We start from the raw sequence: 53,268 nt of genomic DNA on the forward strand, positions 1-53,268 counted from the left end.
GTTCCCTGTTTCGTTATCAATAACTGTAATACCAGCATGGTCGCGAGCCCAAGTATCGTTGCTATTACACTCCACAAGTGTAACATTATCCATATTTACAACATTAGATATAATTTTTTTTACTTCTTCTATATGGGGTGTTACTATTATCAGTTTCTCGCGTTTTGCAATTTCGCGAGCCACATTAATATAACACTCTGTAACCTCATTAAGCATATAGTTCCAATCGGTATCGGCGTGAGGCCATGTAAGTTGAACACCGCTTTGCTCTGCCCATTCTGGGGGTAGTATATAATTTGACATTACTATAAATTTTATTTGAACCAAAACAAAAGTAGTAAAAAATAGGGATAAAATAATTGTAAATAAAAAAATATCTCTATTTTTGTATTTAAATGAGAGTTATATTTATAAATATATAAAACATATATCATGAAAAAGATAATATTGGGTTCTGCTATTTTGTTGGCAATACTTCTGTTTGCAGTCTATAATTTAGTAAATAGAATGCCTTCAAAAGACCTATCATTAAACGAACAAGTTTACGAAATCCTAACTGATGCTCAATGTTTGATGTGTCATAGTTACACTCCCGATCTGCCTTTCTATGCAAAGATTCCTTTGGTGCGTCGTCCTATCTATCAAGATATGAATGCGGCATTAAAAGAGGAGAACCTACAACCTGTTATGGACTCAATGGCAAAAGGAGAGCCTATCTCAATTACTGCTGTTAATAAAATTGAGCAGATTGCGATTAAAGGTAATATGCCTCCAGCACGATTCTATCTATTGCATTGGGGAACTCAACTTACCCAAGAAAAAAGAGATGTTATAATCTCTTGGGCAAAGCAACAACGTCTTGAAGGTTATCTTTCACAACTTCAGGATGCCGAGTTAGCAGATAAATTATCAGCAGAGCCGGTATTTCCAATATTGTACGACATTCCAGTAGATTCAGCAAAAGTTGAGTTAGGATTTAAACTTTATCACGATACTCGTTTATCATTAGACAATACCATTTCATGTGCATCATGCCATGGATTGGAGACAGGAGGTGTTGATAATAAACAATTCTCTGAGGGTGTAGATGGTAAATTAGGAGGAGTAAATGCACCAACAGTATATAATGCAGTATATAACTTTGTTCAATTTTGGGACGGAAGAGCGGCAACTCTTGCAGCACAAGCAGCAGGTCCTCCACTAAACCCGGTTGAGATGGCGTCTAACTCGTTTGATGAGATAATAGCAAAACTTAAAAAAGATAAAGCATTAACATCAGAGTTTAAAAAAGTATATCCCGAAGGATATTCTGAGGCAACAATAACAGATGCAATTCAAGAGTTTGAGAAAACATTGCTTACAAAGAACTCTCCCTTTGACAGATATATGATGGGTGATGTTACTGCAATGACTCAACAACAAATTGACGGATACAACGACTTCAAAAAATATAGTTGTGCAACATGCCATAGCGGTGTTAATCTTGGAGGTAACACATACGAGTTGATGGGAACACGTTCTAACTATTTCTCTGCACGTGGAACAGAGTTAACTAACGAAGATTTTGGAAGATATAAAGAGACAAAATCAGAATATGACCGTCATAAATTCAAAGTACCTGGATTACGTAACGTAGCACTTACTGCACCATACTTCCACGATGGAACAATAACATCATTGAAGAATGCTATTATGTATATGGGCGAATATCAATTAGATATAAACCTTACACAACAAGAGGTTGATAACATAGAAGCATTCCTAAATGCACTAACAGGCGAAGTTCCTGAGACAGCAAAGGTTGCAAAATAATATTGACTACATACCAAAATAGGGAGCAAATCATCACTTGCTCCCTATTTTTATGTTATAGTATTACCAATAAATCCTAAATCGGATAAACTAAATTCTCCTCTTTTATATTCTCCAAAACCTCACTTACATAAATTGCAGCCTCACGTTTAGCATCTTCTAAATCGTGGCAAGTCCAGTCTCCACAATCTTTAGGAGCAACACCGGGAATCTCTCCCTCAAAGTCTCTAACAAAAGAGAAAGTCTCTTTCATAAGTTTAACAATGTCTGCACTCTTGTATTCTCCGGCAATAATTAGATAGTTTCCTGTTCTACATCCCATAGGTCCCCAATATACAATCTTATCTTTCCACTCATTATTGTTCCTCAAATAAGTAGCAGCCAAGTGTTCAATTGTGTGTAATCCTCCTTGTCCCATAACCTCTTGCCGGTTTGGCTCTTTCATTCTTATATCAAATGTAGTTATAGCAACCCCATTAAAAACATCAACACGCGAAACATATATACCGCGTAGCAATTTATTGTGATCAATAGTAAAACTTGGTATCTTATCCATAATAAAATTACAATTTATAAATTAAATCTTTAATAACGTCAAACGATTTCTCTGGAGCAACTTCCCAGAAGTTATTATATTGCTCGATATTGTCATCACTTCCCGGAGTATCGCTAATAACCCTTATGCTAACAAAAGGAACACCTTTCATATAGCAGCAATGAGCAAATGCCGCCGACTCCATATCAACTGCAATAGCATCTTTAAAATTATTTTTAATCTCTTTTAATCTATTGTCATCAGTGATAAATTGATCGCCGGTACAAATTAACCCTTTATAAATTCTATCTTCATCGGTGCGATTACTCAATATCTTTTCAACTATCATCTTGTCGCCTTCAAACTTCAGAGGAAAACCTTGAACCTGGCCAATTTCGCTACCATCACCACACCAAACATCGTGGTAAGCAACTTCGCTACCAACAACAACATCGCACACTTTCGATTTAATATCAATACCACCTGCTAAACCAGTATTAATAATACAATCAGGCTCAAAGTTGGCAATAATATCGTGGCATCTTGTAGCGGCACACACCTTTCCAATACCCGATTGCGATACTATAATCTGATGCCCGTTACACTCTCCAAAATAGTATGTAACATTATCGCAGCAAATCTCTTCAATATTTGAGAAAAGGCGTTTAGTACACTCAAGTTCGCTTTGAAGAGCAACAACTATTGCAATTTTCATAAATTATTTAATATTACGTTTATTAAGTTCTCTACGGTATTTAGCCGCATTTCTGTTATGCTCTCTTAGTGATGTGGCAAAATTATGGTATCCCGAAAAATCCTCTTTTGCACACATAAAAATATAGTTCGATTTTTTATAATTAAGAGATTTCTCAATAGCAATTTTAGAAGGAATACGAATAGGACCAGGAGGCAACCCCTTATACATATAAGTATTATAAGGAGAGTCAATTTTCAGGTGTTTATTAAGAATACGTCTAAGAGAAAAATCACCTGTTGCAAATTTAACAGTAGGGTCCGATTGCAATAACATACCCTTATTTATACGATTGATATACAACCCTGCAACAATATCCATTTCATCAGGCTTTTTAGTCTCCTCCTCAACAATTGAAGCCAGAATAGTAATCTCGTATGGAGTCATATTATTCTCCTTTGCTTTATTCAATCTCTCTTCGTTCCAGTAGTTATTATACTCTTTATACATTCTGTCTAAAAAGTTCTTAGCAGTAGTAGTTTTAAAAATATTATAACTATCAGGCAAGAACATAGTAACAATGCTTACAGTGTCAAAACCATAACTTTTACAAACATCATTATCGCATATAGCCTTATATAAAGAGTCGGCAGGCATATTTATATTTTTGCAAATAGCCTTAGCTAAACCCTCTTTTGTTCTAATATTGTTGAATGTAACATTTGCGGTGCTATTATCTCCCAAAGCAAGAATATTATAAATATCCCAAGCGCTCATTTCAGGAGTAATCTTGTAAAATCCAGTATACCTGTTTACTCTTCTCTTTTTTACCTCAAAAATCTTATCTACCCAATATGCTGCATCCTCATTGCATCTGTCATTAATAACCGACACAACATCCTCACGAGTTGTATTCTCATCAATATATAAACTAAAACTGTCAGTACAATTATTAGGAGTATTAATTTTATTATATATATACCAGCAGACACCACATATAATCAATATGATTGAAGCTAACGCAATTAAGCTGATCTTTAAAATTCTTGTTTTCATTCTTTCATTTTTACGCTTTGCGAAGATACAACAATTAATTGATATATGCTCTTTATCCATTATCTAACTTTTTATAAGAATTATTAAATATATGCTAAGTTTTGGCATAAGTACTGATTACTTTTGTAGTAGATAATTTTAAATAGTACAAACTTAAACTCGTTGAATTATGGAAAAAAGGAAATTGTTTTATTTAGAGTGTAATCTTGCAGGTCGTAAATATCACGAAGTGAATGATGTATGGCAAGAACTATTTATTGGTATTAAATTGCAATTAGAGAGGGAGCGAGATAATAAGTATGATCCAGACGCAATCAAAGTAGTATATTACGATATTGATGGAGTTGACTATTTGTTAGGATATATCCCAACTGAATGTAATGGAGATTTAGCCAAATTCTTTGATATGGGCTGGGGTGATATTTTTGAGTGTAGTATCAGTAAAATAACACCCGATACTCATTACGAGAATCAAATACGTTTAACTATAACTATATTAAACAAGCATAGTCAATAAAATAGGTTTAATATAAATAACGCTTAAATAACGCTGAGGAGGTATATTTATCTTCTCAGTGTTTAATTTTATCTAAAAGAGTGAAAGCATCCTATTCAAAAATCTCCTCCTTTAATATTTTGCTAAATTTCTCAGCACCCTGATGGCAAAGATGATCAACATCAAAAAAATCGGAGTTCACAAATCTATCATCTTTTAGGTAGTTGTAATACGATGCGTTATATTTTAAACAGATCTTGTTTATAACCGAAGTTGTATAACTCCATCTGTTATTATCAATATTATTATAATAAGCAGGTAGAGTAGGGGTTGTAATAAAGAAAAGTCTAACATTGTTTTTATAGCAAAGAGTTACAATCTTGTTAAGATACTCAATATTTACATCAACGTATTCCTCGCTTGGAGTATGCCTTGCAATAGTTTTTATAGCATCTTTTTCATCATTACTATCAATCTTGCTCTCTTTATAGCCAGTAGCCCAGCCTGACGAATTATATCCCAAATCATAACTATTGTTACAGCTATAATTTACAAAGTTTTTAATCTTCTCTTGTAATATAGAAATATCAAAAAGTTCTAATTTTTCAACAGAATACAAAATAGAGTCATTGTACCCCATATAATGCTCATAGAACTTAACCCTGAATTTCTCTTCGCCCCTATCCAATGGAGTTTCGTATAGAGTAAAATATGATATGGGAATAATTACAGTTTTAAGGTTCTTACACTTATCAATATATTTCTCCAATAGAAACAAATCAAATTTCAAGTCTTGCGATACATTTGCAAGGTTAAACGAACCATTCTTTAAAAACTCTGGGTTAACACCATAGAACGTATGAGAACTACCCAATATAAGAGTATTTATACTATCGTGGTAGTTGCAAATATATTCATCCTTATATCTATATGAATTAGGAGTCAATCGAGCAATATATTCCAGAGTTGCCAATACAGCAATCAATGGAACAATAAATATAAATATTTTAAAAATAAACTTGCTCATTACGCTAAAACTGAAAATAGATAAATGACTTATTTGCACTCATAAATAAAATGGTAGCAATAATAATCCCATAGTAAATGCACCATCTTATAGCAGAATATTTAAAAACACCACTACCACTTATTTGCAAACCATAACTCTTATCTCGGTTAAACCACTCAACAATAAGCATAAATGCAATAGCAACTAATGCACCTTTACCATATGGTAAACCAATATCCAATACAGAACTTGACAAGATAATAGATATAAACTCAATCGCCTCTTCAATTGAAGCACTACGGAATATAATCCATCCAAAAACAGCCAATATAAATGTTAGAGTAATTTGAGATAACTCTTTAAAAGTTGGTAATACTCTATCTTTGGCAACCACGTCTAAATACTTTCTATTTTGCTTTGTAAGTAGTAGGGGAATAAATAATAGAGCGTTATATACACCCCAAACAATAAAAGTCCAGTTAGCCCCATGCCAAATACCACTTACTGTAAAAATAATAAAGGTGTTTAAAATAACTCTTGGCATAGAGCATTTACTACCGCCTAATGGTATATATAAGTAGTCCTTAAACCAGGTGGTTAAAGAGATATGCCATCTTCTCCAGAACTCGGCAATATTACGAGAGAAGTATGGAAAGTTAAAGTTCTGTTTAAGATTAATACCAAACAATTTAGCACTACCAATTGCAATATCAGAATATCCCGAGAAGTCGCCATAAATTTGAAAAGCAAAGAACACTCCACCCATCATAAGTGTAAAGCCACTCTCATTTTGATAGTTCCCCCAAATAGTATCAACAGCAATAGCACAATTATCTGCCACAACCATCTTTTTAAAGAAACCCCAAATAATCTGCCTACAACCATCCACCGCCAAAGAGTAGTCAAAAGAGCGTTTCTTTAGCATCTGAGGTAACAAGTTTGTTGCTCTCTCAATAGGACCAGCAACAAGTTGAGGAAAGAAACTTATATAAGCAAAAAAAGCAACAATATCGCGAGTAGCTTTAATTTTGCCCCTATAAACATCAATAGAGTAACTCAAAGCCTGAAAAGTATAAAAACTAATACCCACAGGCAGAATAATATCAAGAGTAACCCAATCAACATTAATGCCCAACGAGTTCAGCATCTGGGCAAAACTCTCACCAAAAAAGTTGCAATATTTAAAATAACCCAGTATTCCAATATTCAGGATAATATTTGAAGCACTTATAACCTTTTGCCACAAGCGTTTACCCTCAAACTTCTCAATAACAATACCGCTTAAATAACTCAAAAGAGAGGTAATGGCAATTAAAATCAAAAACTCCTTATCCCACCAACCATAAAAAATATAACTGGCGATAACAATAAATAAGTTTTGAATTTTTAATTGTCTAAAAACAAACCAATATAGTATAAAAACTATTGGTAAAAATATAAGAAACTCTAAAGAGTTAAAAAGCATACATCAACTAACAACTTCTCAAGCAATTAATAATATCCTCTACAATTATCTCATCAGTAAGATGGTTAGCTCTTAAGAGCTCTTTAATATTATATCTGTCAACAAACTCTTTTTTAGCACCAAAGTTAAGAACTTTCATATCAGAAGGAGCAAAGAATCTCGAAATTTTCTCTCCAAAGCCACCATCTAAAACTCCATCTTCAAGCGTTGCAACAACTTTATGATTCTCTTTAAGCGAGTTTAAAACACACTTGTCAATACCAGTTAAATATCTTGGGTTAATAAGAGTAGGAGTAATACCATATTTAGAACTTAATAAAGAAGCAACCCTTTCGCCCAAACTAAAATAACTACCAGCCGCAATAATTGCAACGTCACTACCTTCATCAATAACCTTATATCTATTAATTGGCGAGTAACACTTTTCAATATTAACAACCTTAGTAGCCTCTTTACCAGCAGGAACTCTAATAGCAACAGGATGCTCAGTTTGATTAATACTCCAATTTAACATAGCCCAATATTCATCAATACAGGTTGGAGCCAGATAAACCAAATTAGGAATATTACTTAATAGAGGAATATCAAAGAAACATAAGTGAGTAACATCGTTCATACTACCTAAAGAACCCCAGAAAACCAATAACGTTGCAGGATTATTGTTTATACACAAATCTTGAGAGATTTGGTCGTATGCCCTCTGAATAAAAGTACTATACACACCAAAAACAGGTTTAGCACCACTCTTTGCCAAACCACTTGCAAGAGCAACAGCGTGTTCTTCAGCAATACCAACATCAACAAATTGCTCACCTGCTTTCTCTCTGCGTTTAGCATCAAATCCCATAACAGTTGGAGTACCAGCAGTAATAGCAACAATGCTCTTATCGGTTTTCATTCTATCTAAAAGATAGTCTGCTGTTAAAGTTTGGTAGTCAATACTCTTCCCTCCCGATTGTTGAGGTTTCCCACTCTCAATATCAAAAGGAGAACAAAAGTGCCAACTCTCTTTATTGTCTTCGGCAGGTTGATAGCCCTTGCCTTTTAAAGTGTTAATATGAACAACAATAGGGTGATTACAATCCTTAATCTCATTAAAAGCACTAATCAACTCCTCAATGTTATTACCATTGGCAATATACTTGTAATCAAATCCCATTGCCTTAAAAAGGTTACACTCGGCACAGCCGTTTGTCTCCCTTAACAAAGCAAGATTTTTGTAAATACCACCATGGTTCTCGGCAATCGACATCTGATTATCATTCACAATAACAATCATATTGGAGTTCAATTCAGCAGCATAATCTAAGCCCTCAAAAGCCTCACCGCCACTTAGCGAGCCATCACCAACAATGGCAATAACATTATACTTTTCGCCTTTCAAGTCCCTTGCTTTAGCCATACCACTGGCAAGGCTCACACTTGTTGAAGTATGCCCAACAATAAAGTGGTCGTGTTCGCTTTCGCTTGGCTCGGTATAACCCGAAACACACTTATATTTTAGAGGATTAATAAAAGCCTCTTTTCTCCCGGTCAATATTTTGTGAGTGTAACATTGATGCGACACATCAAAAACAATCTTGTCAGTAGGCGAGTTAAAAACATAGTGCAGAGCAATAGTCATCTCAACCATACCAAGGTTAGGACCGCAGTGACCGCCATTAACACTAAGTTTCTTAATTAAACACTCTCTAATATCACTACTTAAAATATTAAGTTCATCAGTCGAAAACTTTTTAACATCGGCAGGAGAATTTACGCTATTCAATAACATATCAATCATTAATTTTAAACGCCAATGGCAATTAAATTACTATTATTGCAAATTTAAGAAAAATATCAATCTAACAATTAAATAACCTTATATAAAAATAAATATTCCGAAATCATTTTATAAGATGCTCAAATATACGTGTAAGCGAGCAAGAAATATCAAGTTTACTTGAATATTTATTACAGCGAGCGCAAGTATATTCGAGATTTATCTCAAATAAAAGGAGTAAGCGAGCAAGAAATATCAAGTTTACTTGAATATTTTTTACAGCGAGCGAAAGTATATTCGAGATTATCACAAATTCAAGAAAAATATCAATCTAACAATTAAATAACCTTATATAAAAATAAATATTCCGAAATCATTTTATAGGATGCTCAAATATTCGTAACTTTGCATAGTAATATAACAAACAAATATGTCAGAAAAAATATTAAAAATAGGATTGGTACAACAATCAATAGTTGCCGATAAAGAGATAAATCGCAAGAGACTATCTGAGAATATAAAAAAATGTGCAGCCGAAGGAGCAGAATTAGTAGTTTTGCAAGAGTTGCACGATACACTATATTTTTGTCAAGTAGAGAATACCGAAAACTTCTCTTTAGCAGAGCCATTTCCAGGCGAAGCAATCCCCTTTTATAGTTCAATAGCAAAGGAGTGTGGTATAGTATTAGTAACATCGCTATTTGAGAAGCGAGCAGCAGGATTGTATCATAACACCGCAGTAGTATTTGAGAAAGATGGCTCAATAGCAGGTAAATACCGAAAAATGCACATACCCGATGATCCAGCATATTACGAAAAATTTTATTTCACACCGGGCGATATGGGCTTTAATCCAATCCAGACATCAGTTGGTAAACTTGGATTATTGGTATGTTGGGATCAATGGTACCCCGAAGCAGCTCGATTAATGGCACTTGCAGGAGCAGATATGTTGATATATCCCACAGCCATAGGTTGGGAGAGTACCGACACCCCAGAGGAGAAATCACGTCAACGCGAGGCGTGGATAACCGTACAACGAGGTCATGCTGTAGCAAACGGACTTCCAGTAATCTCAGTTAATAGAGTAGGATATGAGCCTGATCCATCAGGAGTAACAAACGGAATAACATTCTGGGGAAGTAGTTTTGTGGCAGGACCACAAGGCGAGTTTCTATATCAAGCACCAACAGATGCCGAGGAGAATAAAGTCATTGAAATAGATATGCAACGCACCGAAAATGTACGCCGTTGGTGGCCATTCCTTCGCGATCGCAGAATAGATGCATACGGAGATATACTAAAACGATTTAGAGATTAATATTAAGCAAGAATAATGAAAAGAGAGATAACAAATAATGTATATTATGTAGGAGTAAACGATAATACCACAACCCTATTTGAACGATTGTGGCCATTACCCTACGGAGTAAGTTATAATGCATATTTAATAAAAGATAAGTCAAATGTACTTATAGATACAGTAGAATACTCATATAACGATATATTTTTCTCACAAATTGAGGAGGTAATATCGGGAGAGAAGATAGACTATGTAGTAGTAAATCACATGGAACCCGATCACTCTTCATCGTTACTTAAGTTAATAGAAAAATACCCCGATATTCAAGTCATAGGTAATAAAAAAACATTAGGAATGTTAGAGGGATTTTACGGAATAACCAAGAACGTAAAAGAGATAACCGATGGAGAGAAGTTAAATATAGGAGATAAAACCCTATCATTCTATTTAACACCAATGGTACATTGGCCCGAAACAATGATGACCTACATCGATGAAGAAGGAGTTCTATTCTCAGGAGATGCCTTTGGAGCCTTTGGATCCTTGAATCAAGATGTAATGGATGAGTCTGCCGATATGTCAATCTTTACAGATGAGATGTATCGTTACTATTCAAACATAGTTGGAAAATATGGCGGTCCAGTAGAGAAGGCAATCGAAAAACTATCAACATTACCCATTAACTATATCTGTTCAACTCATGGACCGGTATGGAATAAATACCTACCTCAAGTTGTAGAACAATATCATCGTATGGCTCGTTACGAAGGCGAGGAGGGAGTAGTTATAGCATACGGAAGTATGTATGGTCACACCGCAGACGTTGCAAAAGCAATATACAAATCACTTGTAGAGGCAGGAGTAAAGAACGTTGTAATTCACGACCTATCAGAAGTTGATGCTTCGTATGTGTTACGTGATATATTCAAGTACAACACACTTATATTAGGCTCTCCCACATATAATTCAGAATTATTTCCCAAAGTAGCCGATTTATGTGTTAAGATAGAGGGCAGAATGATAAAGAATAAGACCTTTGCATGCTTTGGTTCATACTCATGGGCAGGAGCAGCAGTTAAACGCTTAACAGCATTTGCCGAAACAATGAAGTGGCAAATCATAGAGCCTAAAATTGAGATAAAACAAGCAGGCTTAGATGTAGATGTAAACGCACTTAGCAAACAACTTGCTGAGAATATTAAAGCAGTTGTTAGTTGTTAGTTGTTGGTTGTTAGTTGAGAAGCATTCGCTTCTCAAGCCTGCTCTCGCTCGTCAGAGTTCAAGTAAATTTGAATCTGCTCTCTCTTACTCGCAGTTTTATCAGTTGTCGGCTAAAGCACTCCCTCGTCGCACAGGGCACTGATTTCCTCCGTCGCATAGGAGTTAATACCTCCGTCGTGCAGAGCACTGCACTCCCCATTTTTAGGCACAAATTGACATTTAGTCAATTTTAATTACTTTGTAATTACCTTAAAATGCCCTTTGGGTTGTTGTTAGGATTATTAATCAAATTAGCCTTATAAGAGAACGGAGTTTCACCTCAAGATGCAACTCCGTTTAAACTAAAAACTAATGTGCAAAGCACCGTACAACTAAAAACTAACAACTATTTAACCCTATCATACAACTTTTGCAATATGGCTTTACCCTGTTGCAAAAGTTTTTCACTATCTGCACCTTCCATAGTAGTAGCACTATTAGCATCACAATCAAAAACAACAAAGGTACTATCGTTAGTCATAGCAAAACCATTCGTAAAAGTCCAGTAAGCAAAATTAGAGAGAGAAGTATCAGCAATATTTCTACTATATCTAAAATCGCTATAATCAACCCCTAATTGAGATAGAAGAGTCGAAGCCATATCCGATTGAGAAGCATACTCATCAATATTTATATGACCTTTTATAGCACCACCGCACCACACCATAGGAATTGAGTGGCTATCTTTACCTCTCTCATTATAATCTAACAGATAACTGACACCATGATCAGGCACAAGAACAAATAGAGTATTATCCCAAACGAGGCTCTTTTTAATTTCATCAATAAAAACACCTAAACAACTGTCGGTGTATGCAACAGAGTTCAGATATCTGTTCTCAAACTTATTAAAAGGCACCTCAAAAGGCTCGTGACTACTCAATGTTAAAAACACTTTTAAGAAAGGCTTATCGCTCTTATAACTTAAAATATCATTTTTAAGATAATCAAAAGTAATATGGTCGTTGGCACCCCATTTCGATTCCAATTTGCTAACGTTCAACTCCACATCGGTAACAAACTCATCAGTACCTCCGGTTGCAAAGAACTGACGCATATTAGTAAAATTAGCATCGCCACCATACAAAAACGAAGTGTTATATCCTTGCACCTTAATAGCATTAATTAACGATGGGAAATTAACCATTTTCTCAGGATACTTCATTAACGAAACAGTAGGCAAAGCAGGAAAACCATCAACTAACGAATAAAGACCTCTGTCAGTTCTAAAACTGTTAGCATATAAATTATTAAAAGCAATACCCTCATTCATTAGTTTAAGTAAGTTTGGAGCAATCACATTCCCATTATTAATTAAAGCACCCTTTGAGAAACTCTCCAAAAACAGTAATACAATATTAGGCTTTCTATTCTTTAACCAACACTCATCATCACTTGGAATAAAAACCCTTTCAGGATACAGTTCGTTAAAAATATCATCCGCCATTTGTCCATCCATAAACCTTGCGTAATCAGCAAAATCATTCTCTTTAGTCAGCGAGTATAAAAAACTGAAAACAGGATTAATCGCAGCGTGGTTATACTTAACCTCAGTAGAGTAATATGCTCTTCCCACATTCATAGTTGAAGGGCCAATACCACCTCTAATACCAATAAAAGCAAATCCGCCTGTTAAAATAAAAACAGCAGCACATAATATCTTATTATTGCAACAACGCAAATTGTTACACTTCTTAGTAAAATATCGTAAGGGTAAATATAAAATAAAGAAGGTAGCGATAATAACTAAAAAGAAAATTACCACCTCCCAGACATTAACACTTGCAAAAGCCTCCGAAGGATTACTCAAGTAGAACAGTGGAGTAGAATCAATCTTAAACCCCCAGTAAGAGTATAAGCCCAAATCGCTAATACAAATAATAGATACTAAAGCAGAAATAATACCCAAATAAATATAATTAGCAATTTTAAACCATTTACCAGAGAAGAAAACACTAAAAATTAAAAAAATAATAATGGGAGAGATAATATACGAAGCAACCGAAACATCCATCTCCAAGCCATGCTTAATAATATTAAACCATTCACTGATAGGAGTTTCGCCATAAAGATTAAAATGTTTAAACATAAAAATAGGTTTAAGCAATACAAAAAAAGCAATAAACCAAATGTAAACCTTTATTAAAAAACACAATCTCTCTTTCATTCTTAAATCAAATTTTATAACTTTGCACAACACTATGCAAAAGTATAAAATAAAACCTTAAAATCAATAACTATTGTTACACTCTAAAAGAGAGGGAAATATGAAACAATTAATTACAATCTTAGCATTAATCACAACAATCACAATGAGCAGTTGCAGACAAAATCCGTTATTATCAGAGTTTGATGGTCCATTCGGAACAGCACCATTCGACAAAATTGAGTTGGCAGATTACAAACCAGCCATGATAGAGGGAATAAAACAACATCAGCAAGAAGTTGATGCAATAATAAACAATCCCGAAGCACCAACTTTCGAAAACACAATCGAAGCATACGAAGCATCAGGATTACTATTAAACCGAGTAACAAACATATTCTTTAACCTCTTGTCAGCCGATGGCGATGAAGCAATGATGAATCTCTCACAAGAGTTGATGCCAATGCTAACAGAGCATACAAACAACCTAACTCTTAACGAAAAACTATTTGAGAGAATAAAAGCAGTATATGAGACAAGAGAAACATTAGACTTAACACGCGAGCAATTAACACTCCTCGAAGATACATACAAATCAATGGTTCGCAATGGAGCAAACCTACAAGGCGAGGAGAAAGAGCAATACCGCCGTTTAACATCAAAACTCGATAGTCTATCACTAACCTTCGGACAAAATCAAATAAAATCGACCAACGCATTTGAGATGATTTTGACAACCGAAGAAGAACTTGCAGGCCTACCCGAAGGAGCAAGAGAAGCAGCAAAAATGCGTGCCGAAGCAAAAGGCAAAGAAGGTTATCTATTTAATGTATCATACCCCTCATTCTTCCCATTTATGAAGTATGCACAAAACCGTGAGTTACGCGAGAAATTATACCGAGCATATAACTCAGTAGCATTAGGCGGAGAGTATGACAACACACAAAACATATTAGAGCAAGTAACAGCACGAAAAGAGTTAGCAAATCTATTAGGATATAAAGATTGGGCAACATACGTACTTGACAACCGTATGGCAAAAACCCCCGAAGCAGTATATAACCTATTAGATAACCTGTTGGAGGCATACACCCCTGCAGCAAAAGAAGACGTAAAAAGAATTAAGAACTTTGCAAAAGAGGTAGAAGGAAAAGAAGTAGAACTAATGCCATGGGATTGGTCATACTATTCAAACCTATACAAAACCAAGAACTACGATTTGAATGATGAGATGCTAAAACCCTACTTCGATTTAGAGAAAGTAAAAAAAGGAGTATTTGGATTAGCAACAACACTATATGGATTACAGTTTGAGAAGAGAACCGATATAGCAGTATATAACGAGGAGGTAGAGGTATTCAAAGTAACCGATGCAGAAGGAAACTATATGGGAATACTCTATACCGATTTCTTCCCACGCGAAACAAAACAACAAGGAGCATGGAAAACCGATTTCAAAAAACAATGGGTTGAAAAAGATGGAACAGACAGCCGTCCACACATACTACTTGTAATGAACTTTACCAAACCAACAAAAGACAAACCAGCACTATTAACATTCGAGGAGGTAGGAACATTCCTACATGAGTTCGGACACTCACTACATGGAATGTTAACAAAATGTCACTATGCAGCAGTATCAGGAACATCAGTATATCGCGACTTTGTAGAGTTACCCTCACAAATAATGGAGAACTGGTTAAGCGAAAAAGAGTTCTTAGACACATTTGCAGAACACTACCAAACAGGCGAGAAGATACCAGCCGAGTTAATAGAAAAAGTAGAAGCAACAAAACAATTCAACGCAGCATACGCATGCCTACGTCAATTATCATTAGGCTATTTAGATATGGGATGGCATACACTACAAGGCGAGATACCAACCGATATGTTAAAACAAGAGTATTCATCAATGGCAAAAGCAACACTATTACCGGTGCCAGAAGGAACAAATATGAGTACACACTTCGGACACATATTTGACGGAGGATATTCAGCAGGATACTACGGATACAAATGGGCAGAAGTATTAGATGCCGATGCATTTGCACTATTCAAACAAAACGGAATCTTTGATAAAGAAACTGCCGATTCATTCCGCAAGAACATCCTTGAAAAAGGAGGCTCAGAAGAACCAATGAAACTCTACATCGATTTTATGGGACGTGAGCCAAGTATCGAAGCAATAATGAAACGAGACGGAATAAAGTAGTTTTTAGTTGTTAGTTGTCGGCACAAGTACCGCCCCTTCGGGGTAGTTGTTAGAATAACATAAATCACTTATAATTTGCAAAAGGTTGTAACAACGTTACAACCTTTTGTTGTATTATCCCTGATTTTGGTTGTTTTTTCGGACGTACCATGGTACGTCCCGACATTAAGACGTTTATAATCAGATAAATTGAGGGGTAGAATTCTGTAACCAAGCAAGTAGGGACACACGATCGTGTGTCCGTCAAAAAAAATGCTCTGTCCGCAGTTATTAGTTTTTAGTTGTACGGTACTACACACCTTAGTTTTAGAAACTAATATTAATATTATAACAAAAAGGCTGTAACGTAATACTACGCGTTACAACCTTTTGTTTGTTTAATGTAAAACCCAAACTCTTCCCCTCATGTAGGGGAAGTACCCGTAGGGGGTAGGGGTATTAATTGTTAGTTTTTAGTTGTGGCGCTACGCACACCTTAGTCGTTAGCTAAAACGGAGTTGCACACTTGAAGTGCATCTCCTTCTCTTATTAGACTAACAACTCAGATCTAACAACTTTTTCAAATTATAAACATTTGTTAAATAAAACAAAAATAACTACATTTGCATTGTGATGTGATAATTACAATTTTATGTATATAAATTCCTTGAATATAAAAGAAAAGTGTAAAAAGATTACCAATAATTTGGAAATCTCAAATGTTTGTATAAACACACACACACACAATTTCCCCTATACAATATAATAATATCGCAAATAGTACACCTTAGTGCTGTTTCAGAAATTGTAAGTCGCAATCTCCGTTGTGGCTTAATACTTTATTGTTTTTACTCAAATAAAAATCATTAAATCATAAAATAAAACCATTATGAAACAGTTAAAACACCTCAAGACCTTAATGATGGTAATTATATTATCATTATTGACAACAGTAGCCATATCGTGTGCAGAAGAAAAGGAAGGTTCAAAAGACTCAGGACCAGTAACCTGTAGAGTATCTGTATCAAGTGGAGAAGGTGGAACGGCAGAGACAACAGAAACAGAAGTTATGCAAGGTTGGGAAGTAACCCTTACAGCCAAGCCCGAAGAAACTTATCGCTTTGTAAACTGGACAGTTAATAATAAAGAAGTATCCCGAGAAAATCCTTATATCGCAATAGTAAATACATCAACACAATTCAAAGCAAACTTTGAAAAAGATAACTATGCATTAAAAGTAACAGCAGGCGAAGGAGGTTCGGTTAAATCAACTTCTGAAGGAGAACTTCTAAAGGGAACAAAAGTAACTCTAACTGCCACACCAAACGAAGGCTATAGCTTTGTTAACTGGACGCTTAATGGAGAAGTAGTATCAACGAAGAATATATATACAATAACTATTACCTCAGATGTAGAATATATTGCAAATTTTATAAGTTATAATGTAACAGTAGAATCAGGAGAAGGCGGAACAGCCAAAACAGATAAAATGCAAGTAGCAACCAATGGTAAAGTAACACTTACAGCTATCTCCCAAGAGGGTTACGTTTTTGAAAGTTGGACAGTAAATGAGAAGGTAGTTTCAACGGCGAATCCATACATGGCGACAATAACAGCCGATACAAAATTCAAAGCCAATTTTGTGACACTCCATAATGTAACCATAACAGCAAGTGAAGGTGGAACCGCCAAATCAAATAAAACCCAAGTGGGTCATAATGGACAAGTAACCCTCACTGCTACCCCTAATGAAGGTTGTCGCTTTGTCAATTGGACAGTGGAAGGGAAAGAGGTCTCAACCCAAAATCCCTACACCACCACAATAACCGAAGATATAGAGATAAAAGCCAACTTTAAAGATAAATATAACGGACATGGATATGTTGACCTTGGCTTATCGGTAAAATGGGCAACCTGTAATGTGGGTGCAGAATCTCCAGAAGATTATGGTGATTACTATGCATGGGGCGAGACAACAACAAAGAGCAGTTATACATCAAGTAATTATACTTACTCTTCAAATCCCACAAGTTTGCCATTATCCGCTGATGCAGCACGAGTAAATTGGGGAGGCAGTTGGCGCATGCCCACAATATACGAGCAAGAAGAGTTAATAAATACAAATAACTGCACATGGACATGGACAACTCAAAACGGAGTAAACGGGTATAAAGTAACAAGTAAGAAGAACGGCAACAGTATTTTTCTCCCTGCGGCAGGCTATCTCAGCGGTAGCAATCTTAGCAGTGCGGGCAGTTACGGCGCCTACAGGTCGAGTTCGCTCTTTACGTACAACGGCGGCGCTTGCTACTTGTCCTTCAATTCGAGCTCTGTGAGCTGGAACATCTACAACCGTTCCTACGGGCGATCTGTCCGTGCGGTTTGCCCATAAATTTAAACGCTTGCGTTTAAATTTAGTTAACAAACATTCGTTTGTTGAATCTGCTCACGCTCGGCAGAGTCTACGCAAGCATAACTCTGCACTTGCTTACTCGCAGATTTGTTAGTTTTCGGTTTCGTTAACTTAACCGCCCTACGGGTAGTTTTTAGAATAACACACAATAATAAGACAAAGGTTGTAACACACACGTTACAACCTTTTTACTATTTGATATTACTCCTATTTGGCTAATAATGCTAACAACTAATCTTCTTATTCCATTCTCTCCGTTCCTTATCAAACACCCAGCCCCACTTGTTGAAATACTTTATCATATTTATGATATGTATTTTAAGCATCTTTCTGTTTTTATATGATTCTGCTCTGTGGTTGTGTATAATTGTTGTATATGGTACGTACATTGTGCGGTAATACTTATGCATTCGGCGAGTAATATCAATATCCTCGGGGTACATAAAAAAGCGTTCATCAAATAGTCCAACCTTTTTAAAACACTCTGTCCTGAAAAATATAAAACTTCCTTGATGATATGGTATATTCATCTCTTTTGATAAATCTCTGTTTTTAAGCAGATACCTGTCGTCCATCTTTTTGCCCCAACTCTTTGGTAAAAAACGTCTGAAAATAAGGTTTGCAGGTGTTGGCAGTAGTCGGCAAGTGTATTGTATTTCTCCGTTGGGATATACAATTTTAGGTTGTGCCTGTGCAACATCGGGGTTATTGTTCATATAGTTATATAGCACCTCTATTGCTGAACCATCAAAACTAATGTCGCTGTTCATAACAATATGATAGTCGCTGCCTATTAACATTGCTTCACGTATGGCAATATTGTGTCCTGCTCCAAAGCCTCTGTTTTCTGATGGAATATATTCTGCCTTGTCAAAACCTTTGCAGGTTTGGGCTATATAATCTCTGCTTGAGTTGTCAATAACATATACTCGCCCTATTATTGAAGTCTCAATATCAGTGAGGCAGTTGTTCAACTCCTCAATATCGGTATTATATGTTACAACTGATGCAGTTATCATTATCTATATGTTATTTCTTGCGATTAGGATTTTCTGGGAACCATCCTCGCTCAACTCTTTTACGTTGCTCAAATACCTCTTTAATACTCCAGAACGATGAAAACGAGAATACTCCAAACAGCGCTGATATTGTAAGATTGTTGCATAGTATTGATGCTACGCACCCTATAATACCCATTACTAAAAATATCCACCAACTTTTTGTCCCCCAATAGTATTCTGCTTTAATTACTATTGGGTGAAAAAGTCCAATAATCAAAAAGGTGCAAATGCCTATTAGCAGACCATGTAAATTATTTAATTCCATAAAACTTCTTTTCTTAATGAACAAAAATATAACATTATTGTTCTATTATCAGAGAGCATTAATTTATTACTTGAATAAACAAACCTTTGTTTATATAAAATGTGCGAGTAGGGGAGGTAATCCCTTAAATAAATACAAAGTGAAATCCGCCCCTACTCGTAACATACCTACCACGCGCTACAAAGGATATTGCTCTAAAATTGGATCATTATATTCAATCTGTAACTCTTTTAACTGTTGTTTGAGTTTAATAATTATATCTTTATATTCAGGATTGTTATATAGGTTTGTCATCTCTTTAGGATCTGTTGCTCTGTCGTATAACTCCCAAACATCTATATCATCATAAAAGTGAATTAGTTTATATCTGCCATCATATATTCCGTAGTGTTTCTTTACTGCATGTTCGGCAGGATATTCGTAAAAATGGTAGTATAATGCTTTACGCTCCATTGTGTTATTTTCACTCTTCAATATTGGTAACATTGATTTGCCTTGAATGTCTTCAGGTATATCTGCTCCAGCAATATCAAGGAATGTAGGAGCATAGTCAATGTTTTGAACAAGATCGGTTATCTCTCCGCGTCTCTCATATCCATTAGGCATACGCATAATTAGAGGTGTACTAAACGATTCGTTATACATAAATCGTTTGTCAAACCATCCGTGTTCTCCCATATAAAATCCTTGATCAGATGTATATACTATCAGGGTATTCTCCAATAAATCATTCTCTTCTAAATATGCGAGTAGGCGACCAACATTGTCATCCAACGATTTTACGGTCTTCATATAATCCTTCATATAACGTTGGTATTTCCACTCAGCCAACTCTTTACCTTTAAGGTTTGATGCGTAAAAATCATTTATAATTGGGGTGTAATGAGCATCCCATACTTTGCGTTGCTCTTCGTTCATTGTTCCGTATAAACCATGTTTGCCGTCATCAGTTATATAGTTCTGGCGTAAGCGACTTTCAAGTCCGGGACGATACATTTTAAGATCGTATATCAAATCCATATCATTGGTCTTAATATCCATCTCTTGCTCTTTTGCCGCAACTCTACCTTCGTAATCGTCATAGAAATTATCAGGTAATGGGAAAACTACATCTTCGTATGCGTCAAGGTTGCAAGTGTCAGCCATCCAATTGCGGTGAATTGCCTTGTGGTGTACCAACAAGCAGAAAGGTTTTTCATTATCTTTATTCTCCTCTAACCACGCTATACTCTTGTCTGTTATAAGATTTGTAACATAACCGTCACAAACGGTTGTATCTCCGTTTGTGATAAATTGAGGGTTAAAATATTCTCCTTGTCCGTTAAGTATCTCCCAATGGTCAAATCCGGTAGGAACTGAATGTAAATGCCATTTACCAATAATTGCAGTTTGGTATCCTGCATTTTGTAGTAACTTGGGGAATGTTTGCTGACTACCGTCAAAATAAGAATCTATATTGTTAGTAAATCCATTTGCGTGGCTATGTTTACCTGTTAGCATACATGCCCTGCTTGGTCCACTTAATGAGTTGGCAACATAACTGTTGGTGAATATAACTCCTTCATTTGCTATGCGGTCTAAATTTGGAGTGTTTGCGTAATCATAACCATAGCACCCCATTGCCTGTTGTGTATGGTCATCAGTCATTATATAAATAATATTGAGAGGTTTTTCCTCTTTTGCAGTGGAACATGCACCTAAAATTGATAGAGCAGAAATTCCACCTAAAGTGTATAAATTATTAAGTTTCATATATAATAGTTTGTTTGTTTTATGCAAAAATAATAAATTTTCTAAAACCTCTAATCTTCTAATGAGCAAATATTAAATAAAAAATATTAACTTCGCAAACCTAATGTGTGTATATAAATAATATCGAATTTTGAATAAATATTAATATTGTATGGCAGACGATAAAAAAGTTATCTTTTCGATGGTGGGAGTGAGTAAAACATACCCTCCACAAAAACAAGTATTAAAAAACATCTACTTATCATTCTTCTATGGTGCAAAAATAGGTATCATAGGTCTTAATGGTTCTGGTAAATCAACATTGTTGAAAATTATTGCAGGTTTAGATACTTCATATCAAGGAGAGGTAGTTTTCTCGCCCGGATATTCAGTTGGATATCTTCCTCAAGAGCCTCAATTAGATGATGAAAAGACCGTTAAAGAACTTGTTCAAGAGGGTGTACAGCCTATAATGGATACTCTAAAAGAGTACGAAGAGATAAATGAAAAATTTGGACTACCCGAATATTACGAAGATCCCGACAAAATGGATCAACTATTCCAACGTCAGGCTGAGTTACAAGATATGATTGATGCAACCGATGCTTGGAATATTGATAGCAAATTGGAGCGTGCTATGGATGCACTTCGTTGTCCTCCCGAAGACCAAAAAGCAGGTACTCTTTCTGGTGGAGAGCGACGTCGTGTTGCTCTTTGCCGATTGCTGCTTCAACAACCTGATGTGCTACTGCTTGATGAGCCAACCAACCACTTGGATGCAGAGTCAATTGATTGGTTAGAGCAACATCTAAACCAATATCCCGGTACAGTAATTGCCATTACTCACGACCGTTACTTCCTTGACCATGTTGCAGGATGGATTCTTGAACTTGACCGAGGCGAAGGAATTCCTTGGAAAGGTAACTACACCTCATGGCTCGATCAAAAAACAAAACGTATGGAGCAGGAGGAGAAACAGGCAAGTAAACGCCGTAAAACTCTTGAACGTGAGTTGGAGTGGATAAATATGTCGCCTAAAGCACGTCAGGCAAAAGGTAAAGCCCGTCTTAACTCTTACGATAAACTTCTTAATCAAGATCAAAAAGAGCGTGAAGAGAAGCTCGAAATATATATACCTAATGGTCCACGTTTAGGTAATAAAGTAATTGAGGCAAATGGAGTTGCAAAAGCTTTTGGCGATAAGTTATTATTTGATAATCTAAACTTTATGTTACCTCCCAATGGTATAGTTGGAGTTATTGGTCCCAACGGAGCAGGAAAAACAACTCTTTTCCGTTTAATTACAGGAAGTGAAAAAGCTGACAAAGGTACTTTTGAGGTTGGTGAAACAGTAAAAGTTGCGTATGTTGACCAATCTCACAAAGATATTGACCCTGAAAAAACAGTATATCAAATAATTTCACAAGGTGTTGAGTTAATTCGTATGGGTGGCAAGGATATTAATGCTCGTGCTTACCTATCTCGTTTCAATTTCACAGGTGCAGATCAGGAGAAGAAGGCTGGAGTCTTATCGGGAGGTGAACGTAACCGCCTGCATTTGGCTATGGCATTAAAAGAGGAGGGTAACGTGTTGTTACTTGATGAGCCTACAAATGATATTGATGTTAATACTCTTCGTGCATTGGAAGAGGGATTGGAGAACTTTGCAGGATGTGCAGTAGTTGTATCGCACGACCGTTGGTTCTTGGATAGAATATGTACTCATATTCTTGCATTTGAAGGAAACTCTGAGGTATTCTTCTTTGAGGGAAGTTATTCTGAGTATGAGGAGAATAAAAAGATGCGTCTTGGAAATATAGAGCCTAAACGTCCTCGCTATCGCAAACTAATGGAATAATAAATAAAAGTAAAATTTAATATGAGGCGGTGCGCCACAATTAACAAACTACTGTGTTGTTTTCAGTATTAGGACTCAGATAAGTCCTTCTTTCTCCCTAAATTTCAACGCCTTGTATTTTATCAATTCTTACAAAGTTGCGAGTAAACGAAAGCAGAGTACTATTTATACAAACTATGCTGAGGGTAAGCAACTTCGAAAAATTTCAAACCTAAGAGAGGCTGTGTCAATTTGACACAGCCTCTCTATTCTAATTATATACCACAACATATAAATTAAGGTATGTTGCAAATAGTAACCATACCATATATGGCACATTTAACCAGAATGCTGTTTTCTTAATATCGTAGCACCTCTTCATATATAGCAACAGAGCAATGTCGAGTATAAAGATATTTATGAACCCAAGCATTGGTGATTGCATATAAAAGAACAATATACTCCATAAAAAATTAAGTGCAAGTTGAATAGAAAACAGCATTACTCCACTGTTTCGCAGATGTGAATTGCTTCCCCAAATAATACCTAATGATATGCCGTTAAGAATATAAATTATACCCCAAGCAATAGGAAATATATAATTTGGCGGAGATAGTGAAGATCTGTTCAGATATGGATACCAGTTAGTTAATGAGTAAGATTGGATATATCCCGATATTAACCCAATTAACATACACAATGCAACACCTATGATAGATGCTGTTATAGTTTTAATAATTAGCTGCTGTTTCATATCGTCTTATAGTTTTATATTAATAACATAGAATATAAATATTTGGTTTTATCATCTGTGTTTAAAATCATATAATGTCAATATTAAACTGATGTTATTAATTTTTGTATTATTTATACACTCTACATTATTAACTTTTTATAATTTTGTGACTTGAAATAATTAATAAGGATATGGATAAAAAATTAAATCTTGAAACACTCTGTGTTCAAGCAGGATGGACACCTAAAAAAGGAGAACCAAGAGTTGTACCCGTATATCAAAGTACAACCTTTAAATATGATACAAGCGAACAAATGGCTCGTCTGTTTGATTTGGAAGACAGCGGATATTTTTATACTCGCCTTCAAAATCCTACAAACGATGCGGTAGCAGCAAAAATAGCAGCCTTAGAGGGTGGTGTGGCAGCAATGTTAACATCATCTGGACAAGCAGCAAATTTCTATGCAATATTCAATATTTGTCAAGCAGGAGATCACTTTGTATGTTCATCAGCAATATATGGAGGAACATTCAATCTCTTTGCTGTAACTATGAAAAAATTGGGTATTGATGTAACATTTATTGCTCCCAATGCAACAGAGGATGAGATAAATGCGGCTTTTAAGCCAAATACAAAAGCATTGTTTGGAGAAACAATCTCTAACCCTTCGCTTGATGTGTTGGATATTGAGAAATTTGCTCGGGTTGCCCATAAAAATGGAGTACCATTAATAGTTGATAATACATTCCCAACTCCAATAAATTGCCGTCCTTTTGAGTGGGGTGCTGATATAGTTGTTCACTCAACAACAAAATATATGGATGGTCATGCAACTTGCGTTGGTGGATGTATAGTTGATAGCGGAAACTTTGATTGGGATGCATACGCCGATAAATTCCCGGGATTGTGTACCCCCGATGAATCATATCATGGATTAACTTATACAAAAGCATTTGGAAAAGGAGCATACATAACTAAAGCAACAGCACAGTTAATGCGTGATTTAGGAAGTATTCAAAGTCCTCAAAATGCGTTCCTGTTAAATATAGGTTTAGAGACTCTTCATTTAAGAATGCCCCGTCATTGCAGTAATGCTCAAAAGGTGGCTGAATATCTCTCTAAAAATGAAAAAGTAGCATGGGTTAACTATTGTGGTTTGCCAGACAATCCATACTATGAGTTGGCTCAAAAATATATGCCAAATGGTTCATGTGGAGTAATATCTTTTGGATTGAAGGGTGGAAGAGAGGAGTCTATAAGATTTATGGATTCGCTTAAATTTGTTGCAATAGTAACACACGTTGCTGATGCTCGTACTTGCGTATTACACCCTGCAAGTCACACACACCGTCAATTAAGTGATGAACAGTTAATTGAAGCAGGAGTTCGCCCTGATTTAATACGTTTATCAGTTGGTATTGAAAATGTTGATGACATTATAGCAGATATCGAACAAGCCTTAAACGCTTAACAAATAAAACTATAGTTAATTATATTTGGGTGACTTTGTTTGTTTTATAACAAAAAGTTGCTCAAATATTTGGATGTTTAAATAAATTGTTATACCTTTGCACTCGCAAAAGAGATATTGCGGGGTGGAGCAGTGGTAGCTCGTCGGGCTCATAACCCGAAGGTCGTCGGTTCGAGTCCGGCCTCCGCTACTAAGGATAGAGAGAAGTACAAAGACTTCTCTCTTTTTTTCTTTTAAAGAATTAGTCTGTTCTATACTTTTTTATTAATATTATCTGGTATGCTACAAAACATTGCCTTGATATTTTTTTATTAAAGACAATATGCTTACTCCTTAACTAATTAACTTTTAATTATATTAATCTTAAATTTCTTTTTTTTCTTTTTTTCTGCGTAAAAATTACGCAGAAAGTTTTGTCTTATAAAAATAAATCTTTATTTTTGCGTAAAAATTACGCATTAATATTATGGCTCAGGAAAATTATTATTATAAATATCCGCATCCAGCTGTAACTGCTGATTGTGTTATATTTGGTTTTGATGGTTTGTTAATAAAAATTCTATTAATTAAACGTGGTATTGAACCTTTTAAAGATAAATGGGCACTACCTGGAGGTTTTATGAAAATTGATGAAACTGCTGAAGAGTGTGCAAAGCGAGAATTAGAGGAAGAGACAGGATTGAAAAATACTTCGGTTGAGCAACTTTATACATTTTCTGACGTAAATCGAGATCCTCGAGAGAGGGTAATAACAATTGCACATTATGCACTTGTTAAACTTTCAGAAGTTACAGGAGGAGATGATGCCACTTCTGCAAATTGGTTTTCATTAAAAGAGATACCATCTCTTGCCTTTGATCATGATAGAATATTACGTATGGCTGTAAATCATTTAAAGGAAAGAATATGCTTTGAACCTATCGGTTTTGAATTATTGCCAAAGATATTTACAATGACGGAGTTACAAAATTTATATGAGGCAATATTAGAGGTAAAATTTGATCGTAGAAATTTTTATAATAAGATGTTAAAACTTGGTATACTTTCAGAGGCTGAACCCCGTCCTGTTAACGCCTCTCGTAGGATGCCAACTAAATATAGTTTCAAAGCAGAGAAGTATGCTGAGTTGAAACAAAAAGGATTCAGATTAGAATTTTAAGCATTGGGATTATGTCAAATTATATATTTCAGGTCTGGGATAATATTGAGCGTAAATGTGTTGGCTCTTTCAATTCTCACAATGAGGCCAAAAAGGAAGTAGAAAGGCTTGTTAGAGAAAGAGATGATTTCTGGGAAGAGTTTAACTATGAAATTAAGAAAACTAAACGAAATAACCCGAATCAGCAAGAATGATTAAAACTACTTAACTGCAAAGTAGAATTGAGTTAAAATATAAAACAAATGACACATGATACACTAAAAGATAAAATCAGAGGTTGCCTGATGGCAGGTGCTGCGGGCGATGCACTCGGCTACGAGGTTGAGTTTATGAGCCGTCGCTCTATTCTCTCTCGCTTTGGAGAGAATGGAATAACCAAGTTTGCTCTTGACAGCAATGGCAAGGCTCTCATTAGCGATGATACGCAGATGACACTCTTTACTGCCAATGGATTGCTTACGGGCATTACGATGAATAGAATGGAACGCTCGTCGCATAAAGCCGAGTTAATAGTTATGGCTGCCTACTTAGATTGGTTTTATACTCAAACGAGAGAAGAAGGCAAGCATGAACAAATTACATGGTTGAGGGAACTCCCTGAAATGTATCATAAACGCGCTCCTGGTAATACTTGTATGAGTGCTTGTGCTAATATCATTGACGGAAAAGATGTGATGAATGACAGCAAAGGTTGTGGTGGCATTATGCGTGTTGCTCCTATGGCTCTTTTGGTGGATCAATCACCTGATTCGGGTAGATATTATTGTTCGTTAGAAGATCTTGCGGAAGGCGGATGTTATATTGCAGAACAGACGCATCAACATCCTCTTGGTTTCCTTCCGGCAGGCTTGCTTACCGTTTTACTTTATAAGTTGTTGCCACTTACTCCTGCTCAAGCACAGGACAACATTGACAATATAGTAAGCGAGACACTATCTATCTTGGATGTGATTCGTGTGGGTAAATATGAGGAAGATAAACATTACCTCAAGAAACTGACCGAGAAAGCTGTGCGCTCGGCTTACTCTGACATTTCTGATGCAGACGCTATTCGTGAACTTGGTGAGGGCTGGGTTGCAGAGGAAACCTGGGCAATTGCACTCTACTCGGCTATTCGCCATATTGACAATGTGGAGGATGCGATTATAGCCTCGGTCAACCACGATGGAGATAGCGACTCTACAGGCTCGGTTTGTGGCAATATTATGGGTGCTATTTATGGCTATGAGTATATTCGTGAGCGCAATATATTCTGCCCCGATGGTAAGCAATTAGAAGATACCATCGAACTCTCTGAGATTATTCTTGCTCTTGCCGATGATCTTTCAACAGGTTGTATTATCAGTGAATTTAATCCTGTTGATACCCCTGAAAAAGTTCAATGGTATGAGCGCTATTGTCAAATGAGACCTTCAGGTATAAATTTATAATATTATTAAGTTTAGTTATGGATGATTTATTATTTAAACCATTATCCTATTCATATAGAGTAGATAAAAATATATGGGCAGGAGAATATCCTGTTAGAAATTGGGATAGAGATTTAAAGATTAAACAGTTGAAATTCCTTACTGATTTTGGAATAAATTCTTTCCTTGATTTAACAACAGAAGGAGAGATGCCTCCATATTCAACTTGCCTAAATAATGATATTATTAGATACTCCTTACCAATAGTTAATAGAGGAATACCTAAAAGTGTTGAATCAGTTGTAGAAATATTTCGTACAATTGAAGATTTATTAATACGAAAACCCGAAACAAAACTCTATATCCATTGTGTTGGAGGTGTTGGTAGAACAGGTACAATAGTATCTTGCTATTTTGTCTATTTCAAACATATGAATGCAAACGATGCTTTAGCAGAAATGCAAAGAAGATACTTAACTCATCAACGATCACGATGGATCTCTGCTCCTGAAACTGAGTTACAAGTTCAATTTGTTAATGATTTTGCTGATAAAGTACTAAATGTTACAGATATAATATATTGATATTTCAATGAATCATAATATAACACCAAAATGGATTGATACTCTTGGAATAAATGAGATATTTGTTTTTGGATCTAGAAATTCGGGGAAACACTTCGATGGAGCTTCTTTCTATGCGTTAAAACACTTTGGTGCGGTTATGGGACAACGCGAAGGGAGACAAGGTCAATCTTATGCAATTCCAACTATTGGAGGAAAAATTGGGCTTAAAGATATAAAGCGTTCGGTCGTAACTTTTACAAAATATGCAAAAGATCATTCCCATCTACATTTTTATGTAACCTTGATTGCTTGTGGTGGGGCATGTTATAAAGTTTATGAGATTGCCCCATTGTTTAGGAATGCTTCTAAGTTGTCAAATGTTAGTCTGCCTATTGAGTTTTGGCAAGAACTTGACAAAGGTATTATGTGTGAGATAAAAAACAAATTATCTCTTTTATTAGAAACTGTTATCGGCTTACTTCATGATTTATTTGGTAAATTAAGATTTTTACGACTAAAATTGCTCTCCCCACATAAACTATACAAAGAATTAATGGTATATAGAGATAGTGATACAACATATCTAAATGACCAAATGTTTTGGGTAAACCTTTTTGATGCGAGTTTATTTAAATCTTGGAAATCGCGATATATAGTTAATGATGCTACCAAATGTGCATATATGATTCTTGATAACAAAAAGAGACTGTTTTGGGTAGAAGATAAAGATATAAACTGGGACTCTATTAAAGTGCTACCTAATAAGGTTAAACAGATTGTTAAAAGACGAGAGGCTCCATACTCTTTGGCTGTATATGAATATCATGATGGATATGCCGAAATAGAGTGGCAAATAAGTCCAGATGGAAGTTCTTATTATCTTGACAAATATTATGGTGGAAAAATTACAGATGAGAAAGACATTAGACTTTATGCTATAATAGATTCTAATTGTTGTATTGTGAGTAGGTTTGATGTTAGATATAAATAATAATAGGTAATCTTAAAAAAATGAGAACGCCAAAGTTTTGACAAACTAGGCGTTCTCATTTTTTTATTTATATATCTTATTACTTTAAATTTTAACACTCTAACATTAACTCTTTCTGTACTCTCCGGGTGTTAATCCTGCATATTTTTTAAAGTATGCTCCAAAGAATGATGGATTTGCAAAATTTAAGTTATATGCAATCTCCTGAATAGTCATATCAGAGTATTTCAATAGACTCTTTGCTTCAGTAATAACAAGTAACTCAATCCATTTTGATGCTTTATTTTTACTAACCTCTTTAACTATTGTAGAGAGATATTTGGGTGTAACGCAAAGAGCATTTGCGTAGTATGTAATCTCTCGATGAGTTCTAAACTCTTTTATAGCAAGTTGTAAAAACTCTTTAAATATTCTAATATTACTTTTTGTCTTATTATCAGATATTATATTGTTTCCTTTAGAATCAAATATGTTTGATAATCTGTAAATTAATGATGTTATAATACCTGAAGATATTAAAGTTGATGTATTACTTATATTTTCGCTCTCCTCAATACTTAATAGATCAAAATATTTACATAGAATATCTATCTCCTTGTCTGTTAATTTCACAATAGGATTATTGTAGAATTTTAAGAAGATAGGTATTATAAATTCTGTCTTGATTTGAACATTGATTAAAAAATCAATAGATAATATTATTACATATCCCGATGCATTTATTTGTTTGTGTATTTTATGTTTTAATATATAATTGGGCAGTATAAATATTAATGAATTGTCACTAATCTCATGTTCCGAATCGTTAATGCTTATAACACTATTTCCTTTTTTTACAAGAACAATTGAGAATACTCCTGATTTTATTGGCATATCACTATAAGGAAGTGTAGCATCTCCATGCTCAATTTTTCTTACAATAAGTCCGAATCTATTAAGTTTATCTTTTAATGTATTAAATTCTTCAATCCCTAATTTCTTTTCTGCAACATTAATAATATTTTCCATAAGTATTGTAATTTTCTCGATGCTAATTTACAATATTAATTATTACTATAAATATCTATAAGACTTTTTGAACATTCTTTAGGTAGTACCGAATGCTCATTTAACGTTTGAAAATAAAAGGTTTTATAATAACCTCAGTATTGTTAATATTGTGAAATATTATTTAAAAACCATTCCTTTTTTGATACTCCTTAAAACTATTCTAAATTGAATTTGTTGAATAATATACCGAGTGTTTATTTACTTGCTTTGGACTTAATTATCAACTAACTTATACAAACTATAAATATGTCAGTAAAGAAACAATTTGAAGATTATACCTCTGAGTCAATCCCAACAGATGTCTTATTGAATAATTTTAATAAGATTGAAATTGATAAGGAGATAATAATTGATAATATTAAAAGTGCTAAACGCAATAGATCCTATTTTGAATCTCACTCAATTTATGTCGTTAATTTATTAAGTTCTCCGGGTGCAGGTAAAACTTCAATCTTGGAATCTACAATCAAACAAATGGGTAAGGATTATAACATATATGTTATTGAATGTGATTTGCAAACAGACTCTGATTTTAAAAGAATCAAATCATTGGGAGTAGATTGTTTGCAGATTAATACTGATTGTGGAGGATATTTAGATGCTGATATGATTTTATGTGCTGTAAAAAAACTTTCGGTAAAAGATAAAAGTATTCTATTTATTGAGAATATTGGTAATCTTATATCTCCAGCAATCTTTGATTTGGGCGAGACATTAAGAGTAGTTGTTTCAAGTGTTACAGAGGGAGAAGACAAACCACTGAAGTTTCCTTATATGTATGAGAGTGCAAATCTATGTCTTATTAATAAGATAGATTTACTTGATTATATTAAAACAAATCTTGATATTTTAAGAAGTAATATAATGAGGGTTAATTCTCAGATTGTAACCATAGATTTATCTGCTTTAACAGGAGAAAATATCGAAAATTGGTGTAGATTTCTTCATGAGAAGATTAAAATATTTTTCAAATGAACTCAGTTGCGGAATATTTTGATGAAATGTCTGCCATTTGGGATGATGCTGTACTTCATAACAAAACTTATATACGTGAGGTTTTAAAATTATTGAAGATAAAAGAAGGAGATAAAATAGCAGATGTAGGTTGTGGTACTGGAGTGCTTATTGATTATATAAGAGAGATTAATCGTTTTGGCACTATTACTGAAATTGATATATCTCAAAAGATGCTCAATATGTCAAGAGCAAAGAATTATAGCGATGATAATATACGGTATTTAAAATTAGATATTAATAACAGTAAACTTGAAGGATTATTTGATGTAATTATATTGTATGATACCTTACCTTATATTGCTAACAAGTTAGATGTAGTTACTGAATTATATACAACAAATTTAAATATAGAAGGACGATTAGCAATATTTCATAGTAGGGGAGAAGAACAAATAAATCTATCTCTTGCACATGGTGATAGACGCATTTGTGATTCATATTTACCCATATTTGACAACTATCTTAATGAGTTGTATAATAAGGGGTGCAAAGTAATTTATTCAAGTAATAAGAGTAATGATTATACAATAATATTAGTAAAAGATATATAACAAAGAAACGAGGCTTAAGCCTCGTTTCTTTGTTATTAGTTACCTCTATTTTATCCTTGATATAGATAACGTTTGATACTTCTTTTGGGAGTTTTCTCAAACTCTTCGTAGTAAACTTTGATTCTTGCAATTTGGCTATAAGCAGGAAGAATTTTGTTTGCTGCAACTCTGTTTTCTTCCATTTGAGCTTCCATCGCTTTTTGAGAAATACCCTCTTTTTCTCCATTGTCAAAGTCGGGATATACTAACCAAACAAGTTTTCCATCCTGCTCAATAACAATTGATTCACTAACAAAAGGCATATTGTTAAGTTGATCTTCAATTTCTTCGGGGTAAATATTTTGTCCTGAAGGACCAAGAATCATATTTTTACTTCTACCTTTAATATAGATAAATCCTTCGGAGTCAATTAAAGCAAGGTCACCAGTGTTCATCCACTCTCCATCCATTACAGCCTCAGTTGCTTCTTCGTTTTTGAAGTAACCTTGCATTACGTTAGGTCCTTTCAACCACAACTCACCAGCTATCTTCTCAGGATCTTTTGAATTAACTCGAGCCTCCATATAGTTACATAACTTACCACATGCACCTTGCTTTGTTTCATTCCATGGAGCATACGATACAAGAGGAGCACATTCAGTCATACCATATCCAACTGTAATTGGGAAATCAATTTTGCGTAAAAACTCCTCAACCTCTTTGTTTAAAGCAGCACCACCTACAATAATCTGTTTTAGGTTGCCACCAAAACTCTCCTCCAATTTAGCTTTAATCTTAGAAAGTAATTGATTGTCAACAAAAGGAATCATCATTAAGAATTTCATTATTGGTTTGTCCAATAATGGGAATACTTTGTTTTTGATGATTTTCTCAATAATAAGAGGAACTGCAATAATAATAGGAGGTTTGCACTCGGCAAATGCGTCCAATATAATTTTAGGAGAAGGGATACGTGTTAAGAAATGTATGTGGCAACCTTTTGAGAATGGGTTAAATAATTCAATCATTAATCCATACATATGAGCCATTGGTAACATTGATACAGCATTGTCTCCGGTTTTTAACCAAGGAAGATTTTCAACGCAGAATTGTAAGTTTGCGTGTAATGCTCTGTATGGAAGCATAACTCCTTTAGAGAATCCTGTTGAACCAGATGTATAGTTAATTATAGCCAACTCTTCTGGAGAATCAACATGATATTTGATATCAGAAGCAGAGAATCTCTCAGGGTATTTCTTTCCAAATAACTCATTAAGATGTTGACGGGCCTCAACTAATTTTTTTGATTTTGATTTTAAAACAGAGAAGTCATTTAGAAGAATAATTCCTGTTAGGTCAGGCATCATCTCATCGTTAAGATTTTCCCAAACCATATCTCCAACACATAGTAATTTAGCCTCGCTATGATTTACTATATTGTGAACGTTGTCTGCTTTAAATTCGTGTAATACAGGAACAGCAACTGCGCCATACGCTAAAGTAGCAAACATCGCAACAGCCCAGTGAGAAGAGTTTCTTCCGCATAATGCAATTCTGTCGCCTTTTTCAACACCCGCTGCTTCAAACAAAATATGAATTTTTTCAATTTTGCGGGCAATGTCTTTGTAGTGATAAGCAACACCTTTAAAGTCGCTGAGGGCTGGAAGTTCCCAATTCTTTTTAATACTTTCTTCAAAGTAATAATTAAAACTTTGTGCCATGTAAATAGTATTTATTAATTATACATTTAATCTTAAACTAAACTTTCTGTTCAAAAATTAAATTTAAGAATTCTTAATAATGCAAATATAATAATTAATGTTTAAAAGTTCCAAAAAAAACGAGGATATTGCTGAATATACCCGTAATTTTTATTTGGTTATACGTTTTGGTATAAGAAACGTTTAATGCTTCGTTTTGCTGTTTTTTCAAACTCTTCGTAGAATATTTTAACCTTTGTAATCTGGCAATAAGCAGCAAGACTCTTATTTAACATTATTCTGTTCTCTTCCATTAGGTCAATTACAGCCTTTTGGTCAAGTCCTAATTTTGCTGCACTTTCAAAATCAGGGTAGATTAATGCCACAAGTTTGCCCTCTTGTTCAATTACAATTGACTCATTAACTAAGTGCATATTGTTTATCTTATCCTCAATCTCTTCGGGGTATATATTTTGTCCTGATGGACCAAGTATCATGTTTTTACTTCTACCTTTTAAGAATAAGAAACCATCTTTATCAATAATTCCAAGATCTCCAGTATTCATCCACTCTCCATCCATTACATCACTGGTTGCCTCTTCGTTTTTGTAATATCCTTGCATTACATTGCCACCTTTTATCCACAACTCTCCGGGTATGTTTTCAGGATCAACAGAGTTTATTCTACACTCGTTATATGGCAAAACCTTTCCGCACGATAGGGGTTTAGTGTCTTCCCACCAGCAATATGAAATTAGAGGTGCACACTCAGTCATCCCATAACCCACCGTTAAGGGGAATCCAATCTTTTGTAAGAATAGTTCTACCTCTTTGTTTAAAGCGGCACCACCAACAATAATCTGTTTTAGGTTTCCTCCAAAACTCTCTTCCAATTTGCTTCTTACTTTTGCCAATAGTTGGTCATCAAGGAACGGAATCTTTAACAAAACTTTCATTAGAGGTTTCTCTAATAGAGGAAATACCTTATTCCTTATAATCTTTTCAATTACCAAAGGAACAGTGATTATAAATGTAGGTTTGCACTCCGCAAATGCTTCAAGAATTACTTTAGGAGAGGGGATGCGAGTTAAGAAATGTACATGACAACCTCTACAGAAAGAGTTACAGACCTCAACCATTAATCCATACATGTGAGCCATTGGTAGCATTGCAACAATATTGTCTCCCGGTTTTTGTTGTGTAACCTCTTCTAATATATATTTAAGGTTTGTAACCAACGATCGGTATGGTAACATAACACCCTTTGAAAATCCAGTTGAACCTGAAGTATAATTAATTAAAGCCAATTCATCTGGACTGTCTTTATGGTAATTAATATCATCCGCAGTGAATCTGTTTGGATACTTCTTCCCAAATAACTCATTTAAATGCTCCCTTGCATATTTTAAAGAGTTGTGTTTTGTCTTTAAGATTGAGAAATCATTAATTAAAATAATGCTTTCCAAACCTCCCATAAATTCATCATTAATGTTTTCCCAAACAACATCACCAACAAATAGTAATTTAGCTTCGCTATGATTAACAATATTGTGTATATTGTCTGCTTTAAACTCATGCAAAATTGGAACTGCTACTGCTCCGTATGAGAGAGTGGCAAAAAATGCGACAGCCCAATGTGATGTATTTTTCCCACACAAAGCAACTTTGTCACCTTTTTCTATTCCAGCATTCTCTAAAAGAATATGAATTTTTTCAATTTTACGAGCAATATCTTTATATTGATAAGTAACTCCTTTATAGTCGCTAAGCGACATTTTGTCCCAGTTTAATTTGATACTATCTTCAACGTAGCTGTTAAATCCTTTATACATATAATATTATTTAAATTCGCACTTTTTAAATGCACAAAACATTAAAAACTGTGCAAATATACAACAAAATATTCTAATGATAATTATATAAGTTTAATAAAATAATATAATAAACATATTGATATGTAATAAATCATATAGATAATGATTTAAATTCCTTATATTTGCGTTATATATTATCATACTCAATAAATATCGGTATATGCGTCTATATAGTCTTTCAGATATTATTTCACCTTCAATTCAATCAAAAATAAATTATTGGTCGCAATTATTTTTATTTCTTGTATCCATTGTTGTATTGTCAGGTGTTATTATAGATTATGGGTTTGAATTAAATGAAAATGAATTAAAAAATATTTACCGATTATATAATTATTCTTGGTGGATATATTTCTCATCCTATTTGTTAAGGTTGATTTTTCAGTGGTTCAGTATATATCGCAAGACGCTTTATATGACAATGTTTTTAGGACTGCTGCTTATCTGCTCGTCAATACCTCGGTTTGTTGAGATTACTACTGAACAATCTATGATATGGCAATTTTTTGCAGACCATTTTTTTCAGTTAGGAGTAGTCTTGATTTTTGCGTTGCTGGAATTTTCAAAAGGCATTGTTGGTTTTATAAATAAAAAAACAAATCCAGCAATGTTGATGGTTTCTGGTTTTTTCTTTTTGATATTGCTTGGCACACTATTATTGTTATTACCTCGTTCAACATATGCTGGTGTACATTTATCTATAGTTGATTCTCTTTTTATATCAACAAGTTCGGTATGTGTAACAGGATTGTCTCCGTTTGACATTTCTCAAACATTCACAATTAGCGGTCAAATAATAATAATGGCTCTCATTCAAATAGGCGGATTGGGAGTTATGACAATAACAAGTTTCTTTGCACTGTTTTTTATGGGCGGTACAGGACTTTATAGCCAGTTTGCCTTAAAAGATATGGTTGGGTCTGATACATTTAATTCATTATTGAATACACTGATGTATATATTGGGATTTACATTCGTTATTGAAATTATTGGGGCTTTATGTATTTGGCTTAATATTCATTCTACATTAGGAATGAGTCTGAAAGAAGAGATATTTTTTTCAATATTTCACTCAGTATCGGCATTTTGTAATGCTGGATTTTCAAATATATCAGAAGGACTTGGGAATTCCATATTAATGAAAGGACATAATGGTTTTTATATGGTAATTTCACTTCTTATAGTATTAGGAGGTATAGGATTCCCTATATTGATAAATTTCAGAAGAATTATAGGATATGTAATTTCAAATCTTTTTCGTAAAATATTTTTCAAAAACTATCATCGCAAGAGATTTGTTCATTTAACTAATATAAATACTAAAATAGTGCTAATCTCAACAATTGTTTTAATTGTTTTAGGTACATTTTTTATTGCAATTTTGGAGTGGAATAGATCATTTGAGACAATGCCTATTATAGATAAGTTAGTACATTCAATATTTAACTCTGTTGCTCCAAGAACTGCTGGATTTGTAAATGTTGATTTAGAAGGATTTTCGTTTATATCAATTATGATATATATGATATTAATGTGGATAGGCGGAGCATCACAATCAACAGCAGGAGGTATAAAAGTCAATACATTTGCTATGTCAGTTGCCAATTTAATATCTGTAATTAAAGGAAAAGATAGGGTAGATTTATTTGGACGTGAATTAACCTCTGATTCGGTAAGAAGAGCATCGGCAATGGTGTTTGGATCAATAATAGTTATCTTGTTTTTTTACATAATGTTGGTAATTATCGAGCCTCAATTAAGTCCGTTGAAGTTGTTGTTTGAAACTATTTCGGCATTTAGTACTGTTGGTGCAAGTATAAATACTACACCTTTCTTATGTGATATAAGTAAAATATTGGTAACATTATTGATGTTTATAGGACGAGTTGGATTGATAACTATTTTAATGAGTGTTATTAGTAGAGCAAAACCGCTAAAATATCATTATCCAAAAGATACAATAATAATAAACTAATATAGATATAATATGAAGTGTTTAATAATTGGATTAGGTAATTTCGGAAGAACATTGGCTGTTGAATTAAGTGATAATGGCCATGATGTAATAGGTATAGATAAAAGTGAACATTGTGTAGATATGGTAAAAGACAGAATATCCGTATCTTATATAATGGATGCAACTGAAGGTCTTTCATTAAAAAGTTTGCCTCTTAACGAAATTGATTGTGCAATAGTGGCAATAGGTCAAAGTATGGATTCTTCGTTAAGAACTGTTGCTGCACTTAAAGAACTTTCAGTAAAAAATATATATGCAAGAGCATTGGATGATACGCATATGTCTATTTTAAAAGCGATGGATATAAAAAAGATATATATTCCAGAGAGTTATGCAGCAAAAATTTATGCTCAAAAAATTTTCGATAAAAATGCAGCAGAGTTATTATAGATATATTCATAATCAAATATTTGTTTTTTATTGATAATTTTAAAAGGCAAAAAGATAATAGGATTAATATTTTGATATTTTGTCTAAAAAACTTATTTTTGCCTTAATATTTAATAATATAAACAAGTTATGCGTAACATATTCTTTTTTATAGTATCATTACTATTACTTGTCTCTTGTAAAGAGGCAAAGCAGGTAATTTATTTAAAAGATGCAGAGACATTACCTGTTGAATTATTACAACAAAAAACAGAGCCTGCAAATGTAAAAATTGCAGTAGGTGATGAACTAACTCTTAAAATTGAGTCAGATGATCAAGAGTCTGTGGCAATGTTTAATCGAGAAGTTGTTCAATCATTAGATACTCAATTAACTACATCAAAAAGTTTAGATGATAATTCATATAAGGTAGATATTAATGGTAATATATCATTGCCAGTAATAGGTAAAGTATCGGTTGTTGGTTTAACAGTTTATGAAGCTGAGCAATTGATAGCCTCTTTAATATATCCACAATACGTAAAAAAAGAGCCAGTTGTTACAATCAATATAAGTAACTTTAAAATAACAATACTTGGAGATGTAAACTCTCCGGGAGTAATAGATGTTGAAAAAGATAAAATTAATATTCTTGAAGCATTGGCTCAAGCAGGAGACTTAAATATTACAGGAAGAAGAAATAATGTAATGTTAATTAGAACTCAAGATGATGGATCAAGAGAGATATATCGTTACGATTTAAATGATAAATATCTATTATTCTCTCCATATTTTAATTTAAGACAGAATGATATGATATATGTTGAGCAAAACCGCTCAAAAACTCGTAATGCATTTACATTGCCAACAGTAGTTACATTCTCGTTAAGTATGGTATCAACAGTTGTATCAATTGTTACTTTAATCAGAACATTTACAAGATAATAATATGGACAACAATAAATTATTCGCTAAAGACGAGGATCAAAATAAACTTGCCGATTTTAGAGAGATTCTTTTTACATATCTTGTATATTGGAAATGGTTTGTTTTGTGTGCAATCCTTTCAGTAGGATACACAGCATTTGATTTAGCACAAAAAAATGATGTTTATATGGTATCAACATCAATATTGATGAAGAACGACAGAAATAGTGGTTCAGCAGACAATATTATGATGGAGACATTAGGAATACGAACTAATAGAACAAACCTTGAAAATGAGACGGAAGTAATGCGTTCACGAGCCATAATGATGAAGGTCGTTATGGATCTGAAGGTACATACTTCTTACTTTCAGAAAAAAGGATTGAGAAGTTTTAATATATATGATTCAACACCAATATTATTAGATATCGATTCTACTGATGTAATGAATTTGCGTGGGCCCATTCGCATTGATGCTATCCCATCACTTCAAGAAGGTCTATATACCTTACTTGTTAATTATGGTGGTAAAACACAAACACATATATTAAAGAATGATCCTATTAATGTGCAAATTGGTGGTATATCATTACTCTTAACACGATTGAATGATGTATATATGCCTAAAGATGATATTGTTATTACAGTAGAATCTCCTCATGGCAAAGCAAGATACCTATCTCACTCAATTATTCCTGAGGTATTAACAGAGGGATCTACAATTCTAACAATGTCGTTACGTACTTATAATATTAAACAAGCAAAAGATATATTAGAGAAAGTAGTTTACTATTATAATGAATTAAGTGTTAACGAAAAAAATCAGGCTTTAATCAATACCGGTAAATTTATTGACGAACGTATATTAGCAATTGCTAAAGAGTTGGGCGACGTAGAGAAGGAGATAGAGACATATAAAAAAGATTATAAGCTAATCTCTCCTGAAGATAATGCCTCAACTGCACTTCAAGAGTCGTATAAATTACGTGATGAGTTGTCAAATGCAGACATGCAATTAAATTTAATTGATTATGTTGAAGAGTTTGTAAACGATCAATCAAATCAGTTCTCTATAATACCTGAATTAGGAATAGAAAATGTTGCATTCAGCTCAATGATTAAAAATTATAATCAAGAGTTGCTGAATAGAGCAAGATTGTTACACTCTTCATCTGAGAACAACCCTGCAATAAATAAAATTGAACAGAATATTAAAACGTTACGTGAAGGGTTGAAGAATGGCATCGTTTCAACACGTAATATAATCAATCACGAAAAGAAAGAGTTACAAAAACGAGCAAAAGATATAGATAGCAAGTTAAATTTAGCACCTGAGATTGAGCGTCAAATGGCGGAGGTGATGCGTCAACAGGAGATTAAAAATGAGTTGTATCTCTTTTTGTTAAAAAAACGAGAAGAAAATGCTTTGAGTCAAGCATTGACAGTCCCCATTGCAACTATTATTGATTCACCAGAGGCTACAGGAGGTCCTGTTGAGCCAAATCGTCCAAAATCTTTAATGACCGCATTAGCAGTAGGTTTAATTATACCAGCATTAATAATATTTGTTATTGGTCTTTTTAGAGTTACTTTTAAGGATAGAATTGATGTTGAACGCCTTACTGATATACCTATTTTAGGAGAGATTTCAGTTAATGAAACAAAGGAAAACTTTGTTGTAAAACCTAAATCAACAGCACCTATTGTTGAGTTGTTCCGCCTAACACGAAACAACTTACAGGCTATTCTTGATGTACCAGAGCGAAAACTTATTTGTGTAACATCAACAACAACGCAAGAGGGAAAAACATTCTGTTCTGCTAACCTTGCTTTAAGTTTTGCTTTGGCAAAGAAAAAAACGATATTGGTTGGATTGGATATTCGTCGTCCTCAAGTAAGAAAGTATTTTTCTTTGTCAACTTCAAGAGGTATTGTAACATACCTATCGGGAAAAGAGAATGATTTATCTTCGCTAATTGTACCATCAGGGATGTCGGAATATCTTGATTTGCTACCTGCAGGACCAACACCACCAAACCCAAATGAGTTATTAATGAACTCTGCATTGGGCGATGTGTTTGATTATCTACGCGAAAGATATGACTATATTATTGTAGATACTGCACCAGTAGGAATGGTATCTGACACATTCTTGATAACACCTTATGCCGATTTGAATGTATATGTGATGAGAGCAAAATATTCATCAAAGAAATATATTGAGGCATTAGAAAATTTGGTTAGAGAAGATCGCTTACGCAACTTATATATATTGGTAAATGCCGTTGACATCAAATCTAAAGTTTATGGATATAAACGATACGGATATGGTTACGGATATGGATATAAGAATAAGTATGGATATGGTTACGGATATGGATATGGTTACGGCGAACAATATAGTCAACCGTCAAAAAAACCTTTCTGGCGAAGATGGATTTAAAAAATTGAAGTGAACATCTTAAGTTAACCTTAAAGTCTAATATTGTATAATCCCCAAAGTTCATAGATACTTTGGGGATTATTATATGTAAAAGAAGCCTAAAACTTCATATTTTAATAAATTGAACTATTTTAAGACCTTACATTCTTGTAAATTGTATGTAGTTCTCAATATGTTGTTTGTTGCTTATGTATAGGTCATTGTTAAGATTCATTATAAATATATTCTTATCTCGAGCGAGCCATCCCAAAGCAGTATATAAATCAGATTCGTTTATTTCTAATCTATATCTAATATTATCTGCTTTCATAACATAAACATCATTTAACAACTCCCAAATCTTATTCGCGTTATGCGATATAACATATCTTCTCATAATATTACATTTTATAAATGTAACATTTAAGAGATATAAAATGTTTAAAATGAGAGTATCCTAATAATTAATCAATTGAGACACCTTCTATTTCGCTGTTATTAAATCCCGAAGAAGTTGCACAATTATTGTCTTTTACTAAAAGTAGCCATATAACTAAAATTATGGCAATTATAATTAAAATGTACTTAACAATCTCTTTTTTCATATATGTAGTTTTGCATATATAACAACTAAGATGTTATATATGTTTGTCGTTCCATATATTCCAAGCGGCAATTGCTTGTCCTTCAAGCATTTCTAGTCCATTTTTAACTTTTGCCCCTCTCTCTGTGGCTAATCTCATAAATAATGTCTCTTGAGGATTGTATATTGTGTCAAATACAACATGCTCAGGTGTCAAAAATTGATATGGAATATTTGGAGCATTATCAATATTAGGGAACATACCAACAGGCGAAGCATTAACAATAATGGAATATTCCATCATTATCTCTTCTGTAAGTTGATTGTATGTGATAACGTTTGGTTTTGCAGTTCTTGAAACATATAGGGTTTCTATCCCTATTTTATTTAAAGAGTATTCAATTGCCTTAGAAACACCTCCCGTTCCTAAAATAAGAGCCTTCTTGTTTTTTTCTCCAATAAGAGGAGTGATAGAGTTTGTAAAACCTATAATATCTGTATTGTATCCCTTTAGAATAAGCTTGTTGTCTCTTCTAATAAATTTAATAACATTGACAGCTCCAATATTCTTTGCTTCGTTATCAATTTCATCAAGTAGGGGTATTACCGATTTTTTATGAGGAATAGTTACATTGAGACCATATATCTCATTGCTATATATAATATCTTTAAGGCAATTTATATCTTCAATCTCAAAGTTTATATATTCTGCACAAATATTTTCGTTCTGGAATTTGTCATTAAAATATTTTTTTGAGAAAGAGTGACCTAAAGGAAATCCAATAAGTCCGTAAGTTTTATTTTTCATCAATTGTAATTTTTTAAAATATCAATAATATTGTATTCGCCTTTTAATATATTCACAATATCTTCTATTTCCATCTTGGCAATATATTTTGATACAATCTTATATCCAATCCATTTGCCTATTTCGCCCGGTACATCACCATTTAAAGCAGAGCAGTAAGGGGCTTCATTAATATATTTAGAGTAGATAAAAGGATCATTTGAATATAGATGGTTCGATTTTATAATAGCATCCCAAATAAGCGATTCATTCTCTTCGCACCACTTAATTTTCTCCTTATCATACGCAAGAATATCATCTACCTTGTAATTATCTAAAATCTTCTCAATTACATAAATAATAGCACCTTCGTAAATCATACCATCAATTAAATTTTCAGTATTGTGAGGGTATTTTGCGTATAACCAACCCCTGAAAATATCAGGGACAATCATTTTTCTCTCTTTCTTGGGTAATTGATATTTGTAAAAAATACCATCATAACCCTCATAATCACAGCCTAAATAGTTGTCAAGTGATATTGATATAAGAGAGTCGCTTGTAATTATCGAATATCCAAATGGAGATACATGAGTATATATTTTAGGAATATATGAATCTTTAAAAATTTTAGAGTATCTGACATATGCTTTACTTAATATCAACTCTTCTTTTTCCATAGTTGGGAATTCTTGAATAACATCTTTGTAAAGTTTATTGAAATGCGAATTTTTTAATATCGAAGAGATAAACTCTACTTTAGATTTAGCGTCTAAACTATCAGAACTCCCTTTTAGTATAGAGTGGTAATATATAGCGAAAAGGTCTGCATATTTGTTCTCAAAAACAGAAAAAGCAGAATCGGTGTAATTCTCTGAGATATACAATAAATCTTTATCAAAACGATTTATCGTATGGCTGTTATCTTTGCTATTACAGCATTGCCATAATATAAAAGGAATAAATATTAAATAGTACCAATATTTCATTGTAGATATATTTAAGTTGTAAAGTTACTAAGATGTTTAAAAATAAACTACAATATTAAGGTAAATATGATAAAAAATACATTTATAATTAAAAACTGTATTATAAATAATCTAATAAAGTTAAATTATTTGTATCTTTGCTTAAACTTGAATATTAAGGGATAATAGAGTATAAAATGAATGCATCTGAAAAAATATTACTATTAATATCATTAATCTCCATAATATTTATTGGCATATTAACAAGTGCCAATACCTATGCTCAACAAACATTTACCGTTGTATTGGACGCCGGTCATGGAGGTAAAGATCCTGGAGCCTTAGGGAAAAAAATTCAAGAGAAAGACATTAATCTTGATATTGTTTTAAAATTGGGCGAAATGATAGCCAGAAACCATCCCGATGTTAAAGTAATATATACACGTAAAAAAGATGTTTTTGTTGAGTTAGGAGAGAGAGCGAGGATTGCAAATTCAAATAATGCCGATTTATTTATCTCTGTACACACCAATGCAGCAAAATCAAAATCTGCACAAGGTACAGAAACCTATGCTTTAGGTTTAGCTAAATCAGAAGAGAACTTAGAGGTCTCAAAACGAGAGAACTCCGTTATCTTATTAGAAGACGATTATACTACAAAATATGCAGGATTTGATCCAACCTCAGCAGAGTCGTATATAATGTTTGAATTTATGCAGAGTATCCATCTTGAACAAAGTATAAATTTAGCATCATTCATTCAAGAACAATTCAGAACCAATGCAAACAGAGTAGATAGAGGAGTAAGGCAAGGTCTGTTCTGGGTATTAAGAGCAACAAGTATGCCCAGTGTATTAATAGAAGTTGGCTATATATCAAATGTTGTAGAAGAGAACTATTTAGTTCAATCCAATTCACGAACAAAGATGGCTGAATCTATATATAATGCGTTTTCGCACTATAAGGCAGATTGGAGCAGAAAACAACAAGGTAAAATTGCTGCTCCAAATAACGAATCAAAACCTTCTGTAAAAAATAATGAGAATTCTCAAAAAGTGGTTGAATATACATCAGAAGAGAATCAAAATACAAAATCAGAGATATTGGATAGCAAAGAAGATTATAGAATTCAGATATTTGCATCAGAAAATATTTATAAACAAAACTCTTCATTGTTTAAAGGACTAACGCAGATTAGATATTATAAAGAGAATGGACTATATAAATACACTTACGGAAGTTTTGCAACTCGACAAGAAGCTCTAAAAGAGTTGCCAAAAATTTCAAAACTTTTCAAAGGTGCTTTTGTTGTCCATTTTAAAGGAGATAAGAAACAATAAAAATCAGATAAATATGAAAAAGTTTTTCACAAAAGAGGTAAAAATTGCATTGGCAGTAATAGTATGCGGAACTCTATTAGTCTTTGGAATTAACTTTCTAAAAGGAGTAAACCTGCTTACACCTACCAATTATTATAATATTTCGTACGATAATGTATCGGGACTCGCTTTGTCAGCGCCGGTCAATATTGAAGGATATAAAGTAGGATTGGTAAGAGATATTAACTATGATGTTAATACAGGAAAGATAAATGTTCAAATAAGTATTGAAGATAATATTAAGTTGCCCAAAGGAACAACTGCTGCATTGGCATCTGATTTATTGGGGACATCAACAATATCATTAATGCTTAATAGAGAGTCTCAAGAGTATTATATTTCAGGCGACACTATCCCAACTCAAAAAATGCCAGGAATGATGTCTGCAATAGAAGATGATATATTGCCTCAAGTAAATAATATCTTACCTAAATTAGATAGTATATTATCAGGAATAAATGTAATGGTAAATAATCCGGCATTAACAGAGTCTGTCGATAAAATAGATAATATTGTAGCTGATATAGAGGTAACAACATCGCAACTGTCGTCATTAATGCAAACAACATTGCCGGGTGTAGTTTCTAATGTTGATACATCATTAGTTAATATAAAAGAGTTTACAGCACAATTGAACGAAGTTGAAATACAAAACATAGTATCATCACTTGATTCAACACTAGCAAATGTAAAATTATTGACAGATAAGATGACTGATAAAAATAGTACATTAGGAATGTTGTTTAATGACAAGGCAATGTACGAGGGTATTGTAAATGCACTCCAAAGTGCTGATTCGTTACTAATAGATTTAAAAGCACATCCAAGCCGATATGTGCATTTTTCACTAATAGGTAGAAAAGAAAAATAAAATATAAAATATTTTCTTTATTTAGATTCATTCTAAATAAGTAGAATAATTATACAAATACCAGAAATTAATAATTAATCCGCATTTTAGTCGGATTAATTATTTTTATACTGTAAAATTGCAATATTTTGATTTTTATAAAACCCTGATTTATAAAGTGTTTAATATTTGAAATATGTTATTCAACATAAAAATACAGGTAATTGTTAATCTCGTATAAATCAGGCAGATAAAATATAAATTAAATAAGCAAAAAAAAAGTATGTTTTTTTTATCGAAAATTATTACAAATTTTGTATCGATTTGATTATAGATAAAACAAGGATTTTTAGCAAAAGATGACAAACAATTTAGATAATAAGTGGGCACAATGTCTTCAAATAATTAAAGACAATATAGGTGAACAACAATACAAAAGTTGGTTTTTGCCTATAAAGGTGTATAGCTTAGAAGATAACATATTAACACTATCTGTTCCAACTATATTCTTTTGTGAATATTTAGAGGAGCACTATCTTGATCTTATAAAAAAGACCTTGATACGTGTATATGGCGATGGTATTCAGTTAAGATATAGAGCGGGAGTGGTTGAGAATCCAGAGGTCTCAGTCGAGGTTGCTCCAACTACTCAAAAAAGTGGAGTAAAATTTACAAAGAATATCCACTCAATCTTTAAGCAAGATGTTTACGAAGAATTAGATTCTCAACTAAATTCAAATTATAAATTTGAAAACTACTATGCAGGAGAGAGCAATATGTTAGCTCGTACTGCAGGATTGTCTATTGCTCAAACTCCCGGTAAATCAGCTTTTAATCCTTTGTTTATTCATGGAGAGTCAGGTGTAGGTAAAACGCACCTAATGCAAGCAATCGGACATAAGATAAAAGAGTTGAATCCTCGTGCGCGCGTACTATATATATCATCGCACCTATTTCAATTGCAATTTGTAAATGCAACACGCAGTAATACGGTGCCAGACTTTATTAACTTCTATCAAAGTCTTGATGTATTAATGATTGATGATATTCAAGATATGGCAGATAAAACACAAACACAAAACACATTCTTCCATATTTTCAATCATCTTCACCAAAATAATAAGCAGTTGATATTATCATCTGATAGACCTCCGGTTTCGTTAGGTGGAATATTGCCTCGTCTAATATCTCGATTCAAATGGGGATTATTAGCTGAGGTAGAGCGCCCTGACTATGAATTGCGTTATAATATATTAAAGAACAAAATTCAACACGATGGACTACCAATCACAGATGATGTTGCCAGATTTGTTGCACAAAATATATCTGAGAATGTCCGCGACTTAGAGGGAGTGTTGGCATCATTAATGTTCCGAGCAACTACGCTTAAAAAAGATGTAACACTTGATTTAGCAGAAAAAGTTCTATCGACAAGTGTAAATATTGAGAAGAAGCAGATTACAATAGAACTAATAAAAGAGAAAGTATGTGCCTTCTATAATATGGATGTTCAACTCTTACAAGCAAAGTGTCGCAAGAGAGAGATTGTTCAAGCACGTCAAATTTCAATGTATCTTTCAAAGAAATACACCGAAAGTTCATTACAGCGAATAGGTGCAGAATTAGGAAAGAAAGATCATGCAACTGTGTTACACGCTTGTAAAACGATATCCGATTTGATAGAGATTGACAAAACAATCAAATCAAATGTAGAAGAGATAGAAGCATCATTAAGAAGATAAGAAAAGAGAGCCGCGGCTCTCTTTTCTGTTTATAACATATATTGTAGTAAAACAATAGCAATTTTATTATAAAAATCCTTGTTGTTTCAAAACTCTAATAAATTCATCAGATAGGCGAATATTATCATCTTTCTTATATCTGATATCGGTAAAAACTTGAGCAAGAGATTGCTTATTGTTTTCGGCAATAAAACGCTTGTTCTCTTCAATCTCCTCTTTATAGTCATAAATATTTGAAATATCCTCTTTGTTGTAATCAGAATAAACTTCAGTGTGAATAAATCCATTTACATCAATTCTGTCAGTTAATTCTGGAATTTCGGCAGGATAGCCAAGAGTAATAGTAATGAGAGGAACTGTAAGTTTTGGCAAATTCAATAAATCAATAATACCGGCTGCATTATAAGTAGTAGTACCAATATAACAAATACCCATACCCTTGCTCTCGGCAATAGTACAAAATTGTTGCGCAATAATAGTTGTGTCTAAAGCAGCGGACATAAATGAGTGAAAATTATTATAACCTGGCGTAGCATCGGAATAGTTGCACCATTTTGAAAACCTATTATAATCAACACAGAATGTCAATACGGCCTGTGAGGTCTTAATCATAGGTTGATTAAAGTGCAGGGGAGAGAGTAGCTCTTTGCGTTTATCATCTTTTGTAATCACTACACTATAAAGTTGCATATTCCCAGTTGTTGATGCTCTTGATGCAATTTCAAGCATTTCATTAATCTCTTCAATAGAGATTGATTTATTGCTATATTTTCTAATACTTCTTCTGTTAGTAAAGTCAAAATAGTTCATTATTGTAATAAAGTTTAATAAAATAATAAATAAAAATAATGATTAATAATCAATATTAATATTAAATGAAAAAAGTAGCACTAAGATATACAATATAATCAAAATATGCAAATAAAAATATGTATATCAAACAGTGAAAATCTGCTTTATAACATACATTTTCGGGAAACAAATTATATCTCGATTTTACAACAAAATTTCTTTTTGGGAAACTTTTCAAATTATCAAAATTTATAAACCGCTAATAATCAAGGGTTAGATATTTTATTTTGGGAAACTTTATAAAATTGTTAGTAACTTTATTGAAAAAAATTTTGTCATAACAAATATTATGCGTAAACTTGCATTGCTAAAAATTCAAAACAAAATTTTAATCAAATCAATCAAAAAAAGTAATAGTTGTAGGGGCTGTGAAGTCCCTCAACTAAACTTTTTGCAAAACAGAAAATTAAAAAAACAGAAAAATATTAAACAAAACCTTTAACAAAACAAACAGAGATGGATCAGAAGATTTATTCTTTCGACGAAGCCGTTAAAGCAACGGTAGAATACTTTGGTGGTGATGAATTAGCAGCCAGAGTATGGGTGAACAAGTATGCATTAAAAGACTCATTCGGTAATATCTTTGAAAAAACGCCTGATGATATGCACATGCGTTTAGCTAAAGAGATAGCTCGAATTGAGAAAAAGTATGCAAATCCAATGACAGAAGAGCAATTAATGGAACTCTTCCGTAACTTCCGTTATATCATACCACAAGGAAGTCCCATGAGTGGAATTGGAAACAACTATCAAGTAGGATCACTCTCAAACTGTTTTGTAATTGGAATGGAGGGAAATGCCGACTCTTACGGAGGCATTATGAAGATTGATGAGGAGCAAGTTCAGTTGATGAAAAGACGTGGTGGAGTAGGTCATGACCTATCTCATATCCGTCCCAAAGGCTCACCTGTTAAAAACTCAGCCTTAACATCAACAGGATTAGTTCCATTTATGGAGCGTTACTCAAACTCAACACGCGAGGTAGCACAAGACGGACGCCGTGGAGCATTGATGTTGAGCGTATCAATCAATCACCCCGATTCAGAATCATTCATCGATGCAAAAATGACCGAAGGCAAAGTAACTGGAGCCAACGTATCAGTACGCATCACTGATGAATTTATGAAAGCCGCAACAGAAGGTAAACCCTTCATGCAAAAATACCCTGTTGATTCAGAGAACCCAACAGTAACAAAAGAGGTTGATGCAAAAGCAATATGGGAAAAAATTGTACACAACGCATGGAAATCAGCAGAACCAGGAGTACTATTCTGGGATACAATCTCACGCGAGTCAGTACCCGACTGTTATGCCGATCTTGGTTTCCGTACAATATCAACAAACCCATGTGGAGAGATACCTTTGTGTCCATACGACAGTTGCCGTTTGTTAGCAATTAACCTATACTCATACGTAATAAACCCATTCACTCCCGAAGCATATTTCGATTTTGACCTATTCAAATCACACGTACGCGTAGCACAACGTATCATGGACGACATCATCGATTTGGAGATGGAGAAAATTGAGAAGATAATCGAGAAGATTGAGTCTGACCCAGAAACAGACGAGGTAAAAAATACCGAGTTATGTTTGTGGAACAAGATACGTACAAAAACATTAAAAGGACGCCGTACAGGAGTAGGAACAACAGCCGAAGGAGATATGATAGCCGCAATGGGCTTACAATACGGAACACCCCAAGCAACCGACTTCTCAGAGAGCGTACACAAAGCATTAGCAATAGCAGCATACAAATCATCAGTAGAGATGGCACAAGAGCGTGGAGCATTTGAGATATTTGATGCAAAACGCGAGGAGAACAACCCATTCATCAACCGCTTAAAAGAGGCAGATGCAGAGTTATATGCAGATATGGTAAAATACGGACGCCGTAACATCGCATGTTTGACAATCGCACCAACAGGAACAACAAGTATGATGAGTCAAACAACATCAGGAATTGAGCCGGTATTTATGCCAGTATATCGCCGTCGTCGTAAAGTAAACCCCAATGACACAGATGTACATGTTGACTTTACAGATGAAAACGGAGATGCATTTGAAGAATACACAGTATTCCACCACAAATTCCTAACTTGGATGGAGATAAACGGCTATGAGAAAAAAGAACGTTACACACCAGAAGAGATAGAAGAGTTGGTATCAAAATCACCATACTACAAAGCTGCATCAAACGATGTAGATTGGTTAGAGAAAGTAAAAATGCAAGGACGCGTACAAAAATGGGTTGACCACTCAATCAGCGTAACCATCAACTTGCCATCAGATGTAACAGAAGAGTTAGTAAACAAACTATACGTTGAAGCTTGGAAATCAGGATGTAAAGGATGTACAGTTTATCGCGATGGCTCACGTGCAGGAGTCCTAATCTCAATGGACGACAAAAAAACACCATGCCCATGCGAACAAGAAGTAGTACACCACGATTTAGTACGTCCAGCCGAGTTGGATGCCGATGTAGTACGCTTCCAAAACAACCGTGAAAAATGGATTGCATTCATTGGATTACAAAACGGACGTCCATACGAAATCTTTACAGGACTTGCCGATGATGAAGAAGGACTATTGATTCCAAAGAGCGTAGAGAACGGAAAAATCATCAAAGTAACCGATGCAGACGGAAACAAACACTACGACTTCCAATTCCGTAACAAACGCGGATACAAAACAACCGTAGAAGGACTATCAGAGAAGTTCGATCCCGAGTATTGGAACTATGCAAAACTAATCTCAGGAGTATTACGCTACGGAATGCCAATTGACAAAGTAATGAAGTTGGTAGCAAGTTTGCAACTTGATAGCGAGTCAATCAACACATGGAAAAACGGAGTAGAACGTGCTTTAAAGAAATACATCCCCAGTGGAACAAAAGCAACAGGACAAACATGTCCAAAATGTGGCGAGACACTAATCTACCAAGAAGGCTGTTTACGTTGTCCAACTTGCGGATACTCAAAATGCGGATAATTAATTTCAATTAGGAATGAGTAATTAGAAATTAATTATCAAACTACAAAAACAATAAATACGAATAAAGCCCCAAACTTGGGGCTTTATTGTGTTATAAAAGTTTATATCCTCTTAGACCTTAATAGGCTTATACATTATTTACTCAAAGGATTGCAAGATAATCTTACTCCAAGAACTAAGTAAGGATCTTTATAGTGCGGGTTTACTCCAATTTGTGCAAATATGGGTATTGACAAATATTTGTTTATAAATATATCTTTTGAGATTTTCATATTTAAATCTACAACTGCAAATTTATTGGTCTTAAATGATGAAGTAGAGTAGGGGGTTGCTCCAATCTCAAACGCTATATCAAACTTTGGTAGGGTTATTGGTACTCCCACGCTCATATATGAAGTGTATGCTCTCTCTCCTTTACTATTTACTCCGTCATATCCGGCAATGGTTGTAAACCACTTAAAAGCAAAGAATTTGCGACTATATCCTGCGTGAATCTCAATTTGATGATTATCATTGAAGTTTGTAAAACTGTTATCTTCAACCATATTCTTGGGATAGAATGATATGTAATCAACCACTGAAAATATAAAACCCCTATTGTAGTATCCTAATGTTAAATCCAATTCTTTAAAGTTGTTGTTGTCAAAAGGAATATATGCCCAACCATTTAAAAATGCTCCTTTATACGAGAAAGTAATATCGGGTTGAAACGAGCCTTTACCATATTCAACTCCTCTTATAACATATTTACTCACAATACCAGCTCCCATATTAATGGTAAAACTATCTTGTGCTGTACTTTTTGTAAATACTGCAAACAGGACAATGAATATGAGAACTACTTTTTTCAATTTAACACTAATATACTAATTCGTGATATAGCAAGTTATTTTTAAAGAAGAGTAGTTGATATTCAATAGAACTATTCCAATACTCAAGATTGTGAGTACCCGGACGAACAGTATAGTCGTGTTTAATTCCTCTCTTCAATAATTTTTTATGAAGATTATTATTTACATTATAAAAGAAGTCCTCTGTACCGCAATCAATAATTATTTTTAAATCTCCGATGTTTAAGTTTTCAATCTGGTTATAGATTGAAAACTCGTTCCATATCTTCTTGTTTTTTCGTTTTTCTCCCAATAACTCTTTCATATTCCAACTCTCCGGAAATTCTCTAATATCTACGCCTCCGCTTGTAGAGCCTGCAATACCAAATATATCAAGATGACGTATTGCAAGATACATTGCACCTTGTCCACCCATACTTAGTCCAGTAATTGCTCTTGATTCTCTGCTTTTTAGGGTGGGGTAGTTATTATCAATGTAGGGAATAAGCTCTTTTGTTATATATGTTTCAAATTTTATAGTGTCGCATATTGTACTATCCCAGTACCAACTTTTCTCTCCATCGGGGCATACAAATATCATTTCGTACTTGTCGCTATACTCTTTAAGTTCGGGCTTAATCTTTAACCATGAACCATAATATCCACCATGACCATGAAGTAGATACACAGTAGGATAATTTTTACTTTCATCATTAGGAGTTATAACAACACACTTTAAATCTCTATTCATACTATTGCTATGTACTGCAATAGTATCAACTTTTGCGGCATATAAAGTTGTTGTAAATAGTAGAATAAATAACAAGATAATACCTCTTTTCATATATTATAAGCATAATTATACCTCAAAGATACGAAGAACTTGCGTAAAAATGGCAGAATGAGGGCAAAATATGATAAGTGGTTGGTACTTATACCATTTTTGTGTTATCCCGCCATATTTCTAATTTCGGCAGAAATAGCCGTATATGGTGGGTATTAGAGAAA

General features: G+C 33.9%; 44 protein-coding genes and 1 tRNA gene (1 of these 45 cut by a window edge). 23 read left to right on the forward strand and 22 right to left on the reverse strand.

The genetic code is table 11. The annotated features are described in order from the left end of the window. Nucleotides 1-303 carry the 5' portion of an agmatine deiminase family protein gene (locus IKK64_04045; GenBank protein ID MBR4119232.1) on the reverse strand. The gene continues 726 nt to the left of window position 1, outside the view, so 303 of the gene's 1,029 nt are visible here — the first part of the coding sequence; its start codon is at nucleotides 301-303; its stop codon lies beyond the left edge, outside the window. Nucleotides 304-432: 129 nt separating this feature from the next. On the opposite strand from IKK64_04045, the gene IKK64_04050 reads away from it, so the two are divergent. Beyond that, complete coding sequence (locus IKK64_04050; protein ID MBR4119233.1) at nucleotides 433-1,812, forward strand: heme-binding domain-containing protein; 1,380 nt, start codon at nucleotides 433-435, stop codon at nucleotides 1,810-1,812. Between the two features lie 76 nt (nucleotides 1,813-1,888). Here IKK64_04050 and IKK64_04055 read toward each other — a convergent pair whose 3' ends face one another. From IKK64_04055 to mltG, 3 genes are read right to left on the reverse strand one after another with little or no spacing between them, the layout of a single operon-like run. Further along, nucleotides 1,889-2,368 (reverse strand): S-ribosylhomocysteine lyase, encoded by a 480-nt coding sequence (locus IKK64_04055; protein ID MBR4119234.1) that lies wholly within the window; start codon nucleotides 2,366-2,368, stop codon nucleotides 1,889-1,891. Nucleotides 2,369-2,375: 7 nt separating this feature from the next. Continuing rightward, nucleotides 2,376-3,062: a 5'-methylthioadenosine/adenosylhomocysteine nucleosidase gene (locus tag IKK64_04060; protein ID MBR4119235.1), complete on the reverse strand. Its 687-nt coding sequence runs from the start codon at nucleotides 3,060-3,062 to the stop codon at nucleotides 2,376-2,378. 3 nt (nucleotides 3,063-3,065) lie between these two features. Then, nucleotides 3,066-4,097 (reverse strand): endolytic transglycosylase MltG, encoded by a 1,032-nt coding sequence (mltG, locus tag IKK64_04065; GenBank protein ID MBR4119236.1) that lies wholly within the window; start codon nucleotides 4,095-4,097, stop codon nucleotides 3,066-3,068. 169 nt (nucleotides 4,098-4,266) lie between these two features. On the opposite strand from mltG, the gene IKK64_04070 reads away from it, so the two are divergent. Continuing rightward, entirely contained in the window at nucleotides 4,267-4,614 is a 348-nt protein-coding gene (locus IKK64_04070; GenBank protein MBR4119237.1) for an HIRAN domain-containing protein, read from the forward strand. Nucleotides 4,615-4,705: 91 nt separating this feature from the next. Here IKK64_04070 and IKK64_04075 read toward each other — a convergent pair whose 3' ends face one another. The 3 genes from IKK64_04075 to IKK64_04085 are packed head-to-tail and all read right to left on the reverse strand — an operon-like array spanning nucleotide 4,706 to nucleotide 8,841. Next, on the reverse strand, nucleotides 4,706-5,620 hold the full coding sequence (locus IKK64_04075) for an SGNH/GDSL hydrolase family protein (protein MBR4119238.1): 915 nt from the start codon (nucleotides 5,618-5,620) through the stop codon (nucleotides 4,706-4,708). A gap of 4 nt (nucleotides 5,621-5,624) precedes the next feature. Then, nucleotides 5,625-7,067, reverse strand: a complete 1,443-nt coding sequence (locus IKK64_04080; GenBank protein ID MBR4119239.1) for an MBOAT family protein — start codon at nucleotides 7,065-7,067, stop codon at nucleotides 5,625-5,627. Nucleotides 7,068-7,074: 7 nt separating this feature from the next. After that, a complete protein-coding gene (locus tag IKK64_04085; protein ID MBR4119240.1) occupies nucleotides 7,075-8,841 on the reverse strand; it encodes a 1-deoxy-D-xylulose-5-phosphate synthase in 1,767 nt (588 codons plus the stop codon). Nucleotides 8,842-9,259: 418 nt separating this feature from the next. On the opposite strand from IKK64_04085, the gene IKK64_04090 reads away from it, so the two are divergent. Together IKK64_04090 and IKK64_04095 are read left to right on the forward strand one after the other, a co-directional pair. After that, the gene (locus tag IKK64_04090; protein ID MBR4119241.1) at nucleotides 9,260-10,150 is read left to right on the forward strand and encodes a carbon-nitrogen hydrolase; all 891 of its coding nucleotides are present in this window, start codon (nucleotides 9,260-9,262) and stop codon (nucleotides 10,148-10,150) included. A 15-nt stretch (nucleotides 10,151-10,165) separates the two neighbouring features. Continuing rightward, nucleotides 10,166-11,353 carry an FprA family A-type flavoprotein gene (locus IKK64_04095; protein MBR4119242.1) on the forward strand — a complete coding sequence of 396 codons (1,188 nt, stop codon included), beginning with the start codon at nucleotides 10,166-10,168 and terminating at the stop codon, nucleotides 11,351-11,353. A 385-nt stretch (nucleotides 11,354-11,738) separates the two neighbouring features. Here IKK64_04095 and IKK64_04100 read toward each other — a convergent pair whose 3' ends face one another. Beyond that, nucleotides 11,739-13,481, reverse strand: coding sequence for an LTA synthase family protein (locus IKK64_04100; protein MBR4119243.1), 1,743 nt, complete (start codon nucleotides 13,479-13,481; stop codon nucleotides 11,739-11,741). 178 nt (nucleotides 13,482-13,659) lie between these two features. Here IKK64_04100 and IKK64_04105 point away from each other — a divergent pair, with 178 nt between their 5' ends. Together IKK64_04105 and IKK64_04110 are read left to right on the forward strand one after the other, a co-directional pair. Further along, nucleotides 13,660-15,750 (forward strand): M3 family metallopeptidase, encoded by a 2,091-nt coding sequence (locus IKK64_04105; GenBank protein MBR4119244.1) that lies wholly within the window; start codon nucleotides 13,660-13,662, stop codon nucleotides 15,748-15,750. Between the two features lie 868 nt (nucleotides 15,751-16,618). Further along, on the forward strand, nucleotides 16,619-18,121 hold the full coding sequence (locus tag IKK64_04110; GenBank protein MBR4119245.1) for an InlB B-repeat-containing protein: 1,503 nt from the start codon (nucleotides 16,619-16,621) through the stop codon (nucleotides 18,119-18,121). 245 nt (nucleotides 18,122-18,366) lie between these two features. On the opposite strand, the gene IKK64_04115 is transcribed toward IKK64_04110, so the two are convergent. From IKK64_04115 to IKK64_04125, 3 genes are all read right to left on the reverse strand, one after another. After that, nucleotides 18,367-19,161, reverse strand: a complete 795-nt coding sequence (locus IKK64_04115) for a glycosyltransferase (GenBank protein MBR4119246.1) — start codon at nucleotides 19,159-19,161, stop codon at nucleotides 18,367-18,369. Between the two features lie 10 nt (nucleotides 19,162-19,171). After that, nucleotides 19,172-19,468 carry a DUF4491 family protein gene (locus tag IKK64_04120; protein MBR4119247.1) on the reverse strand — a complete coding sequence of 99 codons (297 nt, stop codon included), beginning with the start codon at nucleotides 19,466-19,468 and terminating at the stop codon, nucleotides 19,172-19,174. 177 nt (nucleotides 19,469-19,645) lie between these two features. Beyond that, the gene (locus IKK64_04125; GenBank protein MBR4119248.1) at nucleotides 19,646-21,220 is read right to left on the reverse strand and encodes a sulfatase; all 1,575 of its coding nucleotides are present in this window, start codon (nucleotides 21,218-21,220) and stop codon (nucleotides 19,646-19,648) included. Between the two features lie 151 nt (nucleotides 21,221-21,371). On the opposite strand from IKK64_04125, the gene ettA reads away from it, so the two are divergent. Next, the gene (gene ettA, locus IKK64_04130) at nucleotides 21,372-23,057 is read left to right on the forward strand and encodes an energy-dependent translational throttle protein EttA (GenBank protein ID MBR4119249.1); all 1,686 of its coding nucleotides are present in this window, start codon (nucleotides 21,372-21,374) and stop codon (nucleotides 23,055-23,057) included. A gap of 250 nt (nucleotides 23,058-23,307) precedes the next feature. Here ettA and IKK64_04135 read toward each other — a convergent pair whose 3' ends face one another. After that, nucleotides 23,308-23,790, reverse strand: coding sequence for a tryptophan-rich sensory protein (locus tag IKK64_04135; protein ID MBR4119250.1), 483 nt, complete (start codon nucleotides 23,788-23,790; stop codon nucleotides 23,308-23,310). Nucleotides 23,791-23,963: 173 nt separating this feature from the next. Here IKK64_04135 and IKK64_04140 point away from each other — a divergent pair, with 173 nt between their 5' ends. The 6 genes from IKK64_04140 to IKK64_04165 all read left to right on the forward strand — a co-directional run bounded on the left by IKK64_04140 (nucleotide 23,964) and on the right by IKK64_04165 (nucleotide 29,369). Then, the gene (locus tag IKK64_04140; GenBank protein ID MBR4119251.1) at nucleotides 23,964-25,244 is read left to right on the forward strand and encodes an O-acetylhomoserine aminocarboxypropyltransferase/cysteine synthase; all 1,281 of its coding nucleotides are present in this window, start codon (nucleotides 23,964-23,966) and stop codon (nucleotides 25,242-25,244) included. Between the two features lie 118 nt (nucleotides 25,245-25,362). Then, nucleotides 25,363-25,434 (forward strand) — tRNA-Met (locus IKK64_04145). A gap of 276 nt (nucleotides 25,435-25,710) precedes the next feature. Then, complete coding sequence (locus IKK64_04150) at nucleotides 25,711-26,403, forward strand: NUDIX hydrolase (GenBank protein ID MBR4119252.1); 693 nt, start codon at nucleotides 25,711-25,713, stop codon at nucleotides 26,401-26,403. A gap of 242 nt (nucleotides 26,404-26,645) precedes the next feature. Continuing rightward, complete coding sequence (locus IKK64_04155) at nucleotides 26,646-27,833, forward strand: ADP-ribosylglycohydrolase family protein (GenBank protein MBR4119253.1); 1,188 nt, start codon at nucleotides 26,646-26,648, stop codon at nucleotides 27,831-27,833. A 17-nt stretch (nucleotides 27,834-27,850) separates the two neighbouring features. Next, nucleotides 27,851-28,396: a dual specificity protein phosphatase family protein gene (locus IKK64_04160; GenBank protein MBR4119254.1), complete on the forward strand. Its 546-nt coding sequence runs from the start codon at nucleotides 27,851-27,853 to the stop codon at nucleotides 28,394-28,396. 7 nt (nucleotides 28,397-28,403) lie between these two features. Beyond that, nucleotides 28,404-29,369, forward strand: a complete 966-nt coding sequence (locus tag IKK64_04165) for a hypothetical protein (GenBank protein ID MBR4119255.1) — start codon at nucleotides 28,404-28,406, stop codon at nucleotides 29,367-29,369. A gap of 105 nt (nucleotides 29,370-29,474) precedes the next feature. Here the strand turns inward: IKK64_04165 and IKK64_04170 are convergent, their stop codons facing one another. Further along, nucleotides 29,475-30,377, reverse strand: coding sequence for a helix-turn-helix domain-containing protein (locus IKK64_04170; GenBank protein MBR4119256.1), 903 nt, complete (start codon nucleotides 30,375-30,377; stop codon nucleotides 29,475-29,477). Nucleotides 30,378-30,665: 288 nt separating this feature from the next. On the opposite strand from IKK64_04170, the gene hypB reads away from it, so the two are divergent. Both hypB and IKK64_04180 read left to right on the forward strand, forming a co-directional pair. Next, the gene (gene hypB, locus IKK64_04175) at nucleotides 30,666-31,394 is read left to right on the forward strand and encodes a hydrogenase nickel incorporation protein HypB (protein ID MBR4119257.1); all 729 of its coding nucleotides are present in this window, start codon (nucleotides 30,666-30,668) and stop codon (nucleotides 31,392-31,394) included. Then, complete coding sequence (locus IKK64_04180) at nucleotides 31,391-31,987, forward strand: methyltransferase domain-containing protein (GenBank protein MBR4119258.1); 597 nt, start codon at nucleotides 31,391-31,393, stop codon at nucleotides 31,985-31,987. The genes hypB and IKK64_04180 overlap by 4 nt, the downstream gene beginning before the upstream one ends. A 50-nt stretch (nucleotides 31,988-32,037) precedes the next feature. Here the strand turns inward: IKK64_04180 and IKK64_04185 are convergent, their stop codons facing one another. Continuing rightward, nucleotides 32,038-33,687: an AMP-binding protein gene (locus IKK64_04185; GenBank protein ID MBR4119259.1), complete on the reverse strand. Its 1,650-nt coding sequence runs from the start codon at nucleotides 33,685-33,687 to the stop codon at nucleotides 32,038-32,040. A 158-nt stretch (nucleotides 33,688-33,845) separates the two neighbouring features. Further along, a complete protein-coding gene (locus tag IKK64_04190; protein MBR4119260.1) occupies nucleotides 33,846-35,498 on the reverse strand; it encodes an AMP-binding protein in 1,653 nt (550 codons plus the stop codon). Nucleotides 35,499-35,955: 457 nt separating this feature from the next. Here IKK64_04190 and IKK64_04195 point away from each other — a divergent pair, with 457 nt between their 5' ends. From IKK64_04195 to IKK64_04210, 4 genes are all read left to right on the forward strand, one after another. Further along, nucleotides 35,956-37,515: a potassium transporter gene (locus IKK64_04195; GenBank protein MBR4119261.1), complete on the forward strand. Its 1,560-nt coding sequence runs from the start codon at nucleotides 35,956-35,958 to the stop codon at nucleotides 37,513-37,515. A gap of 12 nt (nucleotides 37,516-37,527) precedes the next feature. Beyond that, nucleotides 37,528-37,947 (forward strand): TrkA family potassium uptake protein, encoded by a 420-nt coding sequence (locus tag IKK64_04200; GenBank protein ID MBR4119262.1) that lies wholly within the window; start codon nucleotides 37,528-37,530, stop codon nucleotides 37,945-37,947. 129 nt (nucleotides 37,948-38,076) lie between these two features. Continuing rightward, entirely contained in the window at nucleotides 38,077-38,871 is a 795-nt protein-coding gene (locus tag IKK64_04205) for a polysaccharide biosynthesis/export family protein (GenBank protein ID MBR4119263.1), read from the forward strand. A 4-nt stretch (nucleotides 38,872-38,875) separates the two neighbouring features. Further along, nucleotides 38,876-41,296 (forward strand): polysaccharide biosynthesis tyrosine autokinase, encoded by a 2,421-nt coding sequence (locus tag IKK64_04210; GenBank protein MBR4119264.1) that lies wholly within the window; start codon nucleotides 38,876-38,878, stop codon nucleotides 41,294-41,296. Nucleotides 41,297-41,435: 139 nt separating this feature from the next. On the opposite strand, the gene IKK64_04215 is transcribed toward IKK64_04210, so the two are convergent. The 4 genes from IKK64_04215 to IKK64_04230 all read right to left on the reverse strand — a co-directional run bounded on the left by IKK64_04215 (nucleotide 41,436) and on the right by IKK64_04230 (nucleotide 43,634). Beyond that, the gene (locus tag IKK64_04215) at nucleotides 41,436-41,672 is read right to left on the reverse strand and encodes a winged helix-turn-helix domain-containing protein (protein ID MBR4119265.1); all 237 of its coding nucleotides are present in this window, start codon (nucleotides 41,670-41,672) and stop codon (nucleotides 41,436-41,438) included. A gap of 67 nt (nucleotides 41,673-41,739) precedes the next feature. Next, complete coding sequence (locus IKK64_04220; GenBank protein ID MBR4119266.1) at nucleotides 41,740-41,880, reverse strand: hypothetical protein; 141 nt, start codon at nucleotides 41,878-41,880, stop codon at nucleotides 41,740-41,742. A gap of 33 nt (nucleotides 41,881-41,913) precedes the next feature. Next, nucleotides 41,914-42,666, reverse strand: coding sequence for a shikimate dehydrogenase (locus IKK64_04225; GenBank protein MBR4119267.1), 753 nt, complete (start codon nucleotides 42,664-42,666; stop codon nucleotides 41,914-41,916). Then, on the reverse strand, nucleotides 42,666-43,634 hold the full coding sequence (locus IKK64_04230; protein MBR4119268.1) for a hypothetical protein: 969 nt from the start codon (nucleotides 43,632-43,634) through the stop codon (nucleotides 42,666-42,668). The genes IKK64_04225 and IKK64_04230 overlap by 1 nt, the downstream gene beginning before the upstream one ends. Nucleotides 43,635-43,810: 176 nt before the next feature. Here IKK64_04230 and IKK64_04235 point away from each other — a divergent pair, with 176 nt between their 5' ends. The 3 genes from IKK64_04235 to dnaA all read left to right on the forward strand — a co-directional run bounded on the left by IKK64_04235 (nucleotide 43,811) and on the right by dnaA (nucleotide 47,584). Further along, nucleotides 43,811-44,953: an N-acetylmuramoyl-L-alanine amidase gene (locus IKK64_04235; protein MBR4119269.1), complete on the forward strand. Its 1,143-nt coding sequence runs from the start codon at nucleotides 43,811-43,813 to the stop codon at nucleotides 44,951-44,953. 13 nt (nucleotides 44,954-44,966) lie between these two features. Continuing rightward, the gene (locus IKK64_04240) at nucleotides 44,967-45,863 is read left to right on the forward strand and encodes an MCE family protein (GenBank protein MBR4119270.1); all 897 of its coding nucleotides are present in this window, start codon (nucleotides 44,967-44,969) and stop codon (nucleotides 45,861-45,863) included. A 338-nt stretch (nucleotides 45,864-46,201) separates the two neighbouring features. Then, the gene (gene dnaA, locus IKK64_04245) at nucleotides 46,202-47,584 is read left to right on the forward strand and encodes a chromosomal replication initiator protein DnaA (protein MBR4119271.1); all 1,383 of its coding nucleotides are present in this window, start codon (nucleotides 46,202-46,204) and stop codon (nucleotides 47,582-47,584) included. Between the two features lie 66 nt (nucleotides 47,585-47,650). Here the strand turns inward: dnaA and IKK64_04250 are convergent, their stop codons facing one another. Then, entirely contained in the window at nucleotides 47,651-48,394 is a 744-nt protein-coding gene (locus tag IKK64_04250) for a nitroreductase family protein (protein MBR4119272.1), read from the reverse strand. Nucleotides 48,395-48,892: 498 nt separating this feature from the next. Here IKK64_04250 and IKK64_04255 point away from each other — a divergent pair, with 498 nt between their 5' ends. Then, nucleotides 48,893-51,427, forward strand: coding sequence for an adenosylcobalamin-dependent ribonucleoside-diphosphate reductase (locus IKK64_04255; protein MBR4119273.1), 2,535 nt, complete (start codon nucleotides 48,893-48,895; stop codon nucleotides 51,425-51,427). 137 nt (nucleotides 51,428-51,564) lie between these two features. On the opposite strand, the gene IKK64_04260 is transcribed toward IKK64_04255, so the two are convergent. Both IKK64_04260 and IKK64_04265 read right to left on the reverse strand, forming a co-directional pair. Further along, nucleotides 51,565-52,281, reverse strand: a complete 717-nt coding sequence (locus tag IKK64_04260) for a hypothetical protein (GenBank protein ID MBR4119274.1) — start codon at nucleotides 52,279-52,281, stop codon at nucleotides 51,565-51,567. Nucleotides 52,282-52,288: 7 nt separating this feature from the next. Continuing rightward, nucleotides 52,289-53,104, reverse strand: a complete 816-nt coding sequence (locus tag IKK64_04265; protein ID MBR4119275.1) for an esterase family protein — start codon at nucleotides 53,102-53,104, stop codon at nucleotides 52,289-52,291. Nucleotides 53,105-53,268 lie beyond the last annotated feature (164 nt).

This window comes from Bacteroidales bacterium (assembly GCA_017521245.1).
Lineage (GTDB): Bacteria > Bacteroidota > Bacteroidia > Bacteroidales > G3-4614 > Caccoplasma_A.

Excerpts from the sequence above, each read along its gene's own strand:
- IKK64_04050 (MBR4119233.1), top strand. The coding sequence starts at position 433 with ATGAAAAAGATAATATTGGGTTCTGCTATTTTGTTGGCAATACTTCTG.
- IKK64_04055 (MBR4119234.1), bottom strand. The coding sequence starts at position 2,368 with ATGGATAAGATACCAAGTTTTACTATTGATCACAATAAATTGCTACGC.
- IKK64_04060 (MBR4119235.1), bottom strand. The coding sequence starts at position 3,062 with ATGAAAATTGCAATAGTTGTTGCTCTTCAAAGCGAACTTGAGTGTACT.
- mltG (MBR4119236.1), bottom strand. The coding sequence starts at position 4,097 with ATGAAAACAAGAATTTTAAAGATCAGCTTAATTGCGTTAGCTTCAATC.
- IKK64_04070 (MBR4119237.1), top strand. The coding sequence starts at position 4,267 with ATGGAAAAAAGGAAATTGTTTTATTTAGAGTGTAATCTTGCAGGTCGT.
- IKK64_04075 (MBR4119238.1), bottom strand. The coding sequence starts at position 5,620 with ATGAGCAAGTTTATTTTTAAAATATTTATATTTATTGTTCCATTGATT.
- IKK64_04080 (MBR4119239.1), bottom strand. The coding sequence starts at position 7,067 with ATGCTTTTTAACTCTTTAGAGTTTCTTATATTTTTACCAATAGTTTTT.
- IKK64_04085 (MBR4119240.1), bottom strand. The coding sequence starts at position 8,841 with ATGTTATTGAATAGCGTAAATTCTCCTGCCGATGTTAAAAAGTTTTCG.
- IKK64_04090 (MBR4119241.1), top strand. The coding sequence starts at position 9,260 with ATGTCAGAAAAAATATTAAAAATAGGATTGGTACAACAATCAATAGTT.
- IKK64_04095 (MBR4119242.1), top strand. The coding sequence starts at position 10,166 with ATGAAAAGAGAGATAACAAATAATGTATATTATGTAGGAGTAAACGAT.
- IKK64_04100 (MBR4119243.1), bottom strand. The coding sequence starts at position 13,481 with ATGTTTAAACATTTTAATCTTTATGGCGAAACTCCTATCAGTGAATGG.
- IKK64_04105 (MBR4119244.1), top strand. The coding sequence starts at position 13,660 with ATGAAACAATTAATTACAATCTTAGCATTAATCACAACAATCACAATG.
- IKK64_04110 (MBR4119245.1), top strand. The coding sequence starts at position 16,619 with ATGAAACAGTTAAAACACCTCAAGACCTTAATGATGGTAATTATATTA.
- IKK64_04115 (MBR4119246.1), bottom strand. The coding sequence starts at position 19,161 with ATGATAACTGCATCAGTTGTAACATATAATACCGATATTGAGGAGTTG.
- IKK64_04120 (MBR4119247.1), bottom strand. The coding sequence starts at position 19,468 with ATGGAATTAAATAATTTACATGGTCTGCTAATAGGCATTTGCACCTTT.
- IKK64_04125 (MBR4119248.1), bottom strand. The coding sequence starts at position 21,220 with ATGAAACTTAATAATTTATACACTTTAGGTGGAATTTCTGCTCTATCA.
- ettA (MBR4119249.1), top strand. The coding sequence starts at position 21,372 with ATGGCAGACGATAAAAAAGTTATCTTTTCGATGGTGGGAGTGAGTAAA.
- IKK64_04135 (MBR4119250.1), bottom strand. The coding sequence starts at position 23,790 with ATGAAACAGCAGCTAATTATTAAAACTATAACAGCATCTATCATAGGT.
- IKK64_04140 (MBR4119251.1), top strand. The coding sequence starts at position 23,964 with ATGGATAAAAAATTAAATCTTGAAACACTCTGTGTTCAAGCAGGATGG.
- IKK64_04150 (MBR4119252.1), top strand. The coding sequence starts at position 25,711 with ATGGCTCAGGAAAATTATTATTATAAATATCCGCATCCAGCTGTAACT.
- IKK64_04155 (MBR4119253.1), top strand. The coding sequence starts at position 26,646 with ATGACACATGATACACTAAAAGATAAAATCAGAGGTTGCCTGATGGCA.
- IKK64_04160 (MBR4119254.1), top strand. The coding sequence starts at position 27,851 with ATGGATGATTTATTATTTAAACCATTATCCTATTCATATAGAGTAGAT.
- IKK64_04165 (MBR4119255.1), top strand. The coding sequence starts at position 28,404 with ATGAATCATAATATAACACCAAAATGGATTGATACTCTTGGAATAAAT.
- IKK64_04170 (MBR4119256.1), bottom strand. The coding sequence starts at position 30,377 with ATGGAAAATATTATTAATGTTGCAGAAAAGAAATTAGGGATTGAAGAA.
- hypB (MBR4119257.1), top strand. The coding sequence starts at position 30,666 with ATGTCAGTAAAGAAACAATTTGAAGATTATACCTCTGAGTCAATCCCA.
- IKK64_04180 (MBR4119258.1), top strand. The coding sequence starts at position 31,391 with ATGAACTCAGTTGCGGAATATTTTGATGAAATGTCTGCCATTTGGGAT.
- IKK64_04185 (MBR4119259.1), bottom strand. The coding sequence starts at position 33,687 with ATGGCACAAAGTTTTAATTATTACTTTGAAGAAAGTATTAAAAAGAAT.
- IKK64_04190 (MBR4119260.1), bottom strand. The coding sequence starts at position 35,498 with ATGTATAAAGGATTTAACAGCTACGTTGAAGATAGTATCAAATTAAAC.
- IKK64_04195 (MBR4119261.1), top strand. The coding sequence starts at position 35,956 with ATGACAATGTTTTTAGGACTGCTGCTTATCTGCTCGTCAATACCTCGG.
- IKK64_04200 (MBR4119262.1), top strand. The coding sequence starts at position 37,528 with ATGAAGTGTTTAATAATTGGATTAGGTAATTTCGGAAGAACATTGGCT.
- IKK64_04205 (MBR4119263.1), top strand. The coding sequence starts at position 38,077 with ATGCGTAACATATTCTTTTTTATAGTATCATTACTATTACTTGTCTCT.
- IKK64_04210 (MBR4119264.1), top strand. The coding sequence starts at position 38,876 with ATGGACAACAATAAATTATTCGCTAAAGACGAGGATCAAAATAAACTT.
- IKK64_04215 (MBR4119265.1), bottom strand. The coding sequence starts at position 41,672 with ATGAGAAGATATGTTATATCGCATAACGCGAATAAGATTTGGGAGTTG.
- IKK64_04220 (MBR4119266.1), bottom strand. The coding sequence starts at position 41,880 with ATGAAAAAAGAGATTGTTAAGTACATTTTAATTATAATTGCCATAATT.
- IKK64_04225 (MBR4119267.1), bottom strand. The coding sequence starts at position 42,666 with ATGAAAAATAAAACTTACGGACTTATTGGATTTCCTTTAGGTCACTCT.
- IKK64_04230 (MBR4119268.1), bottom strand. The coding sequence starts at position 43,634 with ATGAAATATTGGTACTATTTAATATTTATTCCTTTTATATTATGGCAA.
- IKK64_04235 (MBR4119269.1), top strand. The coding sequence starts at position 43,811 with ATGAATGCATCTGAAAAAATATTACTATTAATATCATTAATCTCCATA.
- IKK64_04240 (MBR4119270.1), top strand. The coding sequence starts at position 44,967 with ATGAAAAAGTTTTTCACAAAAGAGGTAAAAATTGCATTGGCAGTAATA.
- dnaA (MBR4119271.1), top strand. The coding sequence starts at position 46,202 with ATGACAAACAATTTAGATAATAAGTGGGCACAATGTCTTCAAATAATT.
- IKK64_04250 (MBR4119272.1), bottom strand. The coding sequence starts at position 48,394 with ATGAACTATTTTGACTTTACTAACAGAAGAAGTATTAGAAAATATAGC.
- IKK64_04255 (MBR4119273.1), top strand. The coding sequence starts at position 48,893 with ATGGATCAGAAGATTTATTCTTTCGACGAAGCCGTTAAAGCAACGGTA.
- IKK64_04265 (MBR4119275.1), bottom strand. The coding sequence starts at position 53,104 with ATGAAAAGAGGTATTATCTTGTTATTTATTCTACTATTTACAACAACT.